Origin of the sequence: Staphylococcus sp. GDY8P45P (assembly GCF_017892745.1) — a bacterium.
In the GTDB taxonomy this organism is placed as follows: domain Bacteria; phylum Bacillota; class Bacilli; order Staphylococcales; family Staphylococcaceae; genus Staphylococcus; species Staphylococcus cohnii.
On the sequence record NZ_JAESLS010000009.1, the window covers coordinates 181,889 to 239,559 of the forward strand.

Sequence of the window (57,671 nt, forward strand, 5' to 3'; positions counted from 1 at the left end):
TGGATGTTCATATTCCGACTGGTAAAATTACATCCATTATAGGACCAAATGGTTGTGGAAAGTCTACATTACTAAAAGCATTGTCACGTCTTTTACCAATTAAAGATGGTGAAATCAAATTAGATGGTGAAAACCTGCATACACAATCAACAAAAGAAGTCGCAAAAAAAATTGCTATTTTACCACAATCGCCAGAGGTCGCTGATGGACTTACGGTTGGAGAGCTTGTTTCTTATGGTCGCTTTCCACATCAAAAAGGATTTGGAAGACTTTCTGCTGAAGATAAAAAAGAGATTGACTGGGCAATGAATGTAACAGGGACTTATGAATTCCGACTACGTTCTATCAATGATTTAAGTGGTGGTCAACGTCAAAGAGTATGGATTGCTATGGCATTAGCACAACGAACAGATATTATTTTCTTAGACGAGCCTACAACATATTTAGATATTTCACACCAATTAGAAATCTTAGAATTAATTACTCAATTAAACCAGGAACAAGGTTGCACTATTATTATGGTGTTACATGATATTAATCAAGCAGTCCGTTTCTCAGATCATCTAATTACGATGAAACATGGAGACATTGTTGCTTCTGGTGATACGGAAGATGTTTTAACTAAAGAAAACTTAGAAAAAGTATTCAATATAGATGTAGAAATTAGTACAGATCCTAGAACAGGGAAACCAATGCTAGTTACCTATGATTTATGTAGAAAAAGCTATTCAGAAATTTAGGTGTAAACATGGCTACGCAAAAAAAAGGAAAATTAAGCTTCACAACAACATTTATAATTAGTTTGATTCTGTTAGTCATTGCTTTGACGGTATCAATATTGATTGGAGATGCTAAAATTCATATTTCAACAATATTTGATGCTATATTCAATTATGATAATAAGAATCAGCAACATAATATCATTAGCGAAATACGCATACCAAGAGATATAGGAGCAATGCTCGTAGGTGTAGCATTGGCGACTTCAGGTGCAGTCATTCAAGGCGTTACTAAAAATGGTTTAGCAGACCCGAGTTTAATCGGATTAAATTCAGGTGCTTCATTTATGTTAGCGCTAACTTTTGCATTTTATCCGACAGCACCATTTATAGTGCTGATGATTGCAGGATTTATCGGTGCTATCATGGGCGGATTTATTGTACTGATGATTGGCAGATCAAGAAGTGATGGTTTTAATCCGATGAGGATTATATTGGCTGGGGCTGCCGTAAGTGCTTTGCTAACAGCTTTAAGTCAAGGTGTAGCGTTATTGTTTAGATTAAATCAAAGTTTAACGTTTTGGAGCGCCGGCGGTGTTTCTGGTACGACTTGGGGACAGCTCGTTTGGGCAGCGCCATTTATCATTATTGCATTGGTTATCATCATTGCGATGAGTAAACATTTAACAATTTTAAATTTAGGTGAAACTTTAGCGATTGGATTGGGACAAAATGTTGCATTAACGCGAGCGATTGCTTTAATTATATCCATGGTTATGGCGGGTATTGCTGTAGCGATGGTTGGTCAAATAGCCTTTGTAGGACTAATGGTCCCGCATATTGTACGTTATTTAGTAGGTACAGACTATGCTCGTGTTCTGCCATTAACTGCTGTTGTTGGTGGCTTATTGCTACTCGTTGCAGATACGTTAGCACGCATGTTAGGTGAAGCTCCAGTAGGTGCAATTATTTCATTTATTGGCGTACCTTACTTCTTGTATTTGGTTAAACGAGGAGGACGCTTTTCATGATAGACCCAAAATTAAGATATAAACAGTTCATTACCATGATTATTCTTATAATATTGATAATATTCGCATGTGCTTGGAGCATGACTTCAGGTGAATATAAGATGTCGATAGGTACTTTTTTTAAAACACTTATAGGTCAAGGTGAATATACTGATACACTGATACTTATGGAATTTCGATTTCCAAGGATGGTTATAACTATTTTAGCCGGAGCTGCATTAGCGATGAGTGGGGCTATTATACAAAGTGTGACTAAAAACCCATTAGCTGAACCTGGCATTTTAGGTATAAATGCGGGAAGTGGGTTTGCCATTGCATTATTTATAGTAGTCGGCCAAGTTAATGCGGATAATTTTGTGTATGTATTACCATTTATAAGTATGATTGGTGGTATACTAACTGCGCTAATTATTTTTTCGTTTAGTTATAATAAAGGTGAAGGTATCACTCCAGCAAGTATGGTGTTAGTAGGTGTAGGTATGGCTACAGCTTTAAGTGGTGGTTCGCTAACACTAATGTCAACATTTGACGAAGATCAATCAGAGTTTATTGCTTCATGGCTTGCAGGTAACATTTGGGGTGATGAATGGGCGTTTGTAATTGCCTTTCTACCTTGGGTCATTGTACTTATACCATTTTTATTGTTAAAAGCGAATGTATTAAATTTATTAAATACACATCAACATATTGCTCAAGGTGTTGGGGTGAAAATTGGTAGAGAACGCATTGTATTATTATTAATAGCAGTAATTCTGTCATCGGCTGCAGTATCTGTTGCGGGAGCTATTGGATTTATAGGATTGTTAGGTCCACATATTGCTAAATCAATTGTTGGCCCGAGACATCAACTATTTTTACCAATTTCTATATTAATAGGTGCATTTTTACTTGTATTAGCAGACACAGTCGGACAAGTGATATTACAACCTTCTGGCATGCCAGCTGGAATTGTTGTATCTATTATTGGTGCGCCTTACTTCTTATATTTAATGTATAAAACAAAATCAGTTTAAGTGCATCAATAAGGTTATAAAATTTTTGTACGTGTTAAATAAGTATGAAAAGAGATGAGCATATCGTTAAAGATGGTTGCAAGTAAAGAATAAATTTCATATATGAGCGGGTTTTAAAATCAATTTTGAAAATGATTGATTGTAGACCCGCTTTTTTTATAAAGAAAAAACCTTTGAGTTGTTAGCGTTTACATTTATGTGTAGGGTATACTATAAGTGAATAGTGAAAATAGGAGGTCCTCATTATGAAAAAGCTCATTAAAGATAAAAAACAATTTTTACCAGATATGTTAGATGGTCTTTCGATTTCAAATAAAAATGTCGAAGTAATTGCTGACACAGTAGTAGTGCGTAAACAGAAAAAAGAAAAAGGCGTAGCAATTGTTTCTGGCGGTGGGAGTGGTCATGAACCTGCACATGCAGGGTATGTAGCACAAGGCATGCTAGATGCTGCAGTATGTGGTGAGGTATTTACATCTCCAACACCTGATAAAATTTTAAGTGCAATTAAAGCCGTGGACAACGGAGAAGGTGTACTGCTTGTTGTAAAAAACTATGCAGGTGATGTTATGAATTTCGAAATGGCTCAAGAAATGGCGGAAATGGAAGATATTCAAGTAGAGACAGTAGTGGTCAAGGATGATGTTGCTGTTAGTGATGAAGCGCAACGTAGAGGTGTCGCTGGTACAGTGTTTGTGCATAAAATAGCTGGATATTTAGCTGAAAAGGGAACATCGCTGTCACTAATTAAAGAAAAATTAAATGAATTATTACCAACTATCAAATCAATAGGTATGGCTTTAACACCACCGTTAGTTCCGACGACAGGACAGTATGGTTTCGATATAGATGATGAATCAATGGAAATCGGTATTGGTATACATGGCGAAAAGGGTCTAGCACGTGAAAAAGTTGAAAGTGTAGATATAGTTGTAGAACGATTGATCGCCGAATTATTGAAAGAGGTAGAAGATGAACAACTTATCGTGATGATAAACGGTATGGGAGCTACACCTTTATCTGAACTAAATATTGCAACAAAATACGTGGCACAACAATTAGAAGATAAACAAAAAGATGTGAAATTATGGTTTGTTGGGGACTATATGACTTCATTAGACATGGAAGGTTTATCAATAACCTTTTTACCATTTACAGAAACAGTTTATGAGGCATTGACTGCACCGACAAGTAGTCCATATTTTAATGCGTAAATAACGAATATATAAGACAGGAAGTGAAGAAGAATGAATGTGTCAGAGTTAAAAGAAAAATTGCTTGATTTAGTTGATGTCTTTGAAGAAAAAGAATCATTATTAACAGAATTAGATAGAGCAATTGGTGACGGTGATCATGGCGTGAATATGTTAAGAGGATTTAAAGCCTTACCCGAAAAGCTAGATGATAGCTCTATGTCTGCATTATTAAAATCTACTGGTATGACATTAATGTCTAATATTGGTGGTGCTTCTGGTCCACTTTATGGATTCAGTTTTGTGAAAATGTCTCAAGTTGTAGGCGATGAAATTGACAAAGAAAATTTAAAAACAATGCTTAATACATTTTCCGAGGCAATTGCACAACGTGGTAAAGTTGAACTAAATGAAAAAACGATGTATGACGTTATTGAACGCACTAATGAAGCGATTAATAACGGAGAAACTTTATCATTTGAAGATTTACAATCATTTGCAGAATCCACTAAGGAAATAGTAGCTACTAAAGGTAGAGCTGCCTATTTTAAAGAAGCTTCAAAAGGACATGTTGACCCGGGAGCACAGAGTAGTGTATATATTTTAAACGCATTGATAGGAGCTGATTAGTATGACGCAAATTATCATTGTAAGCCATAGTAAAGAGATCGCTGACGGGACTAAAGCGCTGGTAAGTCAAATGGTAGGAGAGGATATCACAATCACGGCACAAGGTGGTGTGAACGGTAAAATCGGAACATCATATGACGATATTCAAGAAATGGTGAATCAAATAGATGATGACACATTATGTTTTTATGACATTGGTTCTGCTGAAATGAATTTAGATTTAGCGATTGAGATGTATGATGGCAAGCATCGTGTAGAAAAAATAGATGCACCGATTGTTGAAGGTACTTTTACTGCAGCTGTAAATATTTCTGTAGGAAATACCGTAGACGAAGTGATAAATGAACTAAATACGAAATTTGGCTAAATGAAAAAATATGGAGTAATGACACTATTCAAGAAGTTATAATTATATATATGAGTAGCGTATGTAATTATAACTTTTTCAAGTAACTTGACAAAAATATTCTTTTTTATATGAATATATAATTAAGATATGGTAAAATGAGACTTAACTATTAAAGAAATCTGGATATCTAGGAGGACATTGCAATGAAAGAATTGATACAAAAGCATGTCTTAAACGGTGAATTTGAATCAGTATACCGTCTTATGTCCCAGACAGATTTTATGGAATTTGAAGAAGCTTATATCTCAAGCGCTCATGAAGTGGAAAGTATCATGTTTTATACATGTATTTTAGATATGATGAAAACTGAAGAAACTGCAGAAATGCATGACTTAGCTTTTCTACTACTCGTTTATCCATTAAGTGAACTACAAGGTGCTTTAGATTCTGCGTATTATCATGCAGATTCATCCATAAAACTTACTGACGGCAAAGAAGTAAAAAGCTTATTACAGATGTTGTTATTACATGCAGTTCCTGAACCAGTCATTTCTGATAAAAAAGCATTAGAGATTTCTCGCCAAATACTTAAACTAGATCCAACGAATAGCGTTGCGCGTAATGTACTTAAAGAAACAGCGAAACGTTTGGATAATGTTGTCGTTGATTTCAATGAACTAAATCGTTTTAAAAATGCACATTAACTTGAGTGATAATTAAATTTTAGTATAGTGTTTAATTCTGATGTAAAAACAAATGTATATGAAAATGACTTTTGAGGCTGAGACAAATGGATTGTCTCAGCCTTTTATGCATGATCAAAAGGTCAAGTGAAACTAAGCGTTATTTTCTTAAAACATTGGGATGGCTCGTTAGGGTGGTACCATGAAAGCATTTTAAATCAATGAGATTTCTGTTCCGCTCATTTTTATTTTGTTATTATCATATGAGTGAAAATAACACTGTAATTTACTTTTTATATTTATTAATTACAGTAAGAGATGAAGAAATGAAAATTTTTTCAAAAAAATTTTCATTTTATTTTTAGAATTATCATAAAACTAGAAAATGTATAAAGTTGCAAAATCTTATTATGAATTGTTCATTTTTATAGTGTATCTAGGAATGGATGATTTATTTTTAAAAGATAAAATGAATGATTAAAAAGAAATATATTGTTTGACTATTATGTTTAATTTTAATGAATTGTGCAAATCTTAATTTTCTCATGTTGCAAATTACAGTCAGTACGTTATAATTACAAAATGTGTTAACTATGAGGAGGTTATTTATCACATGGGGTTGAATAAAGAAGCTATAAAAATTGGTTTCGCTTATGTCGGTATCGTCGTAGGTGCTGGCTTTTCAACAGGACAGGAAGTTATGCAATTCTTCTCACCATATGGCCTATGGTCATATATTGGTGTTTTACTTTCTGGGCTAATTTTAGGATTTATTGGAAGACAAGTTGCAAAAATTGGGACTGCGTTTGACGCACAAAACCATGAATCAACTTTAGACTATTTATTTGGAAATGCATTCAGTAAAATTGTAGACTACTTACTTATCTTTTTCCTATTTGGTATTTCAGTTACTATGATTGCTGGAGCAGGATCAACATTTCAAGAAAGCTTCGGTGTACCGACGTGGTTAGGTGCATTGATAATGGTAATCGCAATATATATCACACTATTGATGGACTTTAATAAAATTGTACGTGCTTTAGGTATTGTTACGCCATTCTTAATTATATTAGTAGTTATTATTGCTGCGTACTATCTTTTCAATGGTAGTATTTCATTTGGAAAAGTTAACGAAACTGTACCACATGACAGCTTATGGCTAGGTATACTTAAAGGTATTAACTACGGTGGTCTTGCATTTGCTGTAGGATTCAGTACTATTGTCGCTATAGGTGGCGATGCTTCAAGACGTCGCGTTTCAGGCGCTGGCGCGCTATTTGGAGGTATTATTTATACCATATTATTAGCGTTAATTAACTTTGCATTACAGTCTGAATTCCCAAAAATCAAAGATGCAGATATTCCGATGTTAACGTTAGCAAATGCAATTAATCCTTGGATAGCACTTGTGCTATCGGTAATTATGTTAGCAGTAATGTATAATACAATTTTAGGTTTAATGTATTCATTTGCAGCGAGATTTACAGAACCATACAGTAAAAAATATCATATCTTTATCATAGTTATGGTAATTGTGGCTTATGGTTTAAGCTTTGTAGGTTTCGCAGGATTAATTAACTACTTATATCCAATAATGGGATATGTTGGTTTAATTGTTGTTATTGGAGTACTTATTAAGTATTACAGTAGAAAACGACAAAACAAGAAATTTATTGCTTAATCTTTAAAAGTGAAAACATAATTTATATATGATATAGCTCAGCTTGCCAACTTATGCAAGCTGAGTTTTCTAATTCATTATCCCTGTAATACTATTGTGAACTTATTTATTATGGTACAATGCTTCCGAAAGGAAAGGTAATCTATGAAGAAAAAACATAAATGGACCCTTATCACAGCTTTTATCATTGTCACTGTTGTAGTAGTTATGGCAGTACTTTTAAAACTACAGTATGATAGACAAAACACGGGTAAAGTACACGAAAAAGTTCAAATTAATAATAAAAATGTGAATGCTTTTACAAATATCACTTATGGTAAAGGATTGCCAAATAGTCGACTTGATATATTAACTCCGAATGAATTAGATCAAGATAATAAACTTCCAGTAATTTTTTGGATGCATGGTGGAGGATTTATTGCAGGAGATAAACAATATAAAAACCCATTATTATCTAAGATTGCTGAACAGGGTTATATTGTGGTAAATATTAATTATGCACTTGCACCAGATTTTAAATATCCTATGCAATTACAACAGATTGATCAAGCGGTGAGTTTTATTAAGAGAAATAAACATGAATTGCCTATTGATTTCAATCAAGTTATCTTTGGTGGAGATTCCGCAGGTGCACAATTATCAAGTCAATTCACAGCGATACAAACGAATGAATCTTTAAGAGAAGACATGAACTTTAAGCAACAATTCGAACCAGATCAACTTAAAGCGGCCATCTTTTTTGGTGGATTTTATGACATGAAAACAGTTAAAGCAACAGAATTCCCAAGAATTCAACTCTTTATGGAAAGCTATACTGGGAAGCGAGATTGGGAACAACAATTTAAGTATATAAGTGAGATGTCTACTATCAATCAAGTTACAGAGGATTATCCTCCAACATTTTTATCAGTGGGTGATGCTGACCCATTTTATAGTCAGAATATTGAATTCTATAAAAAATTAAAGTCAACAGACGTACCAGTTGATACATTATTTTATGACGGTTCACATAAATTGAGACATCAGTATCAATTTCATATGGAATTACCAGAATCGCAGCAAAATATGAAAGACGTCTTAAGGTTTTTAAGTAGAAATACTACTTCCTCAGGTGTTGAAACGGAATATCAATCTGAAGATGCAAATCCAAATGGTGTTGAATTAAACCCGTACTAGCTTATCAATGGCTAAACATGTTTGAATCAAATAACCTCAACTTTATAAAGATTTTGAAATAAAAAACACTTTCGTTGAATGCAAATGAGATGTATTCATACGGAAGTGTTTTTATTAATATTGAATAGATTCATATTTATTTGTTAGTTTGTTTTAACTATACGTTTGAGAATGAAATAGAAGTATTGGGAGTGACAATCAAAAGATGTTGCGCGCTAAGTTTGTCTTGGTATCATATATAATTCTATAATGATTTTATTGCTAAAATTTTCAAACAGAATGTGTTGTTATTTGGATAATTATCAAAAAACGATTAAACTGCAATTAAGGAAATGTTTACTAACTTATTACATTTAATCTATTAAATTAGTAATTTAGCCATGATATATTTATTATAATATCGATGATCAATAAACAGTTTATCTTTAAGTTCTCCTTCGACTTGATAGTTTGCACTTTTAAATAAATCAACAGCGGTCGTATTTTCGGGAACGACTTCAACTTCAATACGGTGAATGTCATGGTTTAAACACCATGCTTCTATGGAATTAATTAATGATTGTCCTAATCCTTTTTCGCGATAATGCCTTATAACTCCCATAGAAAAATGTGCTTCATGCCGTGTACGTTCGAAATTTTCGGTAGTGACAATTGCAAATCCTACAAGTTCACCATTGTTTTCTGCAATATAAATTGCATTAGAAGGAGAAGTTATATAATGTTCTAAGGTTGCGATAGCATCCGTATTAGAGGGCGCGTACTCGCCAGGATTGTATATCAAATAATCAGATTCATCATAGATTGTACTTAATAGTTTTATAAAAGGTTCTATATCGTTGATACCAATTTCTCGAATTTGATGAACCATATATGTCCACTCCTCATTTCCAATTTTTAAAACTCAGTTATAGTATAACTTAACATCATTAACATGAATTTACTAGGGAATAATTAAAATAAGAAAAATATATGATAAAGGGTGTCGTATAATGAAACCGAATATATTGCTTGCGGGCGTCACAGGATATATAGGAAAGAATCTAATTGAATCCATTAAAGATGAAGGGGTCTTATACACATTGTCTAAGTATCCTAAAGAAAAAGAATATAAAGAAATTATTTGGCTTGAAAAGGACATTTATAATTATAATGATGTTTTAACTGCTATGGAAGGTATAGACATTGCAATATATTATTTAGACCCAACCAAACATTCTGCTAAATTAACGCATGCAACTGCTAGGGATATCAATTTGATAGCCGCAGATAATTTTGGTAGAGCTACAGCAAAACAAGGTGTGAGTAAGATTATATATATTAGCGGTAGTCGTTTCGATGTTGAAACGAAAAGACGTTTATCGGCATATGGCACTGAAGTAGAAGAGACGACAGCACAAGTGGCACGCCCACACGTAGCAGTTGAGTTACAAACATCGAAATACGATGATGTAAGAAGTGCGCTAAGTATACAATTACCGATGAATTGGACATTAAATCAAATGGTAACATATTATTTTAAATGGTTAGATGAAACGAAAGGAACATTATTACATACAGCAGAACAAGGAGATAATTTTATCGTTTATATGAAAAATAAACGTAATCCTATACTAGTACTACGTAAGGTGAAGACTGAAAAAGATATCATAACGTTGTATCTTGTAAGTGGTAGTATTGTAAAACCTAATTTAAAAAAGCAGGGGAAATTAGAGTTTCGCAAATTAAAAGGTAGTCAACAAGTCATCGTACACCTGTTTGATTATATCCCGAAATTAACTTGGCCAGTATATTATTTATTACAATCACCTTTCCAAGATTTAATGATGAGAGGATTTGAAATTGATTGCCGCATTAAGCATTACCAAGGTCGAATTAATTCTGGAGAAAATATAAAATATACAAAATAGTTGAGGTGAGTTTATGGAAATTTTATTAGTGGAAGATGATATGACTTTATTTAAAGAACTTAGTGAAGAGCTGGAACAGTGGGATTTTAATGTTAATGGTATCGATGATTTTAATCTTGTAATAGAAAAGTTTCAAGAGGTGGATCCAGCAATTGTCATTATGGATGTTAAACTACCAAAATACGATGGATTTTACTGGACGAGAAAGATTCGAGAAATATCAAATACACCAATTTTATTTTTATCCTCAAGAGATAACCCAATGGATCAGGTAATGAGCATGGAATTAGGCGCAGACGACTATGTTCAAAAACCATTTAATACGAATATTTTAATTGCTAAGCTACAAGCGATATATAGACGCGTTTATCAATTTAGTATAGATGAGAAAAGGGTCATAACTTGGCAAGAAGCGACACTCGATCTTACAAAAGATAGTATTAATAGAGATGATCAAGTCATATACTTATCTAAAACAGAAATGATTATTTTAGAGATGTTAGTAAAAAAACAGGATACAATTGTAACCAGAGACACATTGATAACTGCACTTTGGGACGATGAGGCGTTTGTCAGTGATAATACCTTAACTGTAAATGTGAATCGTTTAAGGAAGAAACTTGCAGATATAAATATGAAAGATGCAATTGAAACTAAAATCGGTAAGGGTTACATGGCTCATGGATAGTATTAAATGGGTTTGGTTATTTCTCCGTTCACGGAAAAATTGGATATTTTGGTTACTCATTTTACAATTCATTTTTTTAGGTATTGCTTTTTTAGATTATGATTTAAATGTAAACAGTGTTTTATATATTATTATTTTAAATATAGGATTAAGTTGTATTTTTTTATTATTTACATACTTAAAAGAAGTTAAGTTTTATAAACACTTAGATGATAATATAGAACCCGAAGCGTTAAAGCATAAATCACTGGCAGATACGCCATTTCAACAAGAGATGTTAGAGTATTTATATGATCAAATTACGACACAAAAAAATTAGTGACTGAACAAAAACAACAAATTAAATCTACTGAAGCTGCGTTAACAGATTTCGTGCATGATATTAAGACACCAGTCACTGCATTGAAATTATTGATTGAAAAAGAAAATGATGATAATAGAAGACGTGCACTACTATTTGAATGGACACGTATCAACGATATGTTAGATAAACATTTGTTTTTGACTCGATTAGAGTCACAAAATAAAGATATGTATTATGAATACGTGTATTTAAAACGCTTAGTCATAGATGAAATACAGATTACTAGATATATTAGCCAAGCGAAAGGCATTGGTTTTGATCTTGAATTTGACGACGATTATAAAGTATATACAGATACTAAATGGTGTCGAATGATGATAAGACAAATTCTTTCTAATGCGATTAAATATAGTGAAAATAGCACAATTTATATAAGTGGAAGGCTGATTGAAAACCATGTGACGTTGGAAATTAAGGATGAAGGTAGGGGAATAAGTAAAAAAGACTTACCAAGAATTTTTGATAAAGGTTTCACCTCAACGAAAAATCGTAATGAAACGACGTCTTCTGGTATAGGGCTATATCTGGTGAAAAATGTAAAAGAAAAATTAGCTATAACTGTTCATATCAATTCTGAAATCAATAAAGGAACGAAAGTACAGTTTGTTTTTCCAAACCAAAACGAAATTGTTGAAAGGTTATCTGATTATTAAATCTGTTCATATGCAATATATGAAAATGCGATGACAAATAAGATGTCTAAATATTGTATTTATCGACTATGGCGAATCAAAATTTACACAAAGTGTAAAAATGCGGAGCTTGAGACATGAATTACGTGGTTAGCGCCAAAGTGGCAATCCCTAATTTTGCTAAAGGGATTGCCATTTTTGTTATTACTCATATTTAGTGTAATTAAAATAAAAAATATATTCGCGTTTGACGTTATTGCGTATTAAGTAAACCTTTGACCAAAATATTTGTTTTCATAAATTTAAAGATAAGCACTACCTTGGAATGATTTTGTGTATGTTAATTTTGAGAAATATAGAAAAATAATTGTTGATTATAAATTGTAATTATGCAATTATTGCTATTGTGCGTTTTGATGTATGAATTTATAAATTTCTAAATCATTTTTGGAAAAATATAAATACGACAGAACGATATACACACAATTATTAATTTAACGAAAATGTAATGTTAAGAATTTGTAAATTTAATTGTAGGATTGTTAAATTTGTGCTATTTTCAAATAAGGACAAATCAACATTTGTGAGATTTTTTAAACCTAGTAAGCAAATACTCATTTACATAATATTAATAAATCAAAAAAGTAATGGGTGTATTGTAAATCTTGCCAATTTTAATTTGTCTAGAAAAGAATGTAATTTTTTAAATTTATTGAAGGTGATTGTATTGGTCACTGTAAATGGAGGATTTTTTGAATGTTTAACAAGAAAAAAGATAAGTTCATGGTGAAACTTGAAGAAATGGTTTTCAACTTAGACCGTGCAGCAATTGAATTTGGTAAAATGGATTTTAATACACACTTAGACCTTAAAGCATATTCAGATAATATTAAAACATACGAATCACATGGTGATGAGCTTATGCATCAAGTGATTTCGGATTTGAACCAAACATTCATTACACCTATTGAACGTGAGGACATCCTCTCTTTATGTAACGCTATTGATGATGTTTTAGATGCAATTGAAGAAACATCAGCAATGTTTGAAATGTACTCTATAGAATATACAGATGAATATATGGCTGAATTTGTTGATAATATCCAAAAAGCTATTGCTGAAATGAAATTAGCAGTAGGCTTACTTGTCGATAAAAAATTATCTCACATGCGCATTCATTCTATTAATATTAAAGAATTTGAAACTAACTGTGATGGCATATTACGTCAGTCAATTAAACATATTTTTAACAGTGAAACAGATCCTATCACACTTATTAAAATCAAAGAGATTTATGAAAGTCTAGAAGAAATTGCCGATAAATGTCAAGCTGTAGCGAATAACTTTGAAACAATAATAATGAAAAATAGCTAAGGAGTCCTAACTTATGGAATATATTTTGATTATCACAGTAGCTATCGTTATTTTTTCTTTGATATTTGACTTTATCAATGGTTTCCATGATACAGCCAATGCCGTCGCTACTGCTGTTTCAACACGTGCATTAACTCCTAGAACTGCGATTATTTTGGCGTCAGTTATGAACTTTATTGGTGCATTAACATTTACTGGAGTTGCAAGTACGATAACAAAAGATATTGTAGATCCATTTAAATTAGAAAATGGTCTAGTTGTGGTTTTAGCTGCTATTTTGGCAGCAATTATTTGGAATTTAGTAACTTGGTTTTTTGGAATACCTAGTTCATCTTCACATGCATTAATTGGCTCAATCGCTGGTGCAGCAATTGCTTCACAAGGTACATTTGCTGTATTACACTATCAAGGCTTTACAAAAATAATAATTGTATTACTTTTATCACCAGTTATTGCGTTTTGTGTTGGTTTTATTATGTATTCAATTGTTAAAGTAGTTTTCAAAAATGCAAATCTTACGAAAGCAAATCGTAATTTTAGATTTTTCCAAATTTTCACTGCTTCATTACAATCATTTTCACATGGTACAAATGATGCACAAAAATCAATGGGTATTATTACTTTAGCGCTTATAGTTGCGAATATCCAAACAGGTACAAGCACCGAGCCTCAACTATGGGTTAAGGTTGCCTGTGCTACTGCGATGGGGTTAGGTACAGCTGTTGGTGGTTGGAAAATCATCAAAACAGTTGGTGGAAACATAATGAAAATACGTCCAGCTAATGGTGCAGCAGCTGATTTATCTTCTGCTTTAACTATTTTTGTTGCGTCATCATTGCATTTTCCACTTTCAACGACGCATGTCGTGTCTTCATCTATATTAGGTGTAGGTTCTTCTAACCGTATTAAAGGTGTGAAATGGAATACTGCACAACGTATGATTATTACTTGGGTAATCACATTACCTATTTCTGCGTTATTAGCCGCTTTAATATATTTTGTAATCAATCTTGTTTTATAAGTATTAACAATGGTTAATAATAAATAACTAAATAAATTTAAGAATGAGTTTAAGACCTACATCTTATTCTTAAGATAAAGGACTAATCTAAATACAATAGGGTTGATCCTTTCAGTCTGCCGACAAAGTCTCTGATTTTGTCGGCAGTTTTTTTGTGCGTGCTTTTCCTTGGGTATTGTCTTACAGCGGTATTCATCATGTGCACTTCCACAGAAGTCGACTCAAATCACTGGCGAAATTATAATATAAAATAAGCAGTGGTGTTATTTGTTATGTTGAATCAATCAATTGATAAAGGCGATTAATGAAATAATTAAACAAAGGGGTAGAGGAGAGAAAAGGAAAGAAGATAAAAATATGTATCAATTTAAATGAAATAGTAGTACAGATTTAACTCATAAATATATTGATCTAATATGATCACAATTTAGATGAAGGCAGTGAATACTTATCTAATCAAAAAAATGAGTCAAGAGATGAAAATTGAGAAAAAGAAAACGTCAATTTCTATATGTTTTCCATAGAAATTGACGTAATATTTGTTTGATAAAGAGGTTTAAGTCCTTCCTCTTTTTTAATCATTCATTTTGGTTATCTTAATGAATATAATTATAGCTAGAAGCAGTAGATGCTGGAATTGTACGATAATCTACTGTACCTGGAGGTGTATTATAATTCATTTCTGATATTAAAATACTGCCATCAGGATTTACTTGCTCAACATATGCAACGTGACCAATTGGACCTTCATAATTTTGCATGATAGAACCAGCAGTTGGCGTGTTGTTTACTGTATAGCCATCTGCTGCAGCATTGTTAGCCCAGTGATCAGCGTTCCACCAATATGTACTAATTGGTTGTCCAGTTTCTGCTCTACGATTAAATACATGCCATGTACATTGACCCCAATCATATAAATTAGCGTCACTAGCAGAAGTATTACCTGTAGAAGGTGTTTGTGTAGCAGTGTTACCAGAACCACCTGAACCGCCAACACTTGATCCATTTGGAATCGTAAGTGATTGACCTGGATGGATTAAATAACCATTTAGATTATTTTCTGACATTAGTGCATCTACTGAAACACCATAATTGTTAGCAATGATGTTTAATGATTCACCAGATTTAACTGTATGTGAAGAACCACCTGATGTTTGTGAAGAAGTGTTTGAACTTGAGCTTTGACCACTTCCACCAACTTCGATAACTTGTCCCGGAAATACCATATTGTTATCGAGGTTATTGTTTTGTTTAATCTCATCTACTGAAACACCATATTGTTCTGAGATTGTCCATAGTGACTCACCTGATTGTACTGTATGTTGTGTTGATGCTTCAGCTTCATGGTTAGCAATAAACGCTGCTGCACCTGAAGCAGCAGTTACTGCAAATGCGAACTTTTTCAAAAGAACTCCTCCTCACACCTATATAAATAACTCATTTCAAATTATATATATCTGTATTGATTTTCTTTAATTGAATTCATGTTACATACTAACAAAAAATAGGCGACTTGTGTTTATTGTTATAGAGATGTAACATTATTAACATTTTAGTGCGTTGGTATGTAAACATAATAAATACTTTTGTTATGGACTTTAAACGGGGTTTGAGTTTTAGAATTCATTTTAAAATTTATTACTTTGTAACATTTGAAAATGTGTAAATTTCAATTAACTTAAATATCTTTTTAGAATTGATAATAAAATGTTTGATTTAACTTGGAATAGTGAAAATGAAAGTAATACATTTAATCAAAAACAAAACTATAACGACGTTTAAGCACCTTGATTATACAAATCAGCAAATAAATTTCAATTAATGTGTAAAACGTTATAACATCTAAGGAGTGAATTGGTTGGCTGAATCAACACAACAAATTAATCAAAAGCAATCTAAATCTAATAAGGACAAATCCAAATCCCATGCGTATGGTAAAGTATGGTTATTCTTTGTTTATTATTGGATTATTTTTGGTATTGGCTGTTATTTTGGACAGTTTTTACCTATGGAATGGAGAAAGCCACTATCTATCGTCTTACTCGTATTAGTATTATTTACAGTTTTAACTAATCGTGCACGTAAGTATGGATTGGTTATTTCACATATATATGCCATAGTTGTCGGATTATTGTCCTATGCTACATTTACAGCTTATTTACAAAATTTAGGGCCAGAAGTGTTTTATAAAAATGTGCTATTAGCAATAGGTGCTTTTATCGCATTTGGTATAATTGGCTATTTCATTGTCGATAACGCTGCAGGTATGGGTAAATACTTATTTGTTACGTTAGTCGCACTGATTGTTGCTGGAATCATCGGTATGTTTGTGCATAATCCAATATTCCATACAATCATTACAGTAGTAGGTTTATTGTTATTCTTATTATATACTATATATGATTTTAATCGTATGAAACGTGGTCAGTTTTCTCCACGAGAAATGGGATTCAATTTATTCATCAATTTATTACACATTATCAAATATGTATTAAGACTAGCGAACAAATTTAAAAAGTAATATATAAGATAAAAATTTACAAACCGTAAGTTATAAATTCTAATAAAAGAAAACCGTAACTGAATTTCTATAAAATTCAGTTACGGTTTTTTTAGTTTATTGCCTTTATCTTAACTTTTATTATCATTGTTACTTCAGCAAGACCATTGAATAATATTCAGCTTAGATAAGATCGTCGTGTCACGAGAGGTTTAATTTATGATCATATAATAATGTGATATAACAACTTATTTTATCATTAATAAAATATAAAAAGTTTAGAATTAAGGACGATGAATGAAAAATTATGTTGACAAATTAAATTATTATATTCAAAATTATGTAATGATAAAACATGTACTTTGAAACTAAAAAAGTGAATGTTCTATTTTCAAAAGATGAAAATATTAAAGAAATATTCATTTTTATAAAAATGATTTTATGTGTATGGTGTGTAACTGAATATGAGAGAGGTTGGAATATGGAAGTACAGTGCTTAAATATTATTTCTAAAAAATTTTATCCTACTAAACGTGTAACAGATGGCCTACTACTATTACTGCCAATAAAGGGAGTATTAGAGATTCAACAATTTACCGCTAATGTAAAAATTGATACAGAAGTATTAATCGTAAACCATACAGAAATTTTTAGTATTAAACGAAATGAAACAACAATTTTATTATATATTGCGAGTGATTGGTTTTTAGAACGAGGTTATTCATTTTTTGATTATCAATATAACTCCAAGTTGATTCAATCTACAGCACAATTAACAAAATCTTTAATAGAGTTAACGAAACACTACTTAAACCATACATTAAGTTGTGATATTTATGAAAATTACATGGTCAAAATTGTTGAAATTATTGCTAATGAAGCTAAAGTAGATTCGAACTATTTACCCCAGCAAACAGACAACTCATATTTTGGTATTACTGGAGAAATACTAGATTATGTGAGTCGTAATTTGAAACAACCATTAACGTTAAAATCAATTGCCAATCATATTTTTATTTCACAATCAAATATATCTAGTCAATTTTATAGTAAGTTGGATATGAATTTTAAAACTTATGTGGATACATTAAAATTGGCAACATCTATGAAAGAGTTATTGAATGGTCAATATACCATTGGAGAAATATCTGACTTATATGGTTTTAGTAGCGCAGCACTTTACAGTAAAAAATTCAAACAATATTACGGTTATACACCCAATCAATATCGTAAGCTTACGAAATACAATAAAAATTTATATTATCCTTATGAAACACTGGATGACACATTTAAAGATCAAGTAAAATCTCAACTTACTACAAAATTAGCAAATAGTGATGTGCAAAACAATGAAATTACTATTTGCTCTGATTATTTTTCGGATAATCGCAATTCGTCTATAATCATTCAAATTTATACAATAACAGAGTTATACCAATTGTATACTGATCCTAAAATGAGTTATTTGATTGAAAATGACAATCAGGTTTATATTTATTGCAATATAAACGTAAAAGTTTTTCAAAAATACATTTCTGAACAACAAACATATAAAGCGATTGACTTTATCATAAAAAACAATGCACATTTGGTGCTTCAAGTTTATGAAAGTCAAGACATTGAAATATATTTAAATCAGATTTGTAGACCTTATGCGACTTATTTACAAACTAGCACAAACTTCAATCAGGATTTGCTTAATAAGATAACTTATTGTTTTGACTTAAGTACAATGCCGATAAAGGAAATTTATCGTAATATTATCAAAATCAGACAGTTTAGAGAAAATGTGAAATTTGGTATTGATATTACCCAATTATTTAATGAACCTGATACTTTTAAAATGTTGGAAGTACAGTTAAAGAGAATTGGTTTTGATTACTATTGTGTAGATAATCAAAAGCTTTCAACACCAAATTTAAATGATTCTCATGAAATGTTGTTGACGAAAGAAATCTTTAAATTTAATTATATAAGAAAAATAATGTCAGAAATGTGTTTAGAGGAAAGGCATTATTTTTTATTAAATGTAAGAAATAATTTTTTAGTGCATGATGAGTCAATGAATATTATTGAAAGTCCACCATTGTTAGTCGGTGTTTTTAAAAGAATATTAAAATATTTTTCAGGTATCGGTGTAGATCTGATACAGCAAATGAATGGCAATGAATCTTTATACTTATATGATAAAAGTGGTTTCCGCACATTGGTCGGAAGTATGTTTCATCGTTTGATAGAAAAAACGCGCTATAAAGTATATGAACATGATTTTTATACTATTATTGACCAAGTAGATAAAATTAGCGTTTATATAAGCGATTGGCAAATTATGGAAAATGAAGTATCGAATCGTCATGCGACAAAAATGTCAGTTAATATAAATTTTAAAGATTTAAAGTTAAGAAAAAAGCATTTAATTTTTAAAGAGACTTATAACAATGTGCATGGAAATATCAATTGTGTAATACCAGGCAATTTACGTGAGAAATACCAGTGGTCTGATTTATTTATAGAAAAAATAGAAGCGTATAATAAGCCGCTAATTAATGTATTTGAACATCCATTTAATGACAAATCTTTAAGTGTAGCTATCGATTATAACACTGTACACATTATTGATATTTATAAATAAGCATTTGAGCCCGAAATATATAATCAAATTAACATGTTTTACAAAATTTAATTTACTGGTGTTCGTAATAATGACAAAGCTATAAAAATAAATGATAAAGACAGAGTTACTTTTTTTAGAGATAATGAAATTGTATTGCTTACTAGCGTTTGGAGGTGTAGCAACAATGACTGATGAAAAGAAGGCGCAGTTATTAAAAATTTATAAAAAATATAATAGAGTAATGTCATATATAGAAAATAAATATAAATTAACAATGAATGATATTGCTATTTTGGAAATAATACAACAAAATTGTAGACAGCAAAACATGCTGATGCAACCATTTTTAAAAATTGCGACGACTGAACTCGATTTGAGCCGGACAAAAGTGTTAGCATCAATTCGACGATTAATTAACCAAGATCGTGTAAGCAAATTACGTTCAACAAAAGATGAGAGAAAAGTGTTTTTATCGATGACGGAAGAGAATAATACGAAGTATCAAACTTTGTTAGATGAAATCGAAGCACAGGTAGACTAAAATATTTAAAAAAGCATAATTACATAAAGATAACGCTTATTCAGTTACAAATATTAAAGATTATAACGGTATTGCGTGAACGAATATGAGGTATTAATCTCATACTCGATATAAAGGACTTATCCATATTTTGTGGATTAGTCCTTTTTACAATTAAAATGATATAATTTTGATCGCGCTTATTTGTCCGGTTATAGTTTGAGGTTGTAATAATTCATCGACGTTAAGTTTACATTGGCGCAAGCACATTTCAAACTCGCTTTAAATAAATGACAAAATAGTTAAGCTTACTTGAGAGAATCAATAAAAATATAAGCAAAGTAGCATGTTAATCTATGTGATATAATGAAAATATTGTATAATATGATGTATTGATTTACGCATTTAATTAGAAAGTGAGATGAAATTATGGGACGTAAGTGGAATAATATTAAAGAGAAAAAGGCCCAAAAAGATAAGAATACGAGTAGAATTTATGCTAAATTTGGTAAAGAAATCTATGTAGCAGCTAAATCTGGGGAACCCGATCCAGTTTCAAACCAAGCTTTAAGATTAACATTAGAAAGAGCAAAAACATACTCTGTGCCTAACCACATTATAGATAGAGCTATTGAAAAAGCTAAAGGTGGCGGCGAAGAAAATTACGATGAGTTGCGATATGAAGGGTTCGGTCCGAATGGCTCAATGATAATTGTAGACGCGCTTACTGATAATGTTAATAGAACTGCATCTGATGTTCGTGCTGCATTTGGTAAAAATGGTGGCAATATGGGTGTTTCTGGTTCTGTTGCTTATATGTTTGAACATACTGCCGTATTTGGTGTTGAAGATAAGTCAGCGGATGATGTCTTAGAAAGTTTAATGGAACAAGAGATAGATGTTAGAGATGTCATTGACGAAGATGGTTTAACCATTGTATATGCTGAGCCTGATCAATTTGCGCAAGTACAAGATGCATTACGTGCATCAGGTGTTGAAACATTTAAAGTAGCGGAGTTTGAAATGTTACCACAGTCAGATATTGAATTATCAGCAGAAGATCAAGAAACATTCGAACAATTAATTGATGCATTAGAAGATTTAGAGGATGTACAAAATGTATTCCATAATGTGGATTTGAAATAACATGGATAAAAATCAAGAAGTACAAAAATGGATTGAACAATTACAATTACATCCGCATCCAGAAGGTGGGTATTATAAAGAGACTATAAAAGCGATACCTGATAACTCAAATCAAAGGTCGGCCTATTCGAGTATATATTTTCTTTTAACGCATGATAATATATCACATTTTCATCGAATAGATGCCGATGAAATCTGGTATTACCATTCAGGAGATTCCTTAACTGTTCACATGATACACCCAGACGGCAACTATCAAAAAGTAACAGTAGGTCCTCATATCGAAAATGGTGATGTATTGCAACATGTAGTACCAAAAGGTACGATTTTTGCATCGTCTATTGAAGATTGTGCTGGCTATGCACTTGTGGGTTGCATGTGCCATCCAGCATTTGAATTTATACATTTTGAGTTATTGAGTAAAGAATGGTTAAACGAAACTTACCCTGAGTTAAAACAAATTAACGATCGTTATGCTTTATCATCATTGGACATTAATAGTTAAATATAAAAGCAAACTCGTGTTACTTTCTCATTAAAACAGTTGTGAAAGTAACACGAGTTTTTTAATTAATATTATTTTGAAGTACCAAAAACTTCGTTAGCGATTTCAACAATATAAGCTAACTTTTTCCATTGTTCTTCTTCTGTCAATTTATTGCCTTCTTCTGTAGAAGCAAAACCACATTGCGGACTTAGACAAATTTGTTCTAAATCTATATAATTTTGTGCTTCTTTTACACGTTTTAAAATAGTATCTTTATCTTCTAATTCACCGTTTTTTGAAGTGAATAATCCCAATACTGCAAATGAACGGTCTTTTGGGAAAAATCTTAAGGGTTCGAAATCACCTGAACGTTTATCGTCATATTCTAAGAAGAAACCATCTAATTGTTCTTTGAATAGATACGGTGCGATTGGTTCGTAACCACCAGAAATGGCCCAAGTAGATTGATAATTTCCGCGACAAATATGTGTTGTGATTAATAAATCTTTTGGTAAATCACTGATTGCTTCATTAATCACTTTATAAGCAAGTTGACGCGCAACTTCTTTTTCTGATTCACTTCTATCACGCCCACGTGTGTTTTGTGTTCCAGAAGTCAAGTTTGCCCAATACACATCATCTAGTTGAATATAACGTGCACCAAGCTCATAGAATTTAAGTAAACTATCATGATAAGCCTTTGCTACATCATGTGCAAAATCATTGATGTCAGGATATATCTCTTCGTTTAAAATGTTAGGATGGAATAATTGATTTGGACTTGGAATAGAAACTTTTGCTGTTGCACGACCGTTCACCTTATCATATAAAAATTTAAAGTGTTCAAAATGGGGATGATTTGGATTGAATGCAACTTTATCAACCACTTTGACGTTGTGATTTCTAGTTTCCACACCTTCAAATGTTAAACCTCGCTCAGATGTGTAACCTTCAACACCATCCAAGTTTTCTAAGAAATCAAAATGCCACCAACTTCTGCGGAATTCACCATCAGTAATACTATGTAAGCCAATTTCTAGTTGTTTATCTATGATGCGTTCAATTTCTTCATCTTCTATATTTTTTAAAGTTTGTGCATCTATTTCATTGTTTTGATAATCTTTACGTGCATCTTTTAAGCGTTTTGGACGTAGTAAACTCCCTACGTGATCCGCTCTAAATGGTCTTTGTGTCGTTGACATATGGCTATCTCCCTTTTTTAAAGAATTTTCTGAAAAATATATTAAAAATTTAACAAAATTCTCAACAATTGTCAATTTCGCTTTTGCGCTATGAAATATAGTACAATAAAAATAATTATCTACTCGCTATTAACTAAAAAGTTAAATGTAACAAACATAAGATGACATGTAAGGTTCAGTTTTATATAATAATGACAAGGAGTTGGTGGCAGTGAAAGTAAAATATATTGATAAACGTCACTGGCGTCGCATCATTGACAGAGAGTATACGGAAGTCAAAGTGAATAATAACAAATTTAAAGGTATTATTGGGTTAGTAACGATGAAAAAAGTACGTGAACCACTAGAAGTATCGGTGGTAGGACAAAATATTGTTGTTGCTGATGATAACTATCAGTGGTTACAAATATTACCTGAAAAAAAGCGTTATAGTATCACAGTGATGTTAGACGACAAGGGCAATCCATTAGAATATTACTTTGACATAAATATAAAAAATGTTACGCAAAAAGGAAATGCGCGTACGATTGATTTATGCTTGGACGTATTAGCATTACCTAGTGGAGCATACGAGCTTGTAGATGAAGACGACTTGTTACGCGCTTTAAATCAAGGACAAATAACGAAGAAACAATATCACGAAGCATACATTATCGCACATCAGTTAATGATTAAAATTGATACAGATTTTACAACGATGCAAGACAAAATTATGTATTGTTTTCATAAAATAAAACAAAAAGCGAATTCTCAAAAGCAATCTTCTTTTAATAAACAAAAATTTAAAGGAAAAAAGCATAAAGACAAAGACTCTGTATACAATGAGACTAAACATAAGCCGATAAAAAAATACAATAAGCATCATAATCATTCTAATCAAAACAAAAATAAATCACATCATAGTAAGATTAAAGATTCAAATACATCTCAAAAATCTTAAAATTGTGGTAAACAAAATTCCCTATATTAGTCATGCATTAACCATGTTATAGTAAACACTGCGAGAATTGAAGATTACTGAATATAAGTAATTAACGCAAAGTAGATAAAAGTAAGGCCACCATAAATAAAGATATTTAAGTATTTGTAAAAATAGGGGGATAATTATGAAGATTGACGATTATCGCTTGTTAACTACATTAGATGAGACAAAAACGCTCAGGAAAGCAGCAGAAATTTTATATATCTCTCAACCAGCAGTAACTCAACGATTAAAAGCGATAGAAAATGCATTTGGTGTCGACATATTCATACGTACAAAAAAGCAATTAATAACTACGACTGAGGGTATGATGATTATTGAACACGCGCGCGATATGTTAAATAGAGAGCGTCTATTTTTAGATAAGATGCAAGCACATATCGGCGAAGTAAATGGTACCATCTCCATCGGTTGTTCGTCTTTAATAGGTCAAACGTTGTTGCCAGTTGTATTAAATTTATATACACGACAATTTCCAAATGTAGAAATTCAAGTTCAAGTAGGATCAAGTGAACAAATTAAAGCTAACCATAGAGATTATCATGTGATGATTATTCGTGGTAATAAAATGATGAATTTAAGCAACACACATTTATTTAATGACGAACATTATTTTATCCATCCAAAAAATCGTAATGATGAAGTAGAAAAGATGCCGTTTATCGAATTCCAGGCTGATCCTATATATATTAATCAAATTAAAGAATGGTATGGTAGTCAAATCGGTCAAGATTATCACGCGATGATTACGGTTGATCAAGTGGCGACATGTAAAGAAATGTTATTAAATGGTGTTGGCGTGACCATATTGCCAGAAATAATGATGAAACACTTAGATAAGGAACAATTTGCGTTTCAACGCGTAGATATAGACGATAAACCGCTGATTCGTTCTACTTATTTAAGCTATGATCCAAGCATGTTACAGTTGCCACAAGTTGATTCATTTATTAATTTAATATTGGAATACGTGGAATAATAATTATTCACAATTGAATATTTTGATTCAGTTATAAAAGTAACTTTGCGAAGAGTTATATTGAATTTAATAGGAATAGAGGACGCTAAATGTTTAGTGAATTGTTACATATAAAAAATTATAAATTATTTGTTGTTAATATGATGATGTTAGGTATGGGAATTGCGATCACTGTACCGTATTTGGTATTATTTGCCACAAATGATTTAGGTATGACTTCTACCCAATATGGGTTGTTATTAGCATTAGCTGCAATTAGCCAATTTACTATGAATACAATTGTAGCGCGTTTTTCTGATACACATAGTATCAATAGAAAAACGATTATTATTACTGCACTTTTTATGGGCGCAGTCAGTTTTTCAATTTATTTTTATGTTCATGAGATATGGGTTTTTATAGTAATGTATGCCATTTTTCAAGGTTGTTTTGCCCCGGCTATGCCTCAAATGTATGCGTCAGCGAGAGAATCGATCAATACTTCTACATCAAAGGATAGAGCGAAATTCGCTAACGCTGTATTACGTTCGATGTTTTCATTTGGTTTCTTGTTCGGTCCACTTATAGGTGCGTTGTTACTTAGTTTTAAAGGATATGCAGGTTTATTTGGCGGAACGATAACAATCATATTATTCACACTTTTATTACAAGTTTTTTTCTTTAAAGATATTCAAACAAAGCGTCCGGTAGCAGATAGTACACATGTCGAAGCGGCTGCACCTAATATGCTGCGAGATAAAGTTTTATTTGTACCATTTATGGCTTTTATTTTATTACATATAGGACAATGGATGTATACGTTGAATATGCCATTGTATGTGACGAACTTTTTAAATGAGCCAGAAAGTCGAGTGGGCGTGCTAGCTAGTATTTGTGCAGGACTAGAAGTACCATTTATGGTCATATTAGGTATTTTATCGGCCAAGTTGACTACACGTACGTTACTGATACTTGGAGGTTTGTTTGGAGGATTATTCTATTTTAGTATTGGCGTATTTAACAGTCTTATCATGATGATTGTAGGCCAAGTTTTTCTAGCAATCTTCCTAGCGATTCTACTTGGATTAGGTATAAGTTATTTCCAAGATATTTTACCTGATTTTCCTGGTTATGCATCTACATTATTTGCTAATGCGATGGTGATAGGACAATTATGTGGTAATCTGCTCGGTGGTATAATGAGTCACTGGGTAGGATTAGGTAACGTGTTCTTTGTTTCAGCAGGATCAATATTTTTAGGTATGATTTTAATATATTTTACGAAAGAACAAAAATTTACAGAAGAAAGTATGGAGTAGATTGTAATGACATTGATTTTATGGTTATTTATTATAGCAGCATTTGTTTTAGCGTTTATCGGTTTAATTAAACCAATTATACCATCAGTACTTATATTGTGGATTGGTTTCTTAATTTATCAATTCGGCTTTGATAATCATCATTTGTCTTGGATATTTTATGTATCGATGGCATTGTTCACAATATTTATTATTATTGCAGATTTCATTATGAATAAATATTTTGTCAGTAAATTCGGTGGATCAAAATTAAGCGAGTATGCAGCATTGATTGGTGTTATTGTTGGTTGTTTTGTCTTTCCACCATTTGGAATAATCATTATCCCATTTATAGCGGTGCTAGTAGTTGAATTTATACAGGAGCCACACTTTTCTAAAGCTTTAAAGGCAAGTTTTGGTTCAGTTGTAGCATTTTTAGCAAGTTCTATCGCTCAAGCGATAATAATGATTATTATGGTTATTTGGTTTTTCATTGATGCATTATTAATCAATTAATTTACGTAATGAAAGATGTTACAAGAGGCATACAATCTTGGCGAGCGTTACTATAGCATAAATGAATTGGAATATAAGCAATCTTCTTGTTTTCGTTATGACTACTTTAGTATAATCACTCACATGTGTTAAAAAACGGGAATAGGAAGGGAGTCTTAAATGAAATATCCAATTGCTATATGGATGCTCGCAATCGGTGCGTTTGCAATCGGAATGACAGAGTTTGTAATTATGGGTTTATTGCCCAACATCGCTAGAGATTTTGATGTTAGTGTGAGTCAAGCTGGTCAACTGATTACAGGTTACGCCTTAGGTGTTGCGATCGGTGGTCCTATCATTGTAATGTTGACAATTAAATGGAATAGAAAATATTTATTGTTGGCATTAATGGCGATATTTATTATAGGAAACTTTGCAGCATCATTTAGTCCAAATTATGGATTCATGATGACGAGTCGAATTATTACTTCATTAGCGCACGGTTCATTTTTTGGTATAGGTTCAATATTAGCAGCAAGTATGGTTAAACCAGAAAAGCGTGCTAGTGCAATGGCATTAATGTTTATGGGGTTAAGCATGAGTAATATATTAGGCGTGCCATTTGGAACGTTAATTGGCCAAAGCTTTGGTTGGCCAATGACATTTATTATTATATCAATCATCGGAGCATTAGCATTAATAGGTATTATTATATTTGTACCAATGAAAAAAGAAACAGTTAAATCATCTGTATTAAATGAACTAAAAATCTTAAAAGAAAAACGTTTATGGTTAACATTAGCTGTTACATTATTTGGGTTTAGCAGTGTGTTTGCTTACTTTACTTATATATCAACAGTACTTATTGATGTGTCACATGTACAAGAAAATTTAATTTCATATTTATTAATTATATTTGGTATTGGTGTCACATTAGGTAATGTTGTAGGCGGAAAACTTGCAGATTGGAATTTAAATAAAGCATTAAAAATGATATTTAGTGCATTTATTTTATATTTCATCTTATTATATTTTGTGCAAATGAATGGACTCTTAATGGTAGCAGGTATTTTCTTTTTCGGTCTGATCGGATTCAGTATGAGTCCATCACTACAATATAAAAGTACATTAATTTCACAAGATGCACCAACACTTGCGAGTACACTTAACCAATCAGCATTTAATTTAGGAAATGCTTTAGGTGCGTTTATCGGAGGTGTCGTGGTAACAAATCTACCAGTTGCATCCTTAAGTTTAATTGCGCCAATATTAACATTAATTGGCCTTATATTCTTATTTATCAATATTGCAGTAGAAAAGAAAGTATAACAACATAAGTGAAACATAAACTAAAAACACGTCAGCCACTTCTTAAATTTTAGAAGTATGTGCTAACGTGTTTTTAAATTATCTTTATAAAGAAGCATTTGTATTTTTATTAGTAAAGTGATGATCAATATATAATGCTGTTGGAATGAAGATAAAAGAAATAATAATAAAAGTCCAGTTGCTGATTAATATATATGGTCCTACAGTTAAAAATGTCTGTGGAATGAAAAAAACATAAAATATCCCACATACGGATAAAAGTAAAACGAGATATGTTAAAAGCCAAGATAAATGTGATGTACTAAAACAGCGTATTTGTACTGTTTTAAATAACATCCAAATAAAGAAAAAAATGATAGCAATACCTACGATTAATGTGAGCGGAAAAGTATATAGATATAGTCGTTTTGCACCAATAAAAAATCCTGCAAATCCTTTGAGAAAACAAAAAATACCCACAAACAGCAAAATATGACGCATAATATACTTGAAAATATTTCTTATTGTTTCATTTGGTAAACGTCTAAGTTCTCTTTTTGCATGAGCTTTTGGATCATGATCAAAGAATTCCATTGCTAATGCACCATCTTTTTCTGCTTCCAACAACTGATTTAAAACACGATTTAACATTTTTTCAGAATCATGCGGATTAACACTCAAATCTGCTCTAACGTAAGTCATATAATTTTCGAAAGTATCTCGATCTGTATTATTTAAACGTAATGCTTTTACATTGTTTTCACGCATTAATTTATCGGTAGATTTCATCGGCATTTGGCATTCCTTCTTACATATAAAATATATTGATAATGCTAATTATGACTAATATAGTATTATAAATCAATAACACTTTCAAAGGAGTAATAATGGAATATTTAAAACAAACGCAACAACAGTATTTAAATGAAATTGCAGAAATTCATGAACAACAACTTAATGAACAGTATGAGCAATATCAAAACACTACTATCTCTGTTGCATTGCGCAAAGAAATGATTGAAAATGGATTAATGGCCAACACAGATGTTGTGATTATCGAAATACAACAACAACAAATGATTGCTTTTATCTGGGCAAGATATTTAAAACAATACCAAAAAGTCATTATTGAAATGATGTATGTTTCAGAAGATTATCGAAATCAAGGTATTGCGAAAGTATTAAAAAAAGAAGTGGAAATATGGGCGCATGCCAAAGGTGCTTTAGAAATCGAAAGCACAGTAGTCAACCACAATAACGCAATGAAAGATTTGAATTTTAAACTTGGATATCATATAAGTACAGTAACTATGAATAAAAGATTAATAATAAATAATGAAGATATTTAAAAATAATGATAAAATTATATTATTATTATGAAATTAACAAAAGGAGTTCTTACATGAAAAAATGTTTAGCACTCATACTTGCGTCCACTGTGTTACTTACAGCCTGTGGAAAAAATGATGAAAAAGCAACGTTAGAGAAAGATATTGATAAATTAGAAAAGCAAAATAAAGATTTGAAAAAACAAAAAAAAGATTTAGAAAAACAAAAAGATAAACTCCAAGATAAGTCAAAAAATTTAGAAAAAGATGTTAACGCTGAAACATAGGCTTCTAAATTTATTTCTTTACAAAATGATTTTATGCAATATTTCCCAGGAAATTATTGTACTATCGTTTTACAAATTGTTATAATGGGTATCATTAACGTAATGAACATAAAAATTTTCAAAAAATAGATTTGAAATTATAAGTCAGTTGTCTAGCAATACTTTTATATCAAGCGTGACTTTATAATGAATCATTTATTATACACAGTTTTTAAATAATCATTTTTCATTAGGAGAAAGAGGGAATAACGATGCATGAAAAAGATTTTGTATTACTAGAAGGGCGTTCAATTACGCTTCCAGAGTTAGGTAGAGAAATTGAAAGTATAACTGGTAGAGAAATCAAAGATTCAACGGGTGAAATTAAACGTGTTATTGCACATTTACCAAACTTTGAATCCGATACTGATACATTTGTAGCTACTTACAAATTAAATCATAAAAATGATTTTATAGATGCAACATTTACCGCACCAAAAAGTGAACGTGGTCGGTTAAAAGAAGTGGCTGTAAATGTTGAATTGATTAGTTATATTTCAAGAGCATAAGCAAAGCTTAATCCATGTGATAGCGCGGTATGAGAATAATCATAACGCGTTATTTTCTATAGAAATTTAATTTCCAGTTTAGAGGTGTAACAGTATGACAGTTTATATAGAAACTGAGCGTTTAAGGTTACGGGACTGGCAAGCAGAAGATTTACTTCCATTTCAACAGATGAATGCGAATCATCAAGTCCGTAGATATTTCCCGAGTTTACTAAGCTATCGACGTTCAGAACATGATATGAAAAAGATGAATGACATTATTATAAATCATGGTATAGGACTTTTTGCTGTTGAATTAAAAGAAACAAATGGATGGCTTGGTTTTATTGGATTGAACTATGTACCTAAAGACAGCAAATATACGTTTGATGAGCTACCATTCTATGAAATTGGCTGGCGTTTAATCCCTGAAGTATGGGGGAATGGTTTCGCAACTGAAGGTGCAGAAGCGGTACTCCAATATGCAAAACAGCATGGTATTAATGACGTATATGCATTTACTTCAGAAAATAATGCACCTTCACGTAAGGTTATGGAAAAAATAGGTATGGAATTATATGATTTCTTTGAATATCCAGAATTAAGCAAATACCATCCGCTTAAAAGACATGTTAGGTATTATAAAGATCTGACAAAACAAGCAAAATAAAATATTAAATAATGTAGTGAGACATAAATCTCATTCTTATAAAAAAGACTAATCCATATGAAAATGGATTAGTCTTTTGTTTATTACGATTTTGACCGTGCATGCTTGCCTGGGGATATGGCTCGAGCCAGTAGTCTCTCACTCATATCATTTCCCTAGGCGTCCGCACGGTACAAATTCACAATGAATAACCATGTTTTAATTATATTTTCTTTTGTGTTTGATTTTTAATGAGGTGACTCAATTTTTGTAATGCAACATCAATATCTTCAATATTTATATAAGAATATGAAAACCTTATGTGATATTGAGCGTTTTTATCATAAATTTCACCAGGGTGAATTAAAATTTGATTTTGAATCGCTAAATCGAATAGTGTCTTCATGTTTACTGGCACATTCAATTTGAACCAAATATAATAAGAACCTTTAGGTATAGACCACGTACCTAAATCTTGAAAATGTTGATTTAAAGATTTTATAAATTTATGACGTCTCTCTAAAAGCGCTTGTTTTAAATATTTTAAATGTTGTTCATGGTATATGGGATTATTTAACCACTCAGTTGCGATAAATTGTGATAGTGAACTGGCACCATAGTCATTTTGCATTTTTAAATCAGCTAAATGCATAACAACGGAAGGTTTACCTATAATCCATCCTACTCTTAAACCGGGGCTCACTGTTTTGGATAAACTACTCATATATAAAATATTATCGTTCTCTTCCAATGATTTTAAAGGTCGAGGGCGAAGACCTTCGAACCACAAGTCGCCGTATACATCATCTTCAACAATAGGGATACCTGCTTGTTGGCATTGTTGAATTAATTTATATTTTTCTGCTTGGGTATATGAATGTTGTGTGGGGTTATGTAAAGTCGGTATACAATAAAAGATACTATTTTTATATAACGTTTTTGCATTAAAAATAGTATTTATTTGTTGTTTTATTTTAGAAATCGGTAAAAAGTTAAGGTCTGCTCGAATATTATGCCATGTATGTACAGAATTTATATATGAAGGTGTTTCTATAATAATCTTTGAATTTGGTATGAGTAAACCGTCAGCGATTAGTTTTAATCCCTGCAATGCACCTGAAGTGATACAAATGTTTTCTTCATTACACGTAATCCCCAATTTTTTAACATGATTTACAATCGCTTTTCTTAAATTCAAATTACCTAAAGGGTGTTCATAATTGGTTTTTAGAGCAGTTGTCGTTTGTTTTGAAAATATATCTCGAAATTGCTTGTTTGGGATTAAATGTGGACTAAGTTCACCAGTACTTAACCGTATTATGTGCGCATCGAATTCTAATTCGTTAATTCGTTGTATAAAGTATTGGTTATTCTTTGAAGCGCTATTTTTAATATAGTCATGCCAATTCATATTATGGTTGATATATGTATTCCAATTGCTTTTTGAAACGTATAACCCTTTACGTGCTTTGCTTTCTAATACTCCATAACTTTGTAGTATTTCTAAAGACTGAATAATAGTTGAACGATTGACACGATATTGAGTAGCCAAATTCCTCTGAGAAGGTAATTTCATACCTGCTTCTAAATCACCAGTTTTAATCTTTGAAAGTATATCATCAATAATTTCTTTGTATTTTGGCGTGAACATGTTAAATCTCCTTTAAATGATTGGTTGGCTTTTTAATTTATAACTGGTTGGTAAAAATCAATTGAATATATTGTATCATGATTATATACAGAATCACGCTCCGTATTTATATTTGAATATTTAATGCGTATTATTTTGTAGAAGATTAATTCATTCAGTCGAAAACATCAGTATAATGTGTGAATTAAAGCGAAATGATGGTTAGTAGTAATTGATTGTGAATGGCTATATATACCTGCTAGTTTAGTTCGAGAGAAGGGGAAACTGGTATGGTTTAATGATGATTTTGTTATTCAGAAAGAGGAGATAATATGTTTCAACCAATGATTCATGGTTTGTTTTTAGCTTTAGGTTTAATTTTACCTTTAGGTGCACAAAATGTATTTGTATTTAATCAAGGAGCAAACCAAAAACAATTCATTAAGACAATTCCAGTGATCATAGCAGCAGGGCTATGCGATACATTATTAATTGTATTAGCTGTATTAGGTGTGTCAGTTATATTACTGTCACTACCAATGTTACAAATTGTAATTTATTGTATTGGTTTTATTTTTCTTATTTATATGGCTTGGTCATTATGGAAAGAGAAACCTCAAGCGCTTGATCGTTATCAATCAATGTCTGCGCGAAAGCAAATTGGTTTTGCTTTGTCTGTTTCATTACTGAACCCTCATGCAATTATGGATACCATTGGTGTTATAGGTACGAACGCAGCAATATATGAAGGTACAGATAAAATGTTTTTTACCATAACTACAATCATTGTTTCTTGGTTTTGGTTTATATTTTTGGCTATTGCTGGCAAAGTCGTAGGTAATATTGATAAAACTGGAAAATATATCTTAATATTAAATAAATTTTCAGCAATGATTATTGTGATAGTTGCATGTATCATATTAAAACAATTATTAGTAATACTATTTTAAACATAAGAAAAGCAGAGATAATTGCATCGTAATGCATACATATCTCTGCTTTTAAAGTTAATCGTAACTTCTAACACCTAAAGGCTTATAGTTATGAATCGTTTCGAACAGCTCTTCAGGATTGTTACATAGTGGTGCAAGTGATTGATATTTTTTATCGATAAATCCCTCATGAATCATATGATCAATCAATGTTTGTAAAGGCTGGAAAAAACTGTTGATATTATAGATAGCGATTGGCTTTTCATGAATACCAATTTGTGACCAACTATACATTTCAAAAAATTCTTCTAAAGAGCCAGCGCCTCCTGGGGCCATGACAAATGCATCTGCTAATTCTGCCATTTTGTTTTTTCTTTCATGCATAGAATCAACTAATATGAGTTCACTTAGTCTAGTACTAGTAATTTCTCGTTCGTTTAACATATTGGGCATAACACCAATGGCACTACCGCCATGATCTAATACACCATCTTGAATTGCTCCCATAATACCAACAGAACCAGCACCAAATACCAGTTCATAATTATGTTTAGCCATATAAGTGCCTAACTGATAAGCTTCTTTCATGTAGGATGCGTCTTTACCTTTACTTGCACCACAATAAACAGCAATTTTTTTCATACTCTATTCCTCCGTAAATAATGACAAATCATTAATTATAGACAAAAAATTTTGTTCAAATATCGCAATGTCATCTGCTGTAAAAGCAGAAGGACCTTTAGTACGCCCGCCACTTTTTCGGAATTGTGCACTAGCATGTCGTTGTTCTAACAAGGTGTTGATATTATTTTGATTGAACACAAACCCTTTATGGTGCATAACAACTATAGCTTTATTTAATAATAAACTCGCAAGTCCATAATCTTGTGTTATTACAATATCTTCTGATTGAGTGATTTTAACTATTTTATAATCGACCGCATCTGGGCCGTCATCAACATAAATGATATTGACGTGATCAGGTTGTACTTTTGAAGAAAAATGACTAAAGCTTCGAACGACGGTAACAAAGATGCTTGTCCCTTTCGTCAATTCAACAACAGAATTGGTAACAGGACAAGCATCTCCATCAATGATGACTTGAGTCATAATAATTATTTACCTTTTTCTTCATTGTTTTGTTTAACAATGCTTTTAGCAACATAATTTTTGTACTTTTTGAATTCCGCTAAACGATCTTTTTTATTTTTATCGCGAGCTTTGTCTTCTTCTTTATGACGTTTATCTATATTTTTTTGTAATTTCTTATTGAATTTATTTATTTCTTTGCGATTTTCTTTTTCAAGTTTTTCGCCTTTTTGTTCTGTTTCTTTGTCTAGTTTTCCTGGAGTCATGCCAACTTTTTCCATGTGTTTGTTAGATTTTTTCATAGATTGAATACGTTGTTTTTCATTTTCTTGACGTTTCTTATCTTCTTCATTGTGGCGTTTGTCTATATTTTTCTGTAATTTCTTATTCATTTTCTCTGCTTCTTTACGATTTTCTTTTTCAAGTTTTTCGCCTTTTTTCTCAATATAAGCAGGATCGTGCTCTTTAGCAATACGTTTTAGTTCGCGTTTTTGATCTATATTATGTTTTTTATCAATAACATAATCTTTTGCGTTTGAAGATTTATCTACTACTGTATCTTTAATTTGAACAGATTTGTTTGCTACGGTTTTTGAAGCTTTAGCAGTTGCATCACTGGCTTTTTTAACATCTGGATGATCTTTAATACGTTTACGTTCAACGATTAACGGTACTAAAAACACAGGCGCTACTGTGATGATTGTTTTAATTAATTGCTTTTTGTCCATACTCGTTGCCTCCAATAATTTTATACTATCTACTTATTACCCCATAATACATCATAATAAACGGTAAATACACGTTCTTTCATGGATTTATTGCTATAATTTTAGAAATGAAATTTAAGAAGAGGCTGGACAAATTATTTGTCTCAGCCTCTAACCATTTTACTGTCCACTGATTCCCTGGCCTATACCAAAGCCGAAGTAAAGGATTGCGATTATAATAACTAACACAATTCTATAAATGGCAAATGGAATCAATTTTATTTTACTAATTAAGAATAAGAATGTTTTAATGGCAATTAAACCAACGATAAATGCTGTGATAAACCCTAGGAAGTAAAAACCAATGTGGTTTAAATGAATATATTCAAAGTTTTTTACTAGTGATAAACCACTTGCTGCTAACATCACAGGAACTGCCATAATAAATGTGAAATCAGAAGCAGATTTATGGTTCATTTTCATAAGTACACCTGTTGAAATTGTAGAACCAGATCTACTGAAACCAGGCCACATAGCGATAGCTTGAGATAAACCAATTACAAAAGCTTGGAAATAATTAATTTGATCTACTGTTTGTGGATTCGTAACTTTTTTACTGTATATATCTGCAATAATCATATATATTGCCCCGATAAATAATCCAATCATGACTGTTGGGACACTAAATAAATATTTTTCAATAACATCGTCAAACATTAAACCAAGGATACCGGCTGGAATCATACCCACAATGATGTGGAGTAAGTTTAAGCGTTTTGGTTTTTGACCGATACCATCGATGGGCTCAGATCTATATTTACCTATATGTAACATTTCAAAATAACGTTCACGGAATACCCAGGCTCCTGCGAACACAGAACCGAGCTGAATCACAATTTTAAAGGTGAATGCAGATTCAGAGCCTAAAAATTGAGTTGATTTTAACCACATATCATCTACAAGAATCATATGACCAGTAGAAGATACAGGTGCAAACTCAGTTAATCCTTCGACAATTCCTAGAATGATTCCTTTTATCAATTCAAGCAATATCATAATTAACCTACTTTCATAATATGGATTATAGTTTATTCATTTTCATTTTATAATAATAGCACATTAAAATTATAAAGTGCCATAGATAAATAAGATTTTGGACTAAAGACTGAGGAAAAAGGTACTTACTTCAGTTAATGGAGGCGAAAAGTACATCATTATAAATTTCCATTAGAACGGCAAAATATTTTTTGGGAAACTTTATTTATAATTTAATAAGTTTATAATGATGAAAAGTTTACTGTTTATGTTTAAAATTTAATAATTCAATCGTTTAATTATAATTATGGCAAAAATATGAATTAAGTAAATAAAAATGTATTAATTTTTGAGCCAATTCATTTCATTTTAATACAATCCATATATAATATGAACCAGGTGATATTTGTGAAAAGATTAACAAGTTTAGCGATGAAGTATAAAATTTATCCAATATTAATGTTTGTAATAAGTACAGTATTAGCGATTACTGTAGTCATTCAGAACGTTGCTATAGCAGAAATTTTAAATGCAATGTTACGCAATACACATCAAGATTTGTTAATTTTACTACTAGTGACATTAATTATTTTATTAGCAAGAGCGATATTTAATACAATAAATCAAATGATAGGTAATCGTATGTCTGCTCGCGTTAAATATGACTTACGACGTCAATTGATTTTGAATAAATCGTCAGAACCCATTGGTGTTCAAATAAATACACTAACTGAAAATATAGATGGCATAGTACCATTTTTTAATAGTTACTTTCCTCAGGTTTTTAAGTCAATGATGATACCGCTATTTATCATAATTGCAATGTGCTTCATACATTTGAACACTGCTTTAATTATGATTGTAACTGCACCATTTATACCAATGTTTTATATCATTTTTGGGTTGAAAACACGTGATGAATCAAAAGATAAAATGACCTATTTAAATCAATTTAGTCAGCAGTTTTTAAACAAAATAAAAGGGCTGATTACGCTCAAATTATTTAATAAAACTGAGGCTACAGAACAGTCTTTATATGAAGAAAGTACAACATTTCGAAATTTAACGATGCGTATTTTAAGAAGCGCCTTTTTATCGGGATTGATGTTGGAGTTTATCAGTATGCTAGGTATTGGCCTTGTTGCTTTAGAAGCGGGTCTAGGATTGATATTGTTTGATAGTATAGATTTTAAAACGGCAGCTATAGCAATCATATTAGCCCCTGAATTTTATAATGCTATTAAAGATTTAGGTCAATCTTTTCATACTGGAAAGCAAAGTGAAGGATCAAGTGATGTTGTCTTCGATTTATTAGATCGACAAGAGCGATATGTAAAATCACAAGTGCAAACGAATAGTTATCAAAAGCCATTAATACAACTTGAGCATGTGTATTATAAATATGACGACACACAACATCATGCTTTGGAAGATATCAATCTTAGTATTTATGATGGAGAACATATTGCATTAATTGGAAAAAGTGGGGCTGGAAAGTCTACTTTAGCCCAAGTTATAGCACAACATTTTAAACCGCAATATGGCTCTGTGATCTATAAACAACAATTAAAAATTGGTTTTTTAAGTCAGCATCCATATATTTTTAACGCATCTATTAGAGATAATATGACCATGTTCCAAAAAATTGATGAAGATAAAATTTTAGAAGCGCTTGACGATGTTAACTTAAAACAGGTTGTCAATGCGTTAGAAAACGGTATTGATACTTGGATTGGTGAAGGTGGAGAGATGCTCTCTGGAGGACAGATGCGAAGAATTGAACTGTCACGTTTGTTATTATTACAACCTGATGTATTGATATTTGATGAACCTGCAACGGGATTGGATGTACAAACAGAACATGTCATTCAATCTGTGATAAACAAAAAGTTTAAAAATACGACTATCATCACTATCGCACATAGAGAAAATACCATAAAAAATGCAGATAGACGTATAAAGATTAATGAGGGTTCTGTTGAGTCTATAAAAGTAATCAAGCAAAATGCGTATAAAGGTGGTGACTTGTGTTGAGACCACATATTCAATTTAAGTTAGATAAAGATTTAATTTTATCTATCATTGTAGGTATATTAGGCAGTTTAACTGCATTAAGCATGTTTTTCTTAAGTGGTTATATGGTAACGCAAAGTGCTTTAGGTGCACCATTATTTGCTTTAATGGTTTTAATTGTTTCTGTTAAAATGTTTGGATTTATACGTGCTGTTGCAAGATATATCGAACGATTATTATCTCACAAAGCAACATTTACTATGTTGAGAAATGTGAGGGTGCAATTTTTCAAAAATATTATACCTGTCGTACCAGACGTGTATAGAAAATTTAAATCCAGTGATTTACTTGGCCGTATGGTTGGTAGTGTGGAAGCACTACAAAATATTTATTTAAGAGTTTATTATCCACCAGTAGTCATTGGCTTAACGGCGTTGATTGCAATGGTTGTGACTTTTTATTTCTCATTTGTTCATGCAATTATCATCTTTATTAGTATGTTGATAACATTGGTTTTAATTCCTTGGTTAAGCGCGAAAAAGGCACAATTATTAAAAAGGGATGTTAATCGTATACAAGATCAATTTTTAAATCAATTTTACGATTATAAAGAAGGGTATCAAGAACTTGCACGATTTGACCAAACAGAATATTATCAGCATCAGGTTTTAGAACAATTGAATGCGTATGAACAAGCACAAGCAAAAGAACAACGCTTTTTATCGTTGTATGAATATAGCTTAAATCTGGTTTCAATGATTGCTTTATTTGCAACTTTATATTTGGGTGTCACACTAGTGCAAAATCAACAGCTAGATGTTGTTTACTTAACAAGTATTGTTTTGATGATGTTAACATTATTTGAACAAGCAATTCCTATGAGTAATGTGGCTTATTATAAAGCGGATACGGATGAAGCTTTAAACAATATCAATGAAGTTATTGCACACCCAATTCAACAAGGCAATCAACCACTATCATTGGATAATGCTGTACATCAACCATTAGTAGAAGTTCAAAATGTTGATTTTAAATATTGGAATCAATCGAATTACACTTTAAAAAAAGTACAGCTGAGTGTGCAAGAAGGTGAACATGTTGCAATTATTGGTCCTTCTGGTTCAGGAAAGAGTACCTTATTACAATTAATGTTAGGTCTCTATCAAAGTGAAGATGGCACGGTTTTAATAAATAATCAAGATATTACAAGTATTTTAGATTCAGATAAATACAGTTCGATTAATGCTCTATTACAGTCACAACAATTATTTGATGGTACAGTACGTGATAATTTATTCACTGATCAAGAAGATGCAGTAATCGAAGATGTTTTTGATACACTAGGTTTATCACACATTGATTTAGATAGACACATCACACTTTCAGGTAATACACTATCTGGTGGTGAAATTCAAAGAATTGGTATTGCTAGATTATTATTAAAAGAGGCTCCGATTTGGGTGCTTGATGAACCTACTACAGCGTTAGATATTTATCATACGAATCTTGTGATGGATGAAATTCACAAACAATCTCAAACATTAATCGTTGCAACACATGATTTACGATTACTACCCAAATTTGATAAAATCATGGTTATGGTTGACGGGGAAATCATAGAATATGGAGATTACCAATCGTTACTATCAAACAAAGGCTATTTATATCAAATGGTCATGTTAAATCAAGCGTGACTTTTTAATAAAAAGTAGCAAATAAGTACTTGATTTGTAAGTGGAAAATGTTAAAAATTTAATATGAAGCTCTTACAAATGAACGAATCACTGAAGTATTTGTGCAGAAATGTATAATTACTTCAGTGATTTATTAATAGTATTTAAAAAAGGGGCGGGATAGAAATCTAATTTTATTAAAAGATTCCTCCTTCCACCCTCGTAAGAATGACTAGCATTGAAAAAAGTATAAAATGATTACCTGAGCAGTCGCTCATGCATAAGCCCCACTAACCCAACAAGTTGGGAAGTGGGGCTTTACAATAAGAAAGAGTCTAGGACAATTCAATGCTGTCCCAGACTCTAGCTTTAAATTAATATATTTAATTAATCAATTTCATATAGTTTTACTTTAACATTAGAAATTTAGCATTATTTTGCTTTTTCTTCAGTAAAGGCATTAATTACTTTTGAAAGTAATCGATTTAGTTCTTTGTTTTCTTCTGCGCTAAGTGAAGATGCAACTGCCACATCTTGGCATGCTGTATCCAATTCAGGTCGAATTGCTTCACTTTTATCTGTTAAGTGGATAAACACTTCACGTTGATCTACTTCAGAACGTTCACGTTTAATTAAATCAACTTGCTCCATTCTTTTTAGTAATGGAGATACAGTACCTGTATCAAGTGCTAATTCAGTTACGACTTTTTTCACGTTAACAGGTGAATCAGCCCATAAGATTGTTAAAACTAAAAACTGTGGATATGTTAATTTGTATTTTTTAAAGACATTGTTAGAGTAGTAGCGATTTACTTGTCTTTGAGCATTATACAAACTGAAACATAATTGATCCTTTAAATTAAGTGGTTCAGACATAAAGTTCTCCTCCAGACATTCTATCCGTTTTGTTCTTTCTGTTTCGGATTTGAATCCGTCTATTGTTGTGTTACACTTCCTCAAGCATACTTTCACACTGTGCCATGCTAAAATAAAGTATGTATAAAGTTTAGAAGAAAGTCAACATTTTATCAAGTGAAAGGTTAATTATAAGAATAATTAAGGTTTTACGCAAACATTTTTATTTATGAAATGAGTGAGTATATGAAAAATATTAACAATCAGAAAACCAAAATTACGATTATTACAGGATTTCTAGGAAGTGGTAAAACAACTTTCCTCAGTAAATATATAAAATATTTACAAAAAAGCAATGAAAATCCGGGCGTAATCGTAAATGAATACGGTAATTTAGATATAGATAGCTATGCTATTAGCAATGATATTGAGGTTGTGTCAATATTAAATGGTTGCGTATGTTGTGATATGCAACTAGATTTAATAAAACAATTAAAACATTTTCTAAGCAAAAGTGCAATGCGCCATATAATAATTGAGGCGACAGGTTTAGCACATCCAATTGAAATTATTGCGGCATGTCAGGATCCTGAAATCATTGAACAAGTCGACCAACCTACAGTTATAGGATTGGTGGATGGGCCTCGCTTCTTAAATCGTTTTCAATATACCAACCATACAATTCAATTGATGGAAGAACAATTATCTGTGTGTCATGACATAGTGATGAACAAAATGGACCTCATTGATAATCATGCACATGATATTGATGAAGCAATTCACAAAATTAATCCAACAGCATCTAAATATTTTACTACATATGCAGATATGGATATGAATCAAATTAGTTCGGTTGCAAATGGAAATCAAATGAAAATAAATTCCCATGTACATCATCATGGTATAAATCGTATACATTATCATTTTTCTGGACCGATTAATAGACAATTATTTTATCAATTTATTTTACGGTTACCAGATAATGTTCTAAGATTAAAGGGATATGTGAAATTTAAAGATGTACCCGAAGATATTTATGAATTTCAATATGCTTTTGGGTTGCCAGATTATCAAACGATTGATAAAGAAGTGTCCTTGACGATAGTTATTATTGGTGAGCAATTAGATGTAAATAAACTACGAAATCAATTAGATATGCTACAATTTACCTAATTTAAATTAATGTAATGAAGAAGGGGGTTTGATTCACTATGGAAAGAGTGAAGATTAACCAACATGTATCCTTTTCAAATGTAATACAAGGATTTTGGAGAGCAAAAGATTGGAATTGGACACCACAACAGTTAAATCGCTATATTAATGAACTAGTTGAACGTGGTATTACTACGATGGATCACGCAGATATATACGGTGATTATAGTTGTGAAGGAATTTTTGGAGAAGCGCTTAAATTATCACCTAATCTACGTGAACATCTTGAAATTGTTTCTAAATGTGGCATCGTATTGCCATCAGACCATTTAGCGGCAGCAGATGGACATCGATACGATCATAGTAAAAAACATATCACAGAAACTGTGGAACGTTCTCTCAAACAATTACAAGTAGAACAACTAGATTCATTACTGATTCATAGGCCATCACCATTGATGGATCCACATGAAATCACAGAAGCTGTTAAATCTTTAGTTAAAGAAGGAAAAATCAAATCGTTTGGAGTATCAAATTTCAACAAATCGCAGTATGATTTATTAAGTAAATGTTTAGTTTGTGATAAATTACATATTACTTTAAATCAATTAGAAGTTTCTCCTTATACGTTAGATGCAATTGAAGATGGAACCATTAACTATATGTACAAAGATGATGTTAAAATAATGTCATGGAGTCCATTGGCTGGAGGAAAACTGTTTGATCTTGAAGATGAAAAAACAGCAAGAATTACTGCGATTATATCTCCATTGGCACAAAAGTATAATGTTACGACAACTGCAATTATTATGTCTTGGTTAAAGAAACATCCAGCTTCAATCATGCCAGTGTTAGGCACGCAAAAGATTAATCGTATTGATGAAGCATTACAAGGTATGGCAACAACGTTAACTGACCAAGAGTGGTTTGATATTTATACAGCTTCCTTAGGTCATGATATTCCTTAGATTTTAATTTAGAAGGAGCGTAGAACATGAGTAATCAAAGTGAACAACACCTTAGAAATCAGTTTAGATTTCAACGCAATTTTATTAATTTTCCTTTTTTGGGTTTTGCAATAGTAATTGCTTTATTAAACATAATATATCCTGATATTAATTTAATGATGACATTATTTGGCCTGTTCTTTTTTTACAATGGTGCGATATTGTTTGTTGCGTTTATTAAACATTATAAACGCGTTATGGTATTAGCAATCATCTTAACCTTATTATCATTAGCACTATTTGGAATGACGATGTATTTATATGCTAAATCAAATAATTTACTATAATGTTCAATATTATTTGATTTAAATAATTAGGAGGGCATACATGGAGCAATGGATCACTCACTTTATGGAACAATATGGTTATTGGGGAATTGCTTTTCTAATATTTTTCGAGAATATCTTTCCACCTATACCATCTGAAATCATCTTAACCTTTGGTGGTTTTATGACTACACACTCTAACTTGAATTTTATTGGTGTAACACTAACATCAACTGTGGGATCTGTTGTTGGAGCGATTGTCCTTTATGGCATTGGTGCTTGGATAGGAGAGCGAAATTTATATAAAGTTGTAGATCGTTATGGAAAAATCATACGAGTAAAAAGAAGTGATTTAGATAAAACACTGCAATGGTTTGAACAATACGGTTATTGGACGATATTTTTCTGTCGATTTGTACCGCTTTTAAGAAGTTTAATTTCAATTCCAGCCGGTTTAACACGTATGAACATGCCTTTGTTTTTATTATTTACAACAATTGGTACATTGATTTGGAATATCGTTTTAATTTATTTAGGACAAACAGTTGGTAGCAATTGGCATGTTATCGTGCACTATATGGATATTTACTCTAAAATTATTTATATCGTACTTATTATTCTAGCTGTTTTTATTATTTGGAAGTGGTTGAAACGCCAACGAAAACATAAGTGAAAGTGATGATAGTTAAACGAACTAACTCAATAAATTGAGAAGTGATTTAAGGATTACCTGAGCTAGCGCTCATGCATAAGTCCCACTAACTCAATAAATTGAGAAGTGGTTTAGGGATTACCTGAGCTAAAGCTCATGCATAAGTCCCACTAACTCAATAAATTGAGAAGTGGGACTAAAAAATACTGAGACAATTCATTTGTCTAGCATTATAAGGGGCTGACATTATGACAAAACAAAAGATTTCTATTATAGGTGCTGGTAATACAGGATCTACCTTAGCTTTTATTATCGCTAAACATGAATTAGCGGATGTTGTATTGATTGATCAACCTAAAAATGAAGGACAGGTTAAAGGTAAAGCACTGGATATATTACAAAGTAGTCCAATTTATGGATTCGATGTAAATGTTTCAGGATCAGTAGATTATTCTGATACAAAAAATTCAGATATTGTTGTAATTACTGCAGGGGTACCACGTAAGCCTGGAATGAGCAGAGACGATTTGGTTAAAATAAATGAACAAGTAATGGAAGAAGTTACAAAAGAAATTGTTAAATACTCCCCAGAATGTAAAATAGTAGTGCTTACCAATCCAGTTGATGCAATGACTTATACAGTCTTGAAAGCATCAGGTTTTTCTAAAAAACGTGTTATTGGACAGTCAGGTATATTAGATACTGCAAGATATCAAACATTTATAGCAGAAGCTTTAGGTATCTCTATTAAAGATGTTAAAGGGTTAGTTCTAGGTGGTCATGGAGATACGATGCTTCCATTAGTAAATGCTACAAATGTTAATGGTGTTCCATTGACTAAATTATTAGATGAAACTACTATTAGCCAAATTATTGAACGCACTCGAAAGGGTGGTGCTGAAATAGTGGAATTACTAGGTACAGGTTCTGCTTATTATGCGCCAGCTTCGGCGGTATATAGTATGTTGGAAGCAATTTTGAAAGATCAACAACGTTTATTACCTGCCATCGCATATTTAGAAGATGAATACGGTTTTTCTGATATTTGCTTAGGTGTGCCTACAATATTAGGTGGAAATGGTATAGAACGCATTTTAGAGCTTACACTTTCGGATGAAGAATTAAAGCAATTACAAATTTCAGCAAATGCTGTTCAACAAGTGAAAAAATCACTTAAAAATAAATAATTTAATATTTTAAAAAATAAAACCCATAATAGTGTTCTGTAGTTTCAGAACGTAGACAACCCCTTCGCATTAATTTGTGAAGGGGTTGTCTATTTTTATAGTTTTTTCAAAATAGTAGTGGTATTTCAGACCATTATTGGTCATTTTACTAACCATATTGCCATTTTTTAAAGATTCATGGCAACACAAATTAGCATGGTATCCATAGAAAATTTGTCACTCAGAGACTATTTTTAGTGTGATATTGGCAGTGATTTGGGCGGACTCCTGCGGGAAGAGCACTAGCCGAAGACTACAGGCTAAGGCAGTGCCCGCGGAAAGCGTGCACAAAAAAACTGCCAACAAAGTCGGAGACTTTGTCGACAGTCTGAACACACAGTAGTGTTCTGTGGGTTTTTAACTATATATTTTAGTTCGTGATTACATTCTGAAAATACAGATATATACCGCAACGTATTCAAAAAAAGTTAAAATATACATATACTTTAATCTTATCTTTGTTTTAATAGAAACATGCCAATTAGGATATTTTCGTTCATAATAAAATAATTGTAAATAAAATAAACCGATACCTAGTGGTAAACACATAAGCAAGATGCTTTTTGTGTATGAAAATCCTACGTCATGAAGTAAATGTCCAATAATTAATTGAAATACGATGAGTACAATAAGTAAAATTAAGATATTAAAAGTCATTTTGTACGTTGTACTCCTTTCGCAAATGTATAAATTAAAATTTGAAGTAATACCAATAATATGACAAATAGGAAAGCATCAAAATCTAAATGATTGACAACTTCTCTATAAATTCGAAGTGGTTCATTGATAATATAAACAGAATGCAAACGTAAGAACCGTCCAATATAAATACCTAAGCCATTTAAAAACATCATAATGAGTATAATGGTTCTATTTAACCAACGGTGAGTTGTAAAGTTTTCCATTTCTACAAACATCAAAATTAATAAATATAAAGCTAATAAGACGCCAGCAACTAAAAATGTAAAATACACCCATTCAACGATGATTAAACCTTGATAAAAATTAAAAGTAAATTGATTTAAATGTATTAAATCCGTAACCATATATAGCGTATTGGGCACCATGCATAAAAATATAAGCACAAAAACGATAAATAATGGCCATTCATATTTATATTTCGGTTTAAATAAATTTAATAGTAAGCATAATTCGAATGGAACATATGCTAGAAAGAGATTAAGCGTCATAAATTGATAAAATTGATTAAAGAAAATTGATATGATCATTAAAATTAAAAATATTGTTCTAGCAATGTAACGAGGGGCGATACTTACACCTACTTTCTTTTTGGATTTATATTTGTGTTAAGCACACAAGCTCATATAATTATTTTTATAGAGTATAACTATAGCTGAAGTTTAAAAAACAACTTTACCTGAAATGGAATTTTTATATAATCTTGTCTATGAAGTATTAGATATTGTTTTGTACATGATAATAAGTATTAATTTTAAACAACAAATAAAAATCCCCTTAAAAAGCTTATTGCCAAGGGAACATAAACGTAAAATTACGAACGTGATTTTTTATAATACAATTTATAGACAGAAATTTCAATTATAAACACTAGTCAAAATGAATGAAAACGTTTTATAGACAAAAACAAGTTAAACATAAATATTTATTTTCAAATAAGGGATAATCCATAAAATTTGGATTATCGTGTAAGACTTTTGCCAGTTGTCAATTAGTATAGTTCGATTCAATAGTTATTTACATAATCAATCCTTGAGCGTCAACACGTTTCAAAATTGTAAAAAAGATACATGTTAATACAAAAAACAAATGGAGCATGGTAGTCGGCGATATTACAAAAATTTCATAAACGTATAAAAACGTTAATTTCTATATAATTTCAATAGAAATTAACGTTTATGCTTTAGGCAGAGATATTAATATCCATGATGCTTGATTAGTATAGATTACTTTTTTTAATCCTTTACTTATAAAAAATAATATTTAAATTGATATATTTTTATAAGTTAAATACAGTTAATGTATTATTTGAATAATGTTAAAACTTTGTTGGGTGGGCGCCAATGAATTACAAATCTAATAGATTTAAGCCAATGTCGGCATTGTGTTTACGATTTATATCTAAGTTTGTCATTGTAATGACGATTTCTGCAGTAGCTGAAACAACTGCTTTTGTTAAATGACCACTTAATGTTTCATATTGATTAGTACCAAAAGTTGCATGTAAATGTGCAAATGGCTTTTCATCAATATGAGAAATATTACCTAAAAGGCTAATTAATTCTAAAGGTTCTTTAATTTCTTTTTTTTCATAGGTTTTAGTTTCTAAATTATAGAAATTTAATTCTACGTCATCACAAGCGCCGATACCACTAACTGTTCCAAATTTACCATTTTGCTCACGAGCAAGATCCGTTACAGCTTCAACAATGTCTTCACCTTGTTCTAAAACTAATACGATTGTATTACCATCTACTTGATATACCATTTGAAAACCTCCATTCAAATTATTGCATTTAATATCATTATACAATTAATTATTTATGAGATGTATAATAGTGTTTGAAAATGTAAGTTTTTCTATTGTTTTTCTGTAGGAAAATGTTATAGAATGTTCTAATATTGTGCATTCCTCTAAATTAACGATACAAAACAAGATGATGAAAAAAGTGTATAAAAGAATGGAGTGAGAAACGTGAATAAACAATTTTATATTTTATATTTTAATATCTTTTTAGTCTTTTTAGGTATAGGTCTAGTTGTACCAGTGCTACCAGTATATTTAAAAGATTTAGGTTTAAAAGGTAGTGATTTAGGAATTCTTGTTGCGGTCTTTGCACTCGCACAAATGATTATTTCACCATTTGGTGGTACGCTTGCAGATAAATTAGGTAAAAAATTAATTATTTGTATTGGACTTGCACTTTTTGCAATTTCAGAATTCTTGTTTGCCGCAAGTCACACGTTTTCTCTACTAATCATTTCTAGAATATTAGGTGGTTTTAGTGCTGGAATGGTCATGCCTGGTGTTACTGGGATGATTGCGGATATTTCTATAGGAAAAGATAAAGCAAAGAATTTTGGTTATATGTCGGCGATCATTAATTCAGGCTTTATTTTAGGACCTGGTTTAGGAGGTTTGCTGGCGGAAGTATCGCATAGATTGCCGTTCTATGTGGCTGGTACAAGTGGTGTCGTGGCACTTATATTATCTATTACATTAATTAAAAATCCGAAAAATGAAACGCAAGATGGTTTTACACAATATCAACCTGAATTATTGGCTAAAATAAATTGGAAAGTGTTCCTCACTCCAGTCATTTTAACGCTAGTGCTTGCATTTGGTTTGTCTGCGTTCGAAACATTATTCCCTTTATATACAGCCGATAAAGCACATTATTCACCTATAGATATCTCCTTTGCAATTACCGGTGGCGGTATTTTTGGTGCGATATTCCAAGTGTTTTTCTTTGATAAGTTTATGAAATACTTTGAAGAGCTTACTTTTATTACGTATGCATTACTTTATTCAGCGATTATTTTACTTGCATTGACGTTTATGCATAGTTACTGGTCAATTATGATTATTAGTTTTATAGTATTTATTGGTTTTGATATGATTCGTCCAGCAATTACCAATTATTTTTCTAATATAGCTGGAAATCGTCAAGGATTTGCTGGTGGGTTAAATTCGACTTTTACCAGCATGGGGAATTTCATAGGCCCATTAGTAGCGGGTACATTATACGATATTAATTTTGAATTTCCACTGTATATGGCGATATTAGTGATGTTTATTGGTATGATCGTAATATTTTTTGAAAAAACAATTAGAAATCGTCTAAAAAAATCATAAATTTAATAAAAGACGCAGCCATTTTGCTATGGTTATTACTAAATGTTTATGAATGGCATGTAAAAATGAAAATGAATAATTATTTTATAAAAGACAAATTAGCTAATGTTATAGGAGTAAGAGATGAAATTAGAACTACCATTTTAATTTCGTCTCTTACTTTTTTTATTAAGCAAATTAAACATGGCAATTTTTAACCATACGTTCATTAGCAAGATTGCTAAATATGTATGAAGTAACAGGGTGTAATGGTTAATGAATTAAGTGATATAAGAATTATCAGAATTTGTACATTAGAATTTCAAATATGACACGAATGTTAAATAAAGTTGCACACATAATATTCATGTTACAGAAATTACAATTGTTTTAAATTGTGGTCTATATAAGTTTTTTGTTAAATATTTGTGATAATATGTTGTTATTATTAAAGAGAGATGATTAAGGGGATAAAGTTGAAGAATTTACTATTATCAATATTGGCTTTCCTATTAACATGTTGTTTCATATTTTTATTAGTGTTAGTTACGAACCAACAAGTGCTTGCAAAAGTACATGAAACAATATCGAGTTATTCCGATACAAATAATGTTGCCCAATCCAAAGCAGGGGAAGAAAAAGCAGATTTTGATTCAAATGTGCCGGATGACACAAGACATGACGTGCCAAAAGAAAAGCCATATAATGCAAAAAACCACGAACCTATAGCAAAATTAGCAACACATGATTTGAATGATAAAGAGGCTGGCGAAATCAATTTGCCTCAATTTTCAGAAGCGCTAAATAAAGCGCAAAAAATGGTTGATAGTGATAACCATTCTGAAAATGAATATAATGACTATGGTATTGATAGTACATGTGAGGGGACATATTACTATATTTTCACTTTCAAGAATAAGCAACATCCCGAAACATATTATAGAGTAACTGTAGATCAAAATAATAAAGCAAGGATATTTGATGATGCTTATAAAGTGCAAAATCACCAAGACCAAGACAAACCGAGAATATCACCACATGAGTCAGAAGTAATAGCTCAAAAATATGCAAAAGATGCACTAGGAAACAATGCAACCTTGAAGCAAGTACATGCTTCAAAGCAAGGTATGTTTTATACATTTTATGATGCGACCGCTAAAAAAGAATATAAAGTTATTGTGAATAAACTGGGTGATGTCATACGTCAACCTGCACTAAAATAGGAAAATGAAAACATTCAACTTTTAGATTCTATTGAAGTTGGATGTTTTTTATTGTCATAAAAAGTATAAAGTTAAATGTATCGATGTTATTATTATATTAAGTTTAAACTGATTTATACTTTGATGAATATTTAATTAATAAAAATTGAAAAGGATGAATGTTTTGAAAAAAATAAAAAAAGCAATTATACCTGCAGCAGGATTAGGTACAAGATTTCTTCCGGCAACAAAAGCTATGCCAAAAGAAATGTTGCCGATTTTAGATAAGCCAACGATTCAATACATTGTAGAGGAAGCAGCTCGTGCTGGTATTGAGGATATTATAATTGTAACCGGTAAACACAAGCGAGCAATTGAAGATCATTTTGATAATCAAAAAGAATTAGAAATGATTTTAGAAGAAAAAGGAAAAACGGATCTATTAGAAAAAGTGAATTATTCTACAGAACTTGCTAATATTTTTTATGTAAGACAAAAAGAACAAAAAGGGTTAGGACATGCGATTTATTCAGCACGTCAATTTATTGGCAATGAACCTTTTGCGGTACTATTGGGTGATGATATTGTGGAGTCAACACAACCAGCCATTAAACAATTGATAGATACATATGAAGAAACTGGTAAATCTGTAATCGGTGTCCAAGAAGTAAATGAAAATGATACACATCGTTACGGCATCATTGATCCGTTAGGTAAAAGCGGGCGTCAATATGAAGTGAATCAATTTGTGGAAAAACCGAAACAAGGAACGGCACCTTCAAATTTAGCGATTATGGGGCGTTATGTGTTAACACCTGATATCTTTGAATATTTAGCAAACCAAGGTAAAGGCGCCGGTGGAGAGATTCAACTGACAGATGCTATTGAAAGAATGAATAAAGAAAGTCAAGTCTATGCCTACGACTTTGAAGGTGAGCGTTATGATGTCGGTGAAAAATTAGGTTTTGTAAAAACTACAATAGAATTCGCTTTAAAAGATCAAGAAATGAATGAAGCATTAACGAAATTCATTAAACAACTCAAGCTAGATTGATGATTTGGGATAAAATTATTTTGATATGCATAAAACATTTTTAATCATATGAGGTATCGAAATGAAACAAAAGAAAACAAATGCTATGCGCATGTTAGATCGTCAAAAGATAAAATACAATGTCAATACGTATGAAATCTCGGATGAACATATGGACGGCACTGAAGTAGCACACAAAGTTGGCATAGAAGATAAATACGTATATAAAACACTTGTTTTAGAAAATAGTCATCACCATCATTTTGTGTTTATTATTCCAGTAAGTGATACATTAGATATGAAAGCGGCAGCTAACGCCGTAAATGAAAAGAAACTACAATTAATGCCTTTAGATGAACTTAAAAACGTAACAGGTTATATTAGGGGCGGTTGTTCACCGATTGGAATGAAAAAACAATTTCAAACTATTGTCGATCAGCAAGCAACTTGTATAGATTCTCTTTATATTAGTGGCGGAGAACGTGGGGTACAGATTGAAATGACAGTTGATGACTTGATTAAAATAACTAATGCAAAAGTGTTGAACGTCACTCATCAATAACAATATAATAAGATAATTAAAATCACGAAGTGGTCATGATACCATTTCGTGATTATTTAATGAGCAGTAAGCAATCATATACTTTTATGAAATCGCGAGCGTTAATGATTTGAAATTTTATTCGAATTTTTCGCTCTTTTTTTTATGCGTTTTTTAAATTGATGTTCTACGATTGTTAAAAACATAACGCTCAATGTAAAAAATGTGAGAACCATAGTTAAAACAAGCATAGAATCTATTGGAGATATAAGTAAAATTAACAACACGATAAAGTTACTAATATAAGCATATGTATAGAGTGAAATCATGGTCATTTGTATATATTTGTTCGTCGTTTGACTAAGAAATTGTAACAGGTTAAACCCCATTTGAAAAAACAACAGGATATACATAATCAACGTTTGAAAAAATACAAAGTCAGTTTTGAATTTTTCGCTTATATATATGTTGAGTACCATTAAAATAGCAAAGATCATTGCGATACTGATTCTGATTCTTTTTTCCCATTTTACTATAGATGATGGTTGCATAACTTCAAGACACACTCCTTGTAAGAAATAAGTGTAATGAAAAAAGGTTGTATAATACATGATTATTGTAACGTAATGAGATGTATTATCAAGATGTTCAAATGTGGTTATTAATACATAAATAAAAATCATAAATAATTGAGAAAAAGGAGGAATAACAAATTTTATTGGCTTAATATGATTGTTTTTGATTGTTTTTGACAAAAAATGATTGAAATAAGAAAGCGTAACCATTATAATGAAAATGAAATGAGGTGGAGGGATGATTACTGAAAAACGGCAGGAACTCATATTGACTGAATTGTCAAAAAAAGATTTTTTGACGTTACAGGAATTGATAGATCGAACAGGATGTAGTGCATCTACAATTCGCCGAGATTTATCCAAATTACAAAAAGTTGGGAAATTGAAAAGAGTGCATGGCGGCGCAATGTTAAACGACTCATCTATCTTAGAACCTAATTTAGCAGATAAACGCGGTACAAATTTAAAAGAAAAGCAAGAAATCGCACGGTTAGCAGCGCTGGAAATAGAAGATAATGAATGTGTTTTTATAGATGCTGGCTCGACTACACTTGAGATGATCCCTTACATCAGTGCACAAAATATTGTTGTTGTAACGAGTGGTTTGACGCATGTCGAAGAGCTAATTAAACAGGGTATTCGAACATTTATTTTAGGTGGAGAAATCAAATCGACAACATATGCGACAGTAGGTGCTAGCGCGCTTGAAACGTTGAAAAGCTATCGTTTTGATAAGGTATTCCTTGGTATGAATGGTATAGACATAAAATATGGTTTAACTACACCTGATGAGCAAGAAGCGATTATTAAAAAATACGCTATACATTTAGGGACAAACGCTTATATTTTAGCTGATCATGATAAATACGACAAGGTATATTTTGCACATGTGCCTGTAGAAACACAAGTTAGCATTATTACTTCTAAAAAAGTAAAAGAGAGTGACATATTTAAGAAATATACTGAACATTATACATTTATTGGAGGTACACGATGATTTATACGGTAACTTTTAATCCCTCTATTGATTACATCATGTTTGCTGATGATTTTGAATTAAATGGATTAAACAGAGCGACAGAAACTTATAAATTTGCTGGTGGTAAGGGGATTAATGTTTCAAGAGTGTTGCAAACATTGAACGTACCTTCAACAGCCTTAGGATTTGCGGGTGGATTTCCGGGTCAATTTATAGATGATACTTTAAAAAAAGCAGGTATTCAAACTGATTTTATAGAAATAGATGAAGATACGCGGATTAATGTAAAACTGAAAACTGGTGATGAAACAGAAATAAATGCACCAGGCCCAAATATTTCTCAAACACAATTTGAAAATCTACTCAGACAACTTAAACAAACTTCAAAAAAAGATATAGTAGTCGTGGCAGGAAGCATACCGAAAAGCGTCCCTAAAGATGCGTATGAACAAATTGCAAAAATCATAAAACAAACAGGTGCTCGATTAGTCGTAGATGCTGAAAAAGATTTAGTGGAAGCCGTATTAAAATACAATCCACTATTTATTAAACCGAACAAACATGAATTAGAAGTTATGTTTGATACAGCAATCAATTCGGACGAAGATGTTATCCATTACGCACAAGAAATTATGAAACAAGGAGCATCATCTGTGATTGTATCACTTGGTGGCGAGGGCGCAGTTTATGTTGACCATAAACATAGTTTGAAGGCGTCAGTACCTCATGGCCAAGTTGTCAATACAGTTGGTTCAGGTGATAGCACTGTTGCAGGCATGATAGCTGGTCTTGAAACAGGATTGACGATTGAAAACGCGTTTAAACAAGCGGTTTCTGCGGGAACAGCAACTGCTTTTAACGATGATTTAGCCTCATACAAAGCAATTGAAGATATTAAAGAACAAGTGACAATTACTACTCTAAAAGGGAGTGAATGAGATGAGAATTACAGAGTTATTAACTCAAGAGACAATAGCTATGGATCTTTCATCAACTGATAAGAATGGTGTCATAGACGAATTAGTGAATCAACTGGATAAAGCAAAGAAATTAAACGATGTATCAGTTTTTAAAGAAGCTATTTATAACCGTGAAGCGCAAAGTACGACTGGTATTGGAGAAGGTATTGCGATACCACATGCTAAAGTAGCAGCGGTAGATACGCCTGCCATCGCTTTTGGTAAATCTAAAGCGGGTGTAGATTATCAAAGTTTAGATATGCAACCGGCGCATTTGTTCTTTATGATTGCGGCTCCAGAAGGTGGCGCACAAACGCATTTAGATGCATTAGCAAAACTATCAGGTATTTTAATGGATGATAAAGTACGAGAAGATTTACTAAATGCAACGTCTCCTCAATCTGTGTTACAAATCATTGATAAAGCTGATGATGAAGCTACAGAAGAAGTAGAAGAAGATACTGAAAGCTCTGTTGCACCAGCTGACACAAATGAACCCTATATATTAGCAGTTACAGCTTGTCCAACGGGTATAGCACATACTTATATGGCTCGAGATGCTTTGAAAAAACAAGCTGAAAAAATGGGCGTTAAAATAAAAGTAGAAACAAATGGATCTGGCGGTATAAAAAATCATCTCACGAATGAAGATATCGAACGTGCTACTGGTGTTATTGTAGCGGCAGATGTACATGTTGAAACAGCGCGTTTTAATGGTAAGAATGTTGTTGAAGTACCGGTAGCTGATGGTATTAAACGCCCAGAAGAATTAATTAATATTGCTCAAGATACTTCTCGTAAACCGTTTGTAGCGAGTGCTGATTCAAGTAAAGTACAATCAGAAAGTAATGAAAAACAAGGTGTGGGCAAGACAATTTATAAACATTTGATGAACGGTGTTTCTAATATGTTACCACTTGTTATAGCTGGTGGTATTTTAATGGCTATCGTGTTCTTGTTTGGTGCAAACTCGTTTGATCCAAAAAGTTCAGATTACAACGCATTCGCAGAACAATTGTGGAATATAGGTAACAAGAGCGCCTTTATGTTAATTATTCCTATACTTGCTGGTTATATAGCACGTAGTATTGCGGATAAACCAGGTTTTGCAGCTGGTTTGGTTGGTGGTTTGTTAGCTAGTACAGGTGATTCAGGCTTTATCGGCGGCATACTTGCAGGTTTCTTAGCAGGTTATTTAACATTAGGCATCAAGAAATTAACAAATGGTATGCCACAATCTCTAGAAGGTTTAAAACCAACTTTAATTTTCCCAGTATTCTCTGTATCTATAACAGGTTTACTGATGATTTATGTTTTAAATCCTCCAGCATCTTGGTTAAATAATTTATTGCTGAATGGATTACAAAGTTTGTCAGGTACTAATATTATGTTATTAGGACTTGTTATTGGTGCGATGATGGCTATTGATATGGGAGGTCCATTTAATAAAGCAGCTTACGTATTCGCTGTAGCTGCATTGACAGAAGGTAATGCAGCACCAATTACAGCAGCGATGATTGGCGGTATGGTGCCACCGATTGCTATTGCAACAGCAATGTTACTGTTCCGTAAAAAATTCACTAAAGAACAAAAAGGTTCTATTGTTCCAAACTATGTGATGGGATTATCCTTTATTACTGAAGGAGCAATACCTTTTGCCGCAGCTGACCCTATTCGTGTAATCCCGTCTATGATGGTTGGTTCAGGTGTAGCAGGTGCAATTGCATTAGGCTTAGGATCATCCATTCAAGCACCACATGGTGGTATTATTGTTATATTAGGAACAGACTTTAGTCACGTATTGCAATCATTGATAGCAATCATTATTGGAGCTATCATAGCAGCAGTTATTTATGGTATGTTAAAACCAAAATTAACTAAAGAAGAGATACAAAATTCAGAAGCGATGAATGATTAAAATTACAGAGATTCATAATGAAAAGCCAGAAGAAACTCATGATTGAGTGAAACTTCTGGTTTTTTATTATTTGCTTTTGAATATAATATAAGCGTTGAATTTGGTAAAATAAATTACAAGTGATGCAAGAAAATTTTAACCCAAAATAATTGAAAAGAAGGTAATATAAATGGTTGAATATGTAATTGAAAATGGACGAATATATACTGAAACTGAAACCATTGATTGCGGTTATATCATCATTAAATCTGGTAAAATTGCTGGTTTAGGTGTAGGAAAGTATGAAGGTGATTTACAAACGATAGATGCACAAGGGCATCATATTCTACCTGGTTTTATTGATATTCATATGCATGGTGGTTACGGGGAAGATGCAATGGATGCATCGATGACGGGCTTAAAACATTTGTCAGAGTCATTGTTATCTGAAGGTACAACGAGTTATTTAGCAACTACAATGACACAATCAGATGAGAATATTACAAATGCGCTCAAAAATATAGCTGCATATCAAACACAACAAGATACGTTAAATACAGCTGAAATTGTGGGTATCCATTTAGAAGGTCCGTTTATTTCTGAACATAAAGTAGGCGCGCAAAATCCTGGTTATGTCCAACGGCCTTCAGTGGAAAAATTAAAATACTTCCAAAATATAGCGAACAATCACATCAAAGTTATCACATTTGCACCTGAAGTCGATGGCGCTAAAGAAACATTGGCAGCTTTTAAAGATCAAATTATATTTTCAATTGGACATACAGTTGCGACATTTGATGAGAGCAATGAAGCGGTGGAAAACGGCGCCAAACACGTAACGCATTTATATAATGCTGGTACACCTTTTGAACATAGAGAACCAGGACTATTCGGTGCGGCATGGGTTAATGATAAATTGAACACTGAAGTTATTGTCGATGGGATTCACTCACATCCTGCTGCTGTAAATATCGCATATAAACAAAAAGGAAATGAACATTTCTATTTAATTACAGATGCTATGCGAGCAAAAGGCATGCCAGATGGAGAATATGATTTAGGTGGCCAAAATGTCATCGTAAAAGACTCAGAAGCACGTTTAGTTTCAGGAGCATTAGCAGGAAGTATTTTAAAAATGAATACTGGTTTGCATAATCTTCTTAAATTTACAGGTGATTCATTGGATAATCTATGGCGTGTCACTAGTTTGAATCAGGCAATTGCTTTAAACATTGACGATAAAAAAGGTAGCTTAAAAGCGGGTAAAGATGCAGATATTGTCATCGTGAACGATGATATTGAAGTTCAAACAACTATCAAAAATGGTGAAATACATCAATTTCTTAAGTAATCATTATTTTAGAATAAATAAATATTATTTAGGACAAATGATGTAAAATTTAGAAAGTTGACGCGAAGGTAATTTTGCGTTTAAATGGTACATTAGGTGAATATAAATTTTAATATGTATAAATTACTTTCGAAACAACTATTATGATAAAATAAAAGAAATGCGTATTTTTAGGGAGGTGTTACAATGGGAAGGATTTAGCATATAATACAAACTTTAACAATTATATAATATTTTATAAGCAGTCACCTATTGTGACACAAAATTTGGAGGTGAATCCCTAGAAATAGGGAACTAATTGGAAACAGTGACCATAATAAA

The 57,671-nt window shown here is 31.7% G+C and carries 56 protein-coding genes and 2 pseudogenes (2 of these 58 running past the window's edge); 45 read left to right on the top strand and 13 right to left on the bottom strand.

The features are described from left to right. The 9 genes from KA873_RS10725 to KA873_RS10765 all read left to right on the top strand — a co-directional run. Positions 1-740, top strand: partial view of an ABC transporter ATP-binding protein gene (locus KA873_RS10725; RefSeq protein WP_107384950.1) — the 3' portion only. It extends 64 nt beyond the left edge of the window; only the last 740 of its 804 coding nucleotides appear in the window; its start codon lies beyond the left edge, outside the window; the stop codon is at positions 738-740. Positions 741-748: 8 nt separating this feature from the next. After that, a complete protein-coding gene (locus KA873_RS10730) occupies positions 749-1,750 on the top strand; it encodes a FecCD family ABC transporter permease (protein WP_107384951.1) in 1,002 nt (333 codons plus the stop codon). Then, positions 1,747-2,763 (top strand): FecCD family ABC transporter permease, encoded by a 1,017-nt coding sequence (locus KA873_RS10735; protein ID WP_107384952.1) that lies wholly within the window; start codon positions 1,747-1,749, stop codon positions 2,761-2,763. Before KA873_RS10730 ends, KA873_RS10735 begins: the two co-directional genes overlap by 4 nt. 245 nt (positions 2,764-3,008) lie before the next feature. Continuing rightward, positions 3,009-3,977, top strand: a complete 969-nt coding sequence (gene dhaK / locus KA873_RS10740; RefSeq protein ID WP_210140344.1) for a dihydroxyacetone kinase subunit DhaK — start codon at positions 3,009-3,011, stop codon at positions 3,975-3,977. 33 nt (positions 3,978-4,010) lie between these two features. Next, entirely contained in the window at positions 4,011-4,586 is a 576-nt protein-coding gene (gene dhaL, locus KA873_RS10745; RefSeq protein WP_107504978.1) for a dihydroxyacetone kinase subunit DhaL, read from the top strand. Position 4,587: 1 nt separating this feature from the next. Beyond that, positions 4,588-4,953, top strand: a complete 366-nt coding sequence (gene dhaM, locus KA873_RS10750) for a dihydroxyacetone kinase phosphoryl donor subunit DhaM (RefSeq protein WP_019468162.1) — start codon at positions 4,588-4,590, stop codon at positions 4,951-4,953. Between the two features lie 185 nt (positions 4,954-5,138). After that, positions 5,139-5,639 carry a hypothetical protein gene (locus KA873_RS10755; protein ID WP_019468163.1) on the top strand — a complete coding sequence of 167 codons (501 nt, stop codon included), beginning with the start codon at positions 5,139-5,141 and terminating at the stop codon, positions 5,637-5,639. A gap of 592 nt (positions 5,640-6,231) precedes the next feature. After that, the gene (locus tag KA873_RS10760; protein WP_107384955.1) at positions 6,232-7,299 is read left to right on the top strand and encodes a YkvI family membrane protein; all 1,068 of its coding nucleotides are present in this window, start codon (positions 6,232-6,234) and stop codon (positions 7,297-7,299) included. 144 nt (positions 7,300-7,443) lie between these two features. Beyond that, positions 7,444-8,475 carry an alpha/beta hydrolase gene (locus KA873_RS10765; protein WP_107385968.1) on the top strand — a complete coding sequence of 344 codons (1,032 nt, stop codon included), beginning with the start codon at positions 7,444-7,446 and terminating at the stop codon, positions 8,473-8,475. A gap of 361 nt (positions 8,476-8,836) precedes the next feature. Here the strand turns inward: KA873_RS10765 and KA873_RS10770 are convergent, their stop codons facing one another. Next, positions 8,837-9,343: a GNAT family N-acetyltransferase gene (locus KA873_RS10770; RefSeq protein ID WP_107385315.1), complete on the bottom strand. Its 507-nt coding sequence runs from the start codon at positions 9,341-9,343 to the stop codon at positions 8,837-8,839. A gap of 121 nt (positions 9,344-9,464) precedes the next feature. Here KA873_RS10770 and KA873_RS10775 point away from each other — a divergent pair, with 121 nt between their 5' ends. The 5 genes and pseudogenes from KA873_RS10775 (at position 9,465) to KA873_RS10795 (ending at position 14,461) form a co-directional block, all read left to right on the top strand. Next, complete coding sequence (locus KA873_RS10775) at positions 9,465-10,382, top strand: NAD-dependent epimerase/dehydratase family protein (protein ID WP_107385316.1); 918 nt, start codon at positions 9,465-9,467, stop codon at positions 10,380-10,382. A 13-nt stretch (positions 10,383-10,395) separates the two neighbouring features. Beyond that, complete coding sequence (locus tag KA873_RS10780) at positions 10,396-11,070, top strand: response regulator transcription factor (protein ID WP_107505318.1); 675 nt, start codon at positions 10,396-10,398, stop codon at positions 11,068-11,070. Beyond that, positions 11,063-12,087 (top strand): annotated as a pseudogene (locus KA873_RS10785) (sensor histidine kinase). Before KA873_RS10780 ends, KA873_RS10785 begins: the two are co-directional and overlap by 8 nt. Positions 12,088-12,822: 735 nt before the next feature. Continuing rightward, the gene (locus tag KA873_RS10790; RefSeq protein WP_019468170.1) at positions 12,823-13,440 is read left to right on the top strand and encodes a DUF47 domain-containing protein; all 618 of its coding nucleotides are present in this window, start codon (positions 12,823-12,825) and stop codon (positions 13,438-13,440) included. 13 nt (positions 13,441-13,453) lie between these two features. Then, positions 13,454-14,461, top strand: coding sequence for an inorganic phosphate transporter (locus KA873_RS10795; RefSeq protein WP_107385966.1), 1,008 nt, complete (start codon positions 13,454-13,456; stop codon positions 14,459-14,461). Positions 14,462-15,057: 596 nt separating this feature from the next. On the opposite strand, the gene KA873_RS10800 is transcribed toward KA873_RS10795, so the two are convergent. Next, positions 15,058-15,867 carry a LysM peptidoglycan-binding domain-containing protein gene (locus tag KA873_RS10800; protein WP_107385293.1) on the bottom strand — a complete coding sequence of 270 codons (810 nt, stop codon included), beginning with the start codon at positions 15,865-15,867 and terminating at the stop codon, positions 15,058-15,060. A 452-nt stretch (positions 15,868-16,319) separates the two neighbouring features. Between KA873_RS10800 and KA873_RS10805 the strand changes: the two genes are divergently transcribed. The 5 genes from KA873_RS10805 to KA873_RS10825 all read left to right on the top strand — a co-directional run bounded on the left by KA873_RS10805 (position 16,320) and on the right by KA873_RS10825 (position 21,746). Beyond that, positions 16,320-16,982: a Bax inhibitor-1/YccA family protein gene (locus KA873_RS10805; protein ID WP_210140349.1), complete on the top strand. Its 663-nt coding sequence runs from the start codon at positions 16,320-16,322 to the stop codon at positions 16,980-16,982. A gap of 460 nt (positions 16,983-17,442) precedes the next feature. After that, a complete protein-coding gene (locus tag KA873_RS10810; protein ID WP_210140351.1) occupies positions 17,443-19,593 on the top strand; it encodes a helix-turn-helix transcriptional regulator in 2,151 nt (716 codons plus the stop codon). A 166-nt stretch (positions 19,594-19,759) separates the two neighbouring features. Next, a complete protein-coding gene (locus KA873_RS10815; protein WP_107386436.1) occupies positions 19,760-20,116 on the top strand; it encodes a transcriptional regulator, SarA/Rot family in 357 nt (118 codons plus the stop codon). 408 nt (positions 20,117-20,524) lie between these two features. Then, a complete protein-coding gene (locus tag KA873_RS10820) occupies positions 20,525-21,241 on the top strand; it encodes a YebC/PmpR family DNA-binding transcriptional regulator (protein ID WP_107384426.1) in 717 nt (238 codons plus the stop codon). Between the two features lies 1 nt (position 21,242). Further along, positions 21,243-21,746, top strand: coding sequence for a cupin domain-containing protein (locus KA873_RS10825; protein WP_107384427.1), 504 nt, complete (start codon positions 21,243-21,245; stop codon positions 21,744-21,746). Positions 21,747-21,817: 71 nt separating this feature from the next. Here the strand turns inward: KA873_RS10825 and KA873_RS10830 are convergent, their stop codons facing one another. After that, entirely contained in the window at positions 21,818-22,930 is a 1,113-nt protein-coding gene (locus tag KA873_RS10830) for a 5-methyltetrahydropteroyltriglutamate--homocysteine S-methyltransferase (RefSeq protein WP_107384428.1), read from the bottom strand. Between the two features lie 211 nt (positions 22,931-23,141). On the opposite strand from KA873_RS10830, the gene KA873_RS10835 reads away from it, so the two are divergent. The 5 genes from KA873_RS10835 to KA873_RS10855 all read left to right on the top strand — a co-directional run bounded on the left by KA873_RS10835 (position 23,142) and on the right by KA873_RS10855 (position 27,992). Beyond that, entirely contained in the window at positions 23,142-23,870 is a 729-nt protein-coding gene (locus tag KA873_RS10835) for a ribonuclease FAU-1 family protein (protein ID WP_210140353.1), read from the top strand. 166 nt (positions 23,871-24,036) lie between these two features. Continuing rightward, complete coding sequence (locus KA873_RS10840; protein WP_107384430.1) at positions 24,037-24,891, top strand: LysR family transcriptional regulator; 855 nt, start codon at positions 24,037-24,039, stop codon at positions 24,889-24,891. Between the two features lie 89 nt (positions 24,892-24,980). Beyond that, positions 24,981-26,189, top strand: coding sequence for a sugar efflux transporter (locus KA873_RS10845; RefSeq protein WP_107384431.1), 1,209 nt, complete (start codon positions 24,981-24,983; stop codon positions 26,187-26,189). 6 nt (positions 26,190-26,195) lie between these two features. Then, entirely contained in the window at positions 26,196-26,684 is a 489-nt protein-coding gene (locus KA873_RS10850) for a DUF456 domain-containing protein (RefSeq protein WP_019468182.1), read from the top strand. A 159-nt stretch (positions 26,685-26,843) separates the two neighbouring features. After that, complete coding sequence (locus KA873_RS10855; protein ID WP_210140355.1) at positions 26,844-27,992, top strand: MFS transporter; 1,149 nt, start codon at positions 26,844-26,846, stop codon at positions 27,990-27,992. 84 nt (positions 27,993-28,076) lie between these two features. Here the strand turns inward: KA873_RS10855 and KA873_RS10860 are convergent, their stop codons facing one another. After that, the gene (locus KA873_RS10860; protein WP_107386439.1) at positions 28,077-28,760 is read right to left on the bottom strand and encodes a DUF1129 family protein; all 684 of its coding nucleotides are present in this window, start codon (positions 28,758-28,760) and stop codon (positions 28,077-28,079) included. A 98-nt stretch (positions 28,761-28,858) separates the two neighbouring features. Here KA873_RS10860 and KA873_RS10865 point away from each other — a divergent pair, with 98 nt between their 5' ends. The 4 genes and pseudogenes from KA873_RS10865 (at position 28,859) to KA873_RS10880 (ending at position 30,783) form a co-directional block, all read left to right on the top strand. Next, complete coding sequence (locus KA873_RS10865; RefSeq protein ID WP_107384434.1) at positions 28,859-29,320, top strand: GNAT family N-acetyltransferase; 462 nt, start codon at positions 28,859-28,861, stop codon at positions 29,318-29,320. Positions 29,321-29,373: 53 nt separating this feature from the next. Continuing rightward, positions 29,374-29,574 (top strand): annotated as a pseudogene (locus tag KA873_RS10870) (SA0632 family lipoprotein); the annotation flags it as partial. Positions 29,575-29,837: 263 nt separating this feature from the next. Further along, on the top strand, positions 29,838-30,134 hold the full coding sequence (locus KA873_RS10875) for a hypothetical protein (protein WP_046207354.1): 297 nt from the start codon (positions 29,838-29,840) through the stop codon (positions 30,132-30,134). Positions 30,135-30,228: 94 nt separating this feature from the next. Next, a complete protein-coding gene (locus KA873_RS10880) occupies positions 30,229-30,783 on the top strand; it encodes a GNAT family N-acetyltransferase (protein ID WP_019468188.1) in 555 nt (184 codons plus the stop codon). Between the two features lie 202 nt (positions 30,784-30,985). On the opposite strand, the gene KA873_RS10885 is transcribed toward KA873_RS10880, so the two are convergent. Further along, positions 30,986-32,413 carry an aminotransferase-like domain-containing protein gene (locus KA873_RS10885; protein WP_210140360.1) on the bottom strand — a complete coding sequence of 476 codons (1,428 nt, stop codon included), beginning with the start codon at positions 32,411-32,413 and terminating at the stop codon, positions 30,986-30,988. Positions 32,414-32,724: 311 nt separating this feature from the next. On the opposite strand from KA873_RS10885, the gene KA873_RS10890 reads away from it, so the two are divergent. Then, a complete protein-coding gene (locus KA873_RS10890; RefSeq protein ID WP_107384437.1) occupies positions 32,725-33,342 on the top strand; it encodes a LysE/ArgO family amino acid transporter in 618 nt (205 codons plus the stop codon). Between the two features lie 57 nt (positions 33,343-33,399). On the opposite strand, the gene KA873_RS10895 is transcribed toward KA873_RS10890, so the two are convergent. The 4 genes from KA873_RS10895 to KA873_RS10910 form a co-directional block, all read right to left on the bottom strand. Beyond that, positions 33,400-33,966, bottom strand: coding sequence for an LOG family protein (locus KA873_RS10895; protein ID WP_210140362.1), 567 nt, complete (start codon positions 33,964-33,966; stop codon positions 33,400-33,402). Positions 33,967-33,969: 3 nt separating this feature from the next. Beyond that, entirely contained in the window at positions 33,970-34,434 is a 465-nt protein-coding gene (locus KA873_RS10900) for a YaiI/YqxD family protein (RefSeq protein WP_210140367.1), read from the bottom strand. A gap of 5 nt (positions 34,435-34,439) precedes the next feature. After that, positions 34,440-35,141 (bottom strand): hypothetical protein, encoded by a 702-nt coding sequence (locus KA873_RS10905; RefSeq protein WP_107386406.1) that lies wholly within the window; start codon positions 35,139-35,141, stop codon positions 34,440-34,442. A 159-nt stretch (positions 35,142-35,300) separates the two neighbouring features. Next, positions 35,301-36,176, bottom strand: coding sequence for an undecaprenyl-diphosphate phosphatase (locus KA873_RS10910; protein WP_107360223.1), 876 nt, complete (start codon positions 36,174-36,176; stop codon positions 35,301-35,303). Positions 36,177-36,563: 387 nt separating this feature from the next. Here KA873_RS10910 and KA873_RS10915 point away from each other — a divergent pair, with 387 nt between their 5' ends. Further along, the gene (locus tag KA873_RS10915) at positions 36,564-38,189 is read left to right on the top strand and encodes an ABC transporter ATP-binding protein/permease (protein WP_210140369.1); all 1,626 of its coding nucleotides are present in this window, start codon (positions 36,564-36,566) and stop codon (positions 38,187-38,189) included. Then, on the top strand, positions 38,186-39,862 hold the full coding sequence (gene cydC / locus KA873_RS10920) for a thiol reductant ABC exporter subunit CydC (protein WP_210140454.1): 1,677 nt from the start codon (positions 38,186-38,188) through the stop codon (positions 39,860-39,862). Before KA873_RS10915 ends, cydC begins: the two co-directional genes overlap by 4 nt. A gap of 411 nt (positions 39,863-40,273) precedes the next feature. Here cydC and mgrA read toward each other — a convergent pair whose 3' ends face one another. Beyond that, positions 40,274-40,717 carry a global transcriptional regulator MgrA gene (mgrA, locus tag KA873_RS10925; protein ID WP_046207364.1) on the bottom strand — a complete coding sequence of 148 codons (444 nt, stop codon included), beginning with the start codon at positions 40,715-40,717 and terminating at the stop codon, positions 40,274-40,276. A gap of 225 nt (positions 40,718-40,942) precedes the next feature. On the opposite strand from mgrA, the gene KA873_RS10930 reads away from it, so the two are divergent. The 5 genes from KA873_RS10930 (at position 40,943) to mdh (ending at position 44,960) form a co-directional block, all read left to right on the top strand. Continuing rightward, positions 40,943-41,869, top strand: a complete 927-nt coding sequence (locus tag KA873_RS10930) for a CobW family GTP-binding protein (protein WP_107505246.1) — start codon at positions 40,943-40,945, stop codon at positions 41,867-41,869. Positions 41,870-41,907: 38 nt separating this feature from the next. After that, on the top strand, positions 41,908-42,816 hold the full coding sequence (locus KA873_RS10935; protein WP_210140371.1) for an aldo/keto reductase: 909 nt from the start codon (positions 41,908-41,910) through the stop codon (positions 42,814-42,816). A 26-nt stretch (positions 42,817-42,842) separates the two neighbouring features. After that, a complete protein-coding gene (locus KA873_RS10940; RefSeq protein WP_107384445.1) occupies positions 42,843-43,142 on the top strand; it encodes a hypothetical protein in 300 nt (99 codons plus the stop codon). A gap of 40 nt (positions 43,143-43,182) precedes the next feature. Next, entirely contained in the window at positions 43,183-43,794 is a 612-nt protein-coding gene (locus KA873_RS10945; RefSeq protein ID WP_107384446.1) for a DedA family protein, read from the top strand. A 227-nt stretch (positions 43,795-44,021) separates the two neighbouring features. Further along, entirely contained in the window at positions 44,022-44,960 is a 939-nt protein-coding gene (gene mdh, locus KA873_RS10950) for a malate dehydrogenase (RefSeq protein WP_210140373.1), read from the top strand. Between the two features lie 420 nt (positions 44,961-45,380). On the opposite strand, the gene KA873_RS13610 is transcribed toward mdh, so the two are convergent. The 3 genes from KA873_RS13610 to KA873_RS10960 form a co-directional block, all read right to left on the bottom strand. Beyond that, on the bottom strand, positions 45,381-45,656 hold the full coding sequence (locus KA873_RS13610) for a hypothetical protein (RefSeq protein WP_107385382.1): 276 nt from the start codon (positions 45,654-45,656) through the stop codon (positions 45,381-45,383). Next, a complete protein-coding gene (locus KA873_RS10955) occupies positions 45,653-46,228 on the bottom strand; it encodes a DUF1361 domain-containing protein (protein WP_154409551.1) in 576 nt (191 codons plus the stop codon). The genes KA873_RS13610 and KA873_RS10955 overlap by 4 nt, the downstream gene beginning before the upstream one ends. 818 nt (positions 46,229-47,046) lie before the next feature. Then, positions 47,047-47,466, bottom strand: a complete 420-nt coding sequence (locus KA873_RS10960; protein ID WP_046207371.1) for a PPC domain-containing DNA-binding protein — start codon at positions 47,464-47,466, stop codon at positions 47,047-47,049. Between the two features lie 207 nt (positions 47,467-47,673). Here KA873_RS10960 and norA point away from each other — a divergent pair, with 207 nt between their 5' ends. The 9 genes from norA to KA873_RS11005 form a co-directional block, all read left to right on the top strand. Further along, on the top strand, positions 47,674-48,834 hold the full coding sequence (norA, locus tag KA873_RS10965; RefSeq protein WP_107384469.1) for a multidrug efflux MFS transporter NorA: 1,161 nt from the start codon (positions 47,674-47,676) through the stop codon (positions 48,832-48,834). Positions 48,835-49,289: 455 nt separating this feature from the next. Continuing rightward, positions 49,290-50,036 carry a hypothetical protein gene (locus KA873_RS10970; protein WP_107386259.1) on the top strand — a complete coding sequence of 249 codons (747 nt, stop codon included), beginning with the start codon at positions 49,290-49,292 and terminating at the stop codon, positions 50,034-50,036. 163 nt (positions 50,037-50,199) lie between these two features. Next, the gene (gene galU, locus KA873_RS10975; protein WP_107384467.1) at positions 50,200-51,069 is read left to right on the top strand and encodes a UTP--glucose-1-phosphate uridylyltransferase GalU; all 870 of its coding nucleotides are present in this window, start codon (positions 50,200-50,202) and stop codon (positions 51,067-51,069) included. 61 nt (positions 51,070-51,130) lie between these two features. Then, complete coding sequence (gene ybaK / locus KA873_RS10980; RefSeq protein ID WP_107384466.1) at positions 51,131-51,610, top strand: Cys-tRNA(Pro) deacylase; 480 nt, start codon at positions 51,131-51,133, stop codon at positions 51,608-51,610. A gap of 792 nt (positions 51,611-52,402) precedes the next feature. Further along, positions 52,403-53,161, top strand: a complete 759-nt coding sequence (locus KA873_RS10985; RefSeq protein WP_210140375.1) for a DeoR/GlpR family DNA-binding transcription regulator — start codon at positions 52,403-52,405, stop codon at positions 53,159-53,161. Then, on the top strand, positions 53,158-54,081 hold the full coding sequence (gene pfkB, locus KA873_RS10990) for a 1-phosphofructokinase (RefSeq protein WP_210140377.1): 924 nt from the start codon (positions 53,158-53,160) through the stop codon (positions 54,079-54,081). Before KA873_RS10985 ends, pfkB begins: the two co-directional genes overlap by 4 nt. 1 nt (position 54,082) lies before the next feature. Continuing rightward, positions 54,083-56,020: a PTS fructose transporter subunit IIABC gene (locus KA873_RS10995; RefSeq protein ID WP_107384462.1), complete on the top strand. Its 1,938-nt coding sequence runs from the start codon at positions 54,083-54,085 to the stop codon at positions 56,018-56,020. A gap of 169 nt (positions 56,021-56,189) precedes the next feature. After that, positions 56,190-57,350, top strand: a complete 1,161-nt coding sequence (gene nagA / locus KA873_RS11000) for an N-acetylglucosamine-6-phosphate deacetylase (RefSeq protein ID WP_107384461.1) — start codon at positions 56,190-56,192, stop codon at positions 57,348-57,350. A gap of 298 nt (positions 57,351-57,648) precedes the next feature. After that, positions 57,649-57,671 carry the beginning of a hemolysin family protein gene (locus KA873_RS11005; RefSeq protein ID WP_210140378.1) on the top strand. The gene runs 1,330 nt beyond the window's last position, so the window shows 23 of its 1,353 coding nt (coding positions 1-23); it begins with the start codon at positions 57,649-57,651; its stop codon lies beyond the right edge, outside the window.

Bases quoted from the DNA above. Each gene is read 5' to 3' on its own strand.
- KA873_RS10905 (WP_107386406.1), bottom strand. From the start codon at position 35,141: ATGGACAAAAAGCAATTAATTAAAACAATCATCACAGTAGCGCCTGTG.
- KA873_RS10955 (WP_154409551.1), bottom strand. From the start codon at position 46,228: ATGATCATATCAATTTTCTTTAATCAATTTTATCAATTTATGACGCTT.
- KA873_RS10735 (WP_107384952.1), top strand. From the start codon at position 1,747: ATGATAGACCCAAAATTAAGATATAAACAGTTCATTACCATGATTATT.
- KA873_RS10810 (WP_210140351.1), top strand. From the start codon at position 17,443: ATGGAAGTACAGTGCTTAAATATTATTTCTAAAAAATTTTATCCTACT.
- KA873_RS10940 (WP_107384445.1), top strand. From the start codon at position 42,843: ATGAGTAATCAAAGTGAACAACACCTTAGAAATCAGTTTAGATTTCAA.
- KA873_RS10730 (WP_107384951.1), top strand. From the start codon at position 749: ATGGCTACGCAAAAAAAAGGAAAATTAAGCTTCACAACAACATTTATA.
- KA873_RS10770 (WP_107385315.1), bottom strand. From the start codon at position 9,343: ATGGTTCATCAAATTCGAGAAATTGGTATCAACGATATAGAACCTTTT.
- KA873_RS10945 (WP_107384446.1), top strand. From the start codon at position 43,183: ATGGAGCAATGGATCACTCACTTTATGGAACAATATGGTTATTGGGGA.
- KA873_RS10865 (WP_107384434.1), top strand. From the start codon at position 28,859: ATGGAATATTTAAAACAAACGCAACAACAGTATTTAAATGAAATTGCA.
- KA873_RS10875 (WP_046207354.1), top strand. From the start codon at position 29,838: ATGCATGAAAAAGATTTTGTATTACTAGAAGGGCGTTCAATTACGCTT.
- KA873_RS10845 (WP_107384431.1), top strand. From the start codon at position 24,981: ATGTTTAGTGAATTGTTACATATAAAAAATTATAAATTATTTGTTGTT.
- nagA (WP_107384461.1), top strand. From the start codon at position 56,190: ATGGTTGAATATGTAATTGAAAATGGACGAATATATACTGAAACTGAA.
- KA873_RS10960 (WP_046207371.1), bottom strand. From the start codon at position 47,466: ATGGTATATCAAGTAGATGGTAATACAATCGTATTAGTTTTAGAACAA.
- KA873_RS10890 (WP_107384437.1), top strand. From the start codon at position 32,725: ATGTTTCAACCAATGATTCATGGTTTGTTTTTAGCTTTAGGTTTAATT.
- KA873_RS10815 (WP_107386436.1), top strand. From the start codon at position 19,760: ATGACTGATGAAAAGAAGGCGCAGTTATTAAAAATTTATAAAAAATAT.
- KA873_RS10900 (WP_210140367.1), bottom strand. From the start codon at position 34,434: ATGACTCAAGTCATCATTGATGGAGATGCTTGTCCTGTTACCAATTCT.
- ybaK (WP_107384466.1), top strand. From the start codon at position 51,131: ATGAAACAAAAGAAAACAAATGCTATGCGCATGTTAGATCGTCAAAAG.
- mgrA (WP_046207364.1), bottom strand. From the start codon at position 40,717: ATGTCTGAACCACTTAATTTAAAGGATCAATTATGTTTCAGTTTGTAT.
- KA873_RS10850 (WP_019468182.1), top strand. From the start codon at position 26,196: ATGACATTGATTTTATGGTTATTTATTATAGCAGCATTTGTTTTAGCG.
- mdh (WP_210140373.1), top strand. From the start codon at position 44,022: ATGACAAAACAAAAGATTTCTATTATAGGTGCTGGTAATACAGGATCT.
- KA873_RS10795 (WP_107385966.1), top strand. From the start codon at position 13,454: ATGGAATATATTTTGATTATCACAGTAGCTATCGTTATTTTTTCTTTG.
- KA873_RS10790 (WP_019468170.1), top strand. From the start codon at position 12,823: ATGTTTAACAAGAAAAAAGATAAGTTCATGGTGAAACTTGAAGAAATG.
- KA873_RS10820 (WP_107384426.1), top strand. From the start codon at position 20,525: ATGGGACGTAAGTGGAATAATATTAAAGAGAAAAAGGCCCAAAAAGAT.
- dhaK (WP_210140344.1), top strand. From the start codon at position 3,009: ATGAAAAAGCTCATTAAAGATAAAAAACAATTTTTACCAGATATGTTA.
- KA873_RS10860 (WP_107386439.1), bottom strand. From the start codon at position 28,760: ATGAAATCTACCGATAAATTAATGCGTGAAAACAATGTAAAAGCATTA.
- KA873_RS10780 (WP_107505318.1), top strand. From the start codon at position 10,396: ATGGAAATTTTATTAGTGGAAGATGATATGACTTTATTTAAAGAACTT.
- KA873_RS10755 (WP_019468163.1), top strand. From the start codon at position 5,139: ATGAAAGAATTGATACAAAAGCATGTCTTAAACGGTGAATTTGAATCA.
- KA873_RS10855 (WP_210140355.1), top strand. From the start codon at position 26,844: ATGAAATATCCAATTGCTATATGGATGCTCGCAATCGGTGCGTTTGCA.
- KA873_RS10935 (WP_210140371.1), top strand. From the start codon at position 41,908: ATGGAAAGAGTGAAGATTAACCAACATGTATCCTTTTCAAATGTAATA.
- KA873_RS10995 (WP_107384462.1), top strand. From the start codon at position 54,083: ATGAGAATTACAGAGTTATTAACTCAAGAGACAATAGCTATGGATCTT.
- KA873_RS10760 (WP_107384955.1), top strand. From the start codon at position 6,232: ATGGGGTTGAATAAAGAAGCTATAAAAATTGGTTTCGCTTATGTCGGT.
- dhaM (WP_019468162.1), top strand. From the start codon at position 4,588: ATGACGCAAATTATCATTGTAAGCCATAGTAAAGAGATCGCTGACGGG.
- KA873_RS10885 (WP_210140360.1), bottom strand. From the start codon at position 32,413: ATGTTCACGCCAAAATACAAAGAAATTATTGATGATATACTTTCAAAG.
- KA873_RS10930 (WP_107505246.1), top strand. From the start codon at position 40,943: ATGAAAAATATTAACAATCAGAAAACCAAAATTACGATTATTACAGGA.
- KA873_RS10910 (WP_107360223.1), bottom strand. From the start codon at position 36,176: ATGATATTGCTTGAATTGATAAAAGGAATCATTCTAGGAATTGTCGAA.
- KA873_RS10765 (WP_107385968.1), top strand. From the start codon at position 7,444: ATGAAGAAAAAACATAAATGGACCCTTATCACAGCTTTTATCATTGTC.
- KA873_RS10840 (WP_107384430.1), top strand. From the start codon at position 24,037: ATGAAGATTGACGATTATCGCTTGTTAACTACATTAGATGAGACAAAA.
- KA873_RS10985 (WP_210140375.1), top strand. From the start codon at position 52,403: ATGATTACTGAAAAACGGCAGGAACTCATATTGACTGAATTGTCAAAA.
- KA873_RS10775 (WP_107385316.1), top strand. From the start codon at position 9,465: ATGAAACCGAATATATTGCTTGCGGGCGTCACAGGATATATAGGAAAG.
- KA873_RS10880 (WP_019468188.1), top strand. From the start codon at position 30,229: ATGACAGTTTATATAGAAACTGAGCGTTTAAGGTTACGGGACTGGCAA.
- dhaL (WP_107504978.1), top strand. From the start codon at position 4,011: ATGAATGTGTCAGAGTTAAAAGAAAAATTGCTTGATTTAGTTGATGTC.
- KA873_RS10830 (WP_107384428.1), bottom strand. From the start codon at position 22,930: ATGTCAACGACACAAAGACCATTTAGAGCGGATCACGTAGGGAGTTTA.
- KA873_RS10825 (WP_107384427.1), top strand. From the start codon at position 21,243: ATGGATAAAAATCAAGAAGTACAAAAATGGATTGAACAATTACAATTA.
- pfkB (WP_210140377.1), top strand. From the start codon at position 53,158: ATGATTTATACGGTAACTTTTAATCCCTCTATTGATTACATCATGTTT.
- KA873_RS13610 (WP_107385382.1), bottom strand. From the start codon at position 45,656: ATGACTTTTAATATCTTAATTTTACTTATTGTACTCATCGTATTTCAA.
- KA873_RS10895 (WP_210140362.1), bottom strand. From the start codon at position 33,966: ATGAAAAAAATTGCTGTTTATTGTGGTGCAAGTAAAGGTAAAGACGCA.